General features: G+C 68.5%; 49 protein-coding genes (1 of these 49 only partly in view). 24 read left to right on the top strand and 25 right to left on the bottom strand.

Annotated features, from left to right (window positions below):
• Window positions 1-1,264: the 3' portion of a phosphonate metabolism protein/1,5-bisphosphokinase (PRPP-forming) PhnN gene (phnN, locus tag RKE40_RS15960; protein WP_316019218.1), read on the top strand. The gene continues 779 nt to the left of window position 1, outside the view; 1,264 of the gene's 2,043 nt are visible here — the last part of the coding sequence; its start codon lies off the left edge, out of view; the stop codon is at window positions 1,262-1,264.
• Window positions 1,265-1,283: 19 nt separating this feature from the next.
• Here phnN and RKE40_RS15955 read toward each other — a convergent pair whose 3' ends face one another.
• From RKE40_RS15955 to RKE40_RS15940, 4 genes are all read right to left on the bottom strand, one after another.
• Window positions 1,284-1,742, bottom strand: a complete 459-nt coding sequence (locus RKE40_RS15955) for a MarR family winged helix-turn-helix transcriptional regulator (RefSeq protein WP_316019217.1) — start codon at window positions 1,740-1,742, stop codon at window positions 1,284-1,286.
• 294 nt (window positions 1,743-2,036) lie between these two features.
• Complete coding sequence (locus tag RKE40_RS15950; protein ID WP_316019216.1) at window positions 2,037-5,441, bottom strand: acyl-[ACP]--phospholipid O-acyltransferase; 3,405 nt, start codon at window positions 5,439-5,441, stop codon at window positions 2,037-2,039.
• Between the two features lie 120 nt (window positions 5,442-5,561).
• A complete protein-coding gene (locus RKE40_RS15945; RefSeq protein WP_316019215.1) occupies window positions 5,562-5,840 on the bottom strand; it encodes a YiaA/YiaB family inner membrane protein in 279 nt (92 codons plus the stop codon).
• A 52-nt stretch (window positions 5,841-5,892) separates the two neighbouring features.
• A complete protein-coding gene (locus RKE40_RS15940; RefSeq protein ID WP_316019214.1) occupies window positions 5,893-6,585 on the bottom strand; it encodes a PspA/IM30 family protein in 693 nt (230 codons plus the stop codon).
• Window positions 6,586-6,688: 103 nt separating this feature from the next.
• Here RKE40_RS15940 and RKE40_RS15935 point away from each other — a divergent pair, with 103 nt between their 5' ends.
• The 5 genes from RKE40_RS15935 to RKE40_RS15915 all read left to right on the top strand — a co-directional run bounded on the left by RKE40_RS15935 (window position 6,689) and on the right by RKE40_RS15915 (window position 13,078).
• On the top strand, window positions 6,689-7,318 hold the full coding sequence (locus RKE40_RS15935; RefSeq protein WP_316019213.1) for a TetR/AcrR family transcriptional regulator: 630 nt from the start codon (window positions 6,689-6,691) through the stop codon (window positions 7,316-7,318).
• Between the two features lie 297 nt (window positions 7,319-7,615).
• On the top strand, window positions 7,616-8,338 hold the full coding sequence (locus tag RKE40_RS15930) for a GntR family transcriptional regulator (RefSeq protein WP_316019212.1): 723 nt from the start codon (window positions 7,616-7,618) through the stop codon (window positions 8,336-8,338).
• 81 nt (window positions 8,339-8,419) lie between these two features.
• Complete coding sequence (locus RKE40_RS15925; protein ID WP_316019211.1) at window positions 8,420-10,003, top strand: ABC transporter substrate-binding protein; 1,584 nt, start codon at window positions 8,420-8,422, stop codon at window positions 10,001-10,003.
• Between the two features lie 100 nt (window positions 10,004-10,103).
• Window positions 10,104-11,699, top strand: coding sequence for a gamma-glutamyltransferase (gene ggt / locus RKE40_RS15920; RefSeq protein WP_316019210.1), 1,596 nt, complete (start codon window positions 10,104-10,106; stop codon window positions 11,697-11,699).
• Between the two features lie 134 nt (window positions 11,700-11,833).
• Window positions 11,834-13,078, top strand: coding sequence for an aminopeptidase (locus RKE40_RS15915; protein WP_316019209.1), 1,245 nt, complete (start codon window positions 11,834-11,836; stop codon window positions 13,076-13,078).
• Between the two features lie 55 nt (window positions 13,079-13,133).
• Here RKE40_RS15915 and RKE40_RS15910 read toward each other — a convergent pair whose 3' ends face one another.
• The 3 genes from RKE40_RS15910 to RKE40_RS15900 form a co-directional block, all read right to left on the bottom strand.
• Window positions 13,134-16,682, bottom strand: coding sequence for a molybdopterin cofactor-binding domain-containing protein (locus tag RKE40_RS15910; protein WP_316019208.1), 3,549 nt, complete (start codon window positions 16,680-16,682; stop codon window positions 13,134-13,136).
• Window positions 16,679-17,173 carry a (2Fe-2S)-binding protein gene (locus tag RKE40_RS15905; RefSeq protein WP_316019207.1) on the bottom strand — a complete coding sequence of 165 codons (495 nt, stop codon included), beginning with the start codon at window positions 17,171-17,173 and terminating at the stop codon, window positions 16,679-16,681. The genes RKE40_RS15910 and RKE40_RS15905 overlap by 4 nt, the downstream gene beginning before the upstream one ends.
• A 247-nt stretch (window positions 17,174-17,420) precedes the next feature.
• Entirely contained in the window at window positions 17,421-18,617 is a 1,197-nt protein-coding gene (locus RKE40_RS15900; RefSeq protein WP_316019206.1) for an amidohydrolase family protein, read from the bottom strand.
• A gap of 139 nt (window positions 18,618-18,756) precedes the next feature.
• Here RKE40_RS15900 and fdxA point away from each other — a divergent pair, with 139 nt between their 5' ends.
• The gene (fdxA, locus tag RKE40_RS15895; RefSeq protein WP_066479450.1) at window positions 18,757-19,086 is read left to right on the top strand and encodes a ferredoxin FdxA; all 330 of its coding nucleotides are present in this window, start codon (window positions 18,757-18,759) and stop codon (window positions 19,084-19,086) included.
• 60 nt (window positions 19,087-19,146) lie between these two features.
• The gene (locus tag RKE40_RS15890) at window positions 19,147-19,920 is read left to right on the top strand and encodes a ferredoxin--NADP reductase (protein WP_316019205.1); all 774 of its coding nucleotides are present in this window, start codon (window positions 19,147-19,149) and stop codon (window positions 19,918-19,920) included.
• 268 nt (window positions 19,921-20,188) lie between these two features.
• On the opposite strand, the gene RKE40_RS15885 is transcribed toward RKE40_RS15890, so the two are convergent.
• The 5 genes from RKE40_RS15885 to RKE40_RS15865 form a co-directional block, all read right to left on the bottom strand.
• Window positions 20,189-20,920, bottom strand: a complete 732-nt coding sequence (locus RKE40_RS15885; protein ID WP_316019204.1) for an ABC transporter permease — start codon at window positions 20,918-20,920, stop codon at window positions 20,189-20,191.
• A 9-nt stretch (window positions 20,921-20,929) separates the two neighbouring features.
• Window positions 20,930-21,676, bottom strand: coding sequence for an ABC transporter permease (locus RKE40_RS15880; RefSeq protein WP_316019203.1), 747 nt, complete (start codon window positions 21,674-21,676; stop codon window positions 20,930-20,932).
• 3 nt (window positions 21,677-21,679) lie between these two features.
• Window positions 21,680-22,522, bottom strand: coding sequence for an ABC transporter ATP-binding protein (locus RKE40_RS15875; RefSeq protein WP_316019202.1), 843 nt, complete (start codon window positions 22,520-22,522; stop codon window positions 21,680-21,682).
• Window positions 22,519-23,496 carry an ABC transporter substrate-binding protein gene (locus RKE40_RS15870; RefSeq protein ID WP_316019201.1) on the bottom strand — a complete coding sequence of 326 codons (978 nt, stop codon included), beginning with the start codon at window positions 23,494-23,496 and terminating at the stop codon, window positions 22,519-22,521. The genes RKE40_RS15875 and RKE40_RS15870 overlap by 4 nt, the downstream gene beginning before the upstream one ends.
• Window positions 23,497-23,912: 416 nt before the next feature.
• Entirely contained in the window at window positions 23,913-24,362 is a 450-nt protein-coding gene (locus tag RKE40_RS15865) for a hypothetical protein (RefSeq protein ID WP_316019200.1), read from the bottom strand.
• A 225-nt stretch (window positions 24,363-24,587) separates the two neighbouring features.
• Between RKE40_RS15865 and RKE40_RS15860 the strand changes: the two genes are divergently transcribed.
• The 9 genes from RKE40_RS15860 (at window position 24,588) to ccoS (ending at window position 33,624) form a co-directional block, all read left to right on the top strand.
• A complete protein-coding gene (locus RKE40_RS15860; RefSeq protein WP_316019199.1) occupies window positions 24,588-25,235 on the top strand; it encodes a helix-turn-helix domain-containing protein in 648 nt (215 codons plus the stop codon).
• Between the two features lie 262 nt (window positions 25,236-25,497).
• Window positions 25,498-27,156: a cytochrome-c oxidase, cbb3-type subunit I gene (gene ccoN, locus RKE40_RS15855; protein WP_390893392.1), complete on the top strand. Its 1,659-nt coding sequence runs from the start codon at window positions 25,498-25,500 to the stop codon at window positions 27,154-27,156.
• Window positions 27,157-27,168: 12 nt separating this feature from the next.
• Entirely contained in the window at window positions 27,169-27,939 is a 771-nt protein-coding gene (gene ccoO / locus RKE40_RS15850; RefSeq protein WP_316019197.1) for a cytochrome-c oxidase, cbb3-type subunit II, read from the top strand.
• An 8-nt stretch (window positions 27,940-27,947) separates the two neighbouring features.
• Window positions 27,948-28,106 (top strand): cbb3-type cytochrome oxidase subunit 3, encoded by a 159-nt coding sequence (locus tag RKE40_RS15845; RefSeq protein WP_066479469.1) that lies wholly within the window; start codon window positions 27,948-27,950, stop codon window positions 28,104-28,106.
• A gap of 3 nt (window positions 28,107-28,109) precedes the next feature.
• Window positions 28,110-28,997, top strand: coding sequence for a cytochrome-c oxidase, cbb3-type subunit III (ccoP, locus tag RKE40_RS15840; protein ID WP_316019196.1), 888 nt, complete (start codon window positions 28,110-28,112; stop codon window positions 28,995-28,997).
• Window position 28,998: 1 nt separating this feature from the next.
• A complete protein-coding gene (ccoG, locus tag RKE40_RS15835; RefSeq protein WP_316019195.1) occupies window positions 28,999-30,435 on the top strand; it encodes a cytochrome c oxidase accessory protein CcoG in 1,437 nt (478 codons plus the stop codon).
• Between the two features lie 259 nt (window positions 30,436-30,694).
• Window positions 30,695-31,216, top strand: a complete 522-nt coding sequence (locus RKE40_RS15830; protein WP_316019194.1) for a FixH family protein — start codon at window positions 30,695-30,697, stop codon at window positions 31,214-31,216.
• A 3-nt stretch (window positions 31,217-31,219) separates the two neighbouring features.
• Complete coding sequence (locus RKE40_RS15825) at window positions 31,220-33,427, top strand: heavy metal translocating P-type ATPase (RefSeq protein ID WP_316019193.1); 2,208 nt, start codon at window positions 31,220-31,222, stop codon at window positions 33,425-33,427.
• A complete protein-coding gene (ccoS, locus tag RKE40_RS15820; protein WP_316019192.1) occupies window positions 33,424-33,624 on the top strand; it encodes a cbb3-type cytochrome oxidase assembly protein CcoS in 201 nt (66 codons plus the stop codon). The genes RKE40_RS15825 and ccoS overlap by 4 nt, the downstream gene beginning before the upstream one ends.
• 12 nt (window positions 33,625-33,636) lie before the next feature.
• Here ccoS and RKE40_RS15815 read toward each other — a convergent pair whose 3' ends face one another.
• From RKE40_RS15815 to RKE40_RS15775, 9 genes are all read right to left on the bottom strand, one after another.
• On the bottom strand, window positions 33,637-34,395 hold the full coding sequence (locus RKE40_RS15815; RefSeq protein ID WP_316019191.1) for a 5'/3'-nucleotidase SurE: 759 nt from the start codon (window positions 34,393-34,395) through the stop codon (window positions 33,637-33,639).
• 9 nt (window positions 34,396-34,404) lie between these two features.
• Complete coding sequence (locus RKE40_RS15810) at window positions 34,405-35,553, bottom strand: MBL fold metallo-hydrolase (protein WP_316019190.1); 1,149 nt, start codon at window positions 35,551-35,553, stop codon at window positions 34,405-34,407.
• Window positions 35,550-36,629: an ABC transporter ATP-binding protein gene (locus RKE40_RS15805; RefSeq protein ID WP_316019189.1), complete on the bottom strand. Its 1,080-nt coding sequence runs from the start codon at window positions 36,627-36,629 to the stop codon at window positions 35,550-35,552. Before RKE40_RS15805 ends, RKE40_RS15810 begins: the two co-directional genes overlap by 4 nt.
• Window positions 36,617-38,329: an ABC transporter permease gene (locus RKE40_RS15800; protein ID WP_316019188.1), complete on the bottom strand. Its 1,713-nt coding sequence runs from the start codon at window positions 38,327-38,329 to the stop codon at window positions 36,617-36,619. The genes RKE40_RS15805 and RKE40_RS15800 overlap by 13 nt, the downstream gene beginning before the upstream one ends.
• A 10-nt stretch (window positions 38,330-38,339) precedes the next feature.
• On the bottom strand, window positions 38,340-39,332 hold the full coding sequence (locus RKE40_RS15795) for an ABC transporter substrate-binding protein (RefSeq protein ID WP_316019187.1): 993 nt from the start codon (window positions 39,330-39,332) through the stop codon (window positions 38,340-38,342).
• 126 nt (window positions 39,333-39,458) lie between these two features.
• Complete coding sequence (locus tag RKE40_RS15790; protein ID WP_316019186.1) at window positions 39,459-40,700, bottom strand: dihydrolipoamide acetyltransferase family protein; 1,242 nt, start codon at window positions 40,698-40,700, stop codon at window positions 39,459-39,461.
• Entirely contained in the window at window positions 40,700-41,722 is a 1,023-nt protein-coding gene (locus tag RKE40_RS15785) for an alpha-ketoacid dehydrogenase subunit beta (protein ID WP_291646031.1), read from the bottom strand. The genes RKE40_RS15790 and RKE40_RS15785 overlap by 1 nt, the downstream gene beginning before the upstream one ends.
• Window positions 41,712-42,734 carry a thiamine pyrophosphate-dependent dehydrogenase E1 component subunit alpha gene (locus RKE40_RS15780; RefSeq protein ID WP_316019185.1) on the bottom strand — a complete coding sequence of 341 codons (1,023 nt, stop codon included), beginning with the start codon at window positions 42,732-42,734 and terminating at the stop codon, window positions 41,712-41,714. The genes RKE40_RS15785 and RKE40_RS15780 overlap by 11 nt, the downstream gene beginning before the upstream one ends.
• Window positions 42,731-44,086 carry an NAD(P)H-dependent oxidoreductase gene (locus RKE40_RS15775; protein WP_316019184.1) on the bottom strand — a complete coding sequence of 452 codons (1,356 nt, stop codon included), beginning with the start codon at window positions 44,084-44,086 and terminating at the stop codon, window positions 42,731-42,733. The genes RKE40_RS15780 and RKE40_RS15775 overlap by 4 nt, the downstream gene beginning before the upstream one ends.
• A gap of 131 nt (window positions 44,087-44,217) precedes the next feature.
• On the opposite strand from RKE40_RS15775, the gene RKE40_RS15770 reads away from it, so the two are divergent.
• The 4 genes from RKE40_RS15770 (at window position 44,218) to RKE40_RS15755 (ending at window position 48,448) form a co-directional block, all read left to right on the top strand.
• Window positions 44,218-45,237 (top strand): sugar-binding transcriptional regulator, encoded by a 1,020-nt coding sequence (locus RKE40_RS15770; protein WP_316019183.1) that lies wholly within the window; start codon window positions 44,218-44,220, stop codon window positions 45,235-45,237.
• The gene (locus tag RKE40_RS15765) at window positions 45,230-45,643 is read left to right on the top strand and encodes a hypothetical protein (protein ID WP_316019182.1); all 414 of its coding nucleotides are present in this window, start codon (window positions 45,230-45,232) and stop codon (window positions 45,641-45,643) included. The genes RKE40_RS15770 and RKE40_RS15765 overlap by 8 nt, the downstream gene beginning before the upstream one ends.
• Before the next feature lie 175 nt (window positions 45,644-45,818).
• Window positions 45,819-46,700, top strand: coding sequence for a formylglycine-generating enzyme family protein (locus tag RKE40_RS15760; RefSeq protein ID WP_316019181.1), 882 nt, complete (start codon window positions 45,819-45,821; stop codon window positions 46,698-46,700).
• A gap of 107 nt (window positions 46,701-46,807) precedes the next feature.
• Window positions 46,808-48,448, top strand: coding sequence for an FMN-binding glutamate synthase family protein (locus RKE40_RS15755; protein ID WP_316019180.1), 1,641 nt, complete (start codon window positions 46,808-46,810; stop codon window positions 48,446-48,448).
• A 50-nt stretch (window positions 48,449-48,498) separates the two neighbouring features.
• Here RKE40_RS15755 and RKE40_RS15750 read toward each other — a convergent pair whose 3' ends face one another.
• The gene (locus tag RKE40_RS15750) at window positions 48,499-50,394 is read right to left on the bottom strand and encodes a heavy metal translocating P-type ATPase (protein ID WP_316019179.1); all 1,896 of its coding nucleotides are present in this window, start codon (window positions 50,392-50,394) and stop codon (window positions 48,499-48,501) included.
• 172 nt (window positions 50,395-50,566) lie between these two features.
• Between RKE40_RS15750 and RKE40_RS15745 the strand changes: the two genes are divergently transcribed.
• Window positions 50,567-51,241 (top strand): HAD family hydrolase, encoded by a 675-nt coding sequence (locus tag RKE40_RS15745; protein ID WP_316019178.1) that lies wholly within the window; start codon window positions 50,567-50,569, stop codon window positions 51,239-51,241.
• A 35-nt stretch (window positions 51,242-51,276) separates the two neighbouring features.
• Here the strand turns inward: RKE40_RS15745 and RKE40_RS15740 are convergent, their stop codons facing one another.
• A complete protein-coding gene (locus tag RKE40_RS15740) occupies window positions 51,277-52,008 on the bottom strand; it encodes a response regulator (RefSeq protein ID WP_316019177.1) in 732 nt (243 codons plus the stop codon).
• A gap of 141 nt (window positions 52,009-52,149) precedes the next feature.
• Here RKE40_RS15740 and RKE40_RS15735 point away from each other — a divergent pair, with 141 nt between their 5' ends.
• On the top strand, window positions 52,150-52,905 hold the full coding sequence (locus RKE40_RS15735; protein ID WP_316019247.1) for a Crp/Fnr family transcriptional regulator: 756 nt from the start codon (window positions 52,150-52,152) through the stop codon (window positions 52,903-52,905).
• A gap of 16 nt (window positions 52,906-52,921) precedes the next feature.
• On the top strand, window positions 52,922-54,841 hold the full coding sequence (locus tag RKE40_RS15730) for a PAS domain S-box protein (RefSeq protein WP_316019176.1): 1,920 nt from the start codon (window positions 52,922-52,924) through the stop codon (window positions 54,839-54,841).
• A gap of 115 nt (window positions 54,842-54,956) precedes the next feature.
• Here the strand turns inward: RKE40_RS15730 and RKE40_RS15725 are convergent, their stop codons facing one another.
• Together RKE40_RS15725 and RKE40_RS15720 are read right to left on the bottom strand one after the other, a co-directional pair.
• Entirely contained in the window at window positions 54,957-55,970 is a 1,014-nt protein-coding gene (locus RKE40_RS15725; protein ID WP_316019175.1) for a DUF6925 family protein, read from the bottom strand.
• Window positions 55,967-56,478, bottom strand: a 512-nt coding sequence (locus tag RKE40_RS15720) for an ABC transporter ATP-binding protein (RefSeq protein WP_316019174.1), incomplete at its 5' end; no start/stop codon positions are given. The genes RKE40_RS15725 and RKE40_RS15720, both read right to left, overlap by 4 nt.

The raw sequence follows: 56,478 nt of genomic DNA, 5'->3' as shown, positions 1-56,478 counted from the left end.
TGCCGAGGGGACGGAAGTCTCGATCCGGCGCACGCCCTCGCCGGAAAGCCGCGCCGCGCTGACCCGCAAGATCCAAGGCGGCGCGCTGACCGAGGCGCAGTACCACACGCTGATCCGCGACATCGTCGAATCCCGCTATCCCGATGGCGAAGTCGCGGCCTTCCTCGTTGCGGCGACGCAGAAGCTCGGGGATGACGAGGTCGTCTCGCTCGCCCGCGTCCGCACCCGCTTCGCGCAGCAGATCAGCTGGTCCGACAAGATCGTCGTCGACAAGCACTCGATGGGCGGCATTCCCGGCAGCCGGATCACGCTGATCGTGGTGCCGATCGTCGCCGCCCATGGCGCCTTCCTGATGCCAAAAACCTCGTCGCGTGCGATCACTTCGGCGGCGGGCACTGCCGACGCGATGGAAGCGCTCGCCGATGTCGAACTGACGCCGGCGGAACTGCGCGCCTGCGTCGAGAAGGCCCGGGCCTGCATCGCCTGGAACGGGCGGCTGAACCATTCGGTTGTCGACGACGTGATGAACGCGATCACAAGGCCGCTCGGCATCGATTCCAATCGCTGGTCGGTCGCCTCGATCCTGTCGAAGAAGAAGACGGCCGGCTCGACCCATGTGATCGTCGATCTGCCCTATGGTCCGCGCGCCAAGCTGAAATCGCAGGAGGAGGCGGCCGAGCTCGCCGCGCTGTTCGAGACCGTCGGGCGCGGGCTCGGCCTCGTCGTCGAAGCCTTCCCGACCGATGGCACCCGGCCGATCGGGCGCGGCATCGGCCCGGCGCTCGAATGCCGCGATGTCGCCTGGGCGCTCGACAACGATCCGCAGGCACCGGCCGACCTCGTCGCCAAGGCGCTGTTCTTCGCCGGCCGCATCCTGGCCTGGGACCCGGCGCTGGGCTCGGTCGAGGCCGGGCGGGCGCGGGCCGAGGAATTGCTGCGCTCCGGCGCCGCGCGCACCGCCTTCGAGCGCATCGTCGACGCACAGGGGCGCCACAACCCGCCGGTCGTGCCGGGGCTGCTCGTCCATACGGTGCGGGCCGAGACGGCGGGCACCGTTGCCGAGATCGACGGCTGGGCCGTCGCCGGCATTGCGAGGCGCGCCGGCGCGCCCTTCGACAAGGCGGCCGGCATCGACCTGCGCCGCGGTGTCGGCGACAAGGTCGCGGTCGGCGATCCGCTGTTCGCGATCCATGCCAGCGCCTCGAGCGATCTCGACGAGGCGCGCGCGCTTGCGGCGGAGAGCGCCTGCTTCGTGATCAGGTAGGCTGCGGAGCCGGCTCTTCTCAGCGCAGCTGCTTCAGCAGCGAGATCAGCGTCGTGCGCTGGCTCGTCGCGAGCGGCGCCAGGGTCACCTTGGTGACGGTCTCGGCCTTCGGCATCAATTCGCGGGTATAGGCGCGGCCGGCCTCGGTCAGCTGCACGATGACGCGGCGCCCGTCATCGGGATCGGCGGTGGTGTGCACCAGCTTGCGCTTGATCAGCCGGTCGACCACTCCCTTGATCGTCGCCGCGTCCATCGCGGTCTGGCGTCCGAGCAGGTTCTGCGAGCTGCCACCTTCGAGATAGAGCCGCGAGAGGACAGCCCACTGCGTCGGGGTCAGCTCCGGCCCCATGATCTCGTTGAACAGCGAGACATGGCGCTGGACCGCCTGACGCAGGATGAAGCCGACCTGCTCGGAAAGGTCGTAGCTCTCGGCTTCAGGCTCGGCCGCGACGGCGTGGGAAGGGTCGGACCCCGACATTCAGCAATCCCCTTATCCTCACCGGATCCGGTGCCGCGACCGCCGGGATAGCGTTCGCAATTGCGGGCAAGCGCCCGTCCCTGCTTTCTGGCCTCCCGGCGTTGAGTTTTCAATCGAATCTTGCCGCTGCCATCGCCAATCCGGAACGCCGCGCAACGCACCGATGTTGACGCCGCTTAGTCGCGGAGGTCGTAGGCCGCTGCAGTGCCGGCCCCGCCGCCGACCGGGATCGATCGCTGTCGACGGCGGCGGAGGAAGCGCCGGGACCGGCTCATACGAGCAGCTAGAAGCCGATCATGCGACGGCCGTCGCGGTGGCCGCCCGTTCCTTGACCAGCCGGGTCACCCCGGCGAAGTCGAGCTTGCCGGAGCCGAGCACCGGCACGGTGGGCACGACCATCACCTCGGCGGGTACCATCAGCTCGGAGGCGCCCTTCGCCTTGGCGAAAGCCTGGAACTCGGCACGGCTCGCGCCCTTTTTCTGCGTCACCAGCACCAGCCGCTCGCCCTTGCGCGCATCGGGCAGGCTGGCGACCGCCGAGAGTGCGTCGGGCCAGAGCTCGGCGGCGAAGGCCTCGATCGCGGCGAGCGAGACCATCTCGCCGGCGATCTTGGCGAAGCGCTTGGCCCGCCCCTTGATCGCGATGAAGCCGTCCTTGTCGATGGTGACGATGTCGCCGGTGTCGTGCCAGCCCTCGGCCGGCGGTTCGAGCAGACCCGGATTCTCGGCGCGCAGATAGCCGAGCATGATGTTAGGGCCGCGCACATGCAGGCGCCCGCCGTCCTCGACGCCGGGCACGGTCTCGAGCCTGGCCTCCATGCCGGGCATGATCCGCCCGACCGTGCCGAAGCGGTTGAACATCGGCGTGTTGATCGCCAGCACCGGCGCGGTCTCGGTCACGCCATAGCCTTCGAGGATGCGCAGGCCGAACTTCTCCATATAGGTCCGGCGCGTCGCCTCCTTGACCGGCTCGGCGCCGGCCAGGATGTAGCGCAGCGAGCGCAGGTCGTAAGGGTGCGCCGCCCGCGCATAGCCGGAGAGGAAGGTGTCGGTGCCGAACAGGATGGTGGCGTTCGAGCCGTAGACCAGCTCCGGCACCATCCGGTAGTGCAGCGGCGAGGGGTAGAGATAGACCGGCACGCCCGAGACCAGCGGCAGCACGAGGCCGACCGTCAGTCCGAAGGAGTGGAAGACCGGCAGCACGTTGAAGACCTTGTCCTGCCGGCCGAAATCGATCCGCGCCGCCGCTTGCGCCGCATTGGCCAGCATGTTGGCATGGCTGAGCACGACGCCCTTCGGCGTGCCTTCCGAGCCCGAGGTGAACAGGATCGCGGCGCGGTCCTGGCCGCCCGATGCCTCGATCGGATGTCCATGGCGCCAGAGCGCCTTGAGCTTGTCGGCCGTCGAGACGGTGGCGCGGACATCCTCGAGATAGATGATGCGGACATCGGCCTGCAGCGCCTCGACCAGCGGCCCCATCCGGCCTTTCTCGACGAAGGCGCGCGAGGTCACGATGGTCCTGATCTGCGCCGCCGCGCAGGCCGCGGCGATGTTGGTCGCCCCCGCCGTGAAGTTGATCATCGCCGGGACGCGCGCCGCCGAGATCAGCCCGAGGATCGTCACCGCCGCACCGTTGGCATTGGGCAGCATGACGCCGATCGCCTCGCCTTTGCCGGCCAGCGGCGCGAGCTTGCGGCCCAGCACCTCGGCGCCGATCAGCAGGCGCTTGTAGCTCAGCGTGCCGGTCAGCGGGTCCTCGACCGCGACGCGGCCCATGCCATGGCGCCGCGCCGCCTCGGCCACGGCGTCGAAGACGCTGCGCTCGATGTCGGTGGTGCGGAAGATCAGGTCGGACATCACCTGGTAGAGCGCCGTGCCGGCGGCCTGGCGCCGGGCGCGGCCCTTGAGCTCCTCCGGCACGGTGAGCGAGACCGGCTCGAGGATGGTGACGCGCACCTTGGGGAACCAGCGGCGACGCACCTGCGCGCGGGTGAGGCGCGAAAAGATCGTCGCCTCCAGGCCTTCGATCCGGACCGGCACGACCTTCGCCCCGGATTTTTCGGCGATCATGCCGACGCCGTCATAGACCTTCATCAGGCTGCCAGTGACGGTGAGCCGGCCTTCCGGGAAGATCACCAGGCTTTCGCCGGCCTTGACCGCGTTGATCAGCGAGCGGGTCGCGAGCGGGCGGGCCGGATCGAGCGGCATCGCCCGGGTCAGCCTGAGGAAGGGCTTCACCCACCAGCGCTGGGCGATGCCGTGGTCGATCGCGAAGACCGGCTCCTTGTCGAGGATCGAGAGCGCCAGCGCCGCGTCGAGGAAGGAGACGTGGTTGAGCGCGATGATCGCGTTATCGCCAGCCTTGGCGATGTTCTCGCGACCGGTGACCTCGACCCGATAGAAGGCGCGAAACAGGATCGACAGGAAATCGCTGAGCGGATTGGTCGGCAGCGTCCGGAAGATCCAGAGCGAGGCGGCGATGGTCGAGGCGCCGATCAGCAGGAAGAGATGCGAGAGGGTGAAGCCCGCCGCCTGCAGCAGAGCCACCGCGAGCGCGCCCGCGACCATGAAGGCGGCGGAGAGCACGTTGACGGCGGCGACGATGCGGGCGCGCTTCTCAGCCGGCGACCAGCTCTGCGTCGCGGCGAAGGAGGGCACGATGAAGACGCCGCCAGCGATGGCGAGGCCGGCGAGGTCGATGCCGACGCGCCAGGCTGATGCATCCCGGAAGAAGACAGCCATGTCCTGCGCCGGCTGGTGCGGAACGATGCCGGAGACCGCCCAGCCCAGATCGAGCGCGAAAAGGCCCATGACGATGCCGGCAACCGGCACCGGCAGCAGGACGATGCGCCCGCTCGACAGGAAGGAGCCGAAGCCGGAGCCGACCGCGATGGCAATGGCGAAGATCGCGAGATAGGTCGAGACGACCATCTCCGTGCCGCCCATGCCGTTCTTCACCAGCGCGGGCAGCAGTGCCATCACCACGGCACCGATCAGCCAGAAGATCGAGACCATCACGCCGGTGCGCCAGAGGCGGGCATCGGCCCAGAGATCCCTGAGCAGGTCGCGGGTCGAACGCAGGATGTTGCGGTCGATGGCAAGATCAGGAGCGGCCGGGCCGGTCTTCGGAATGAACAGGGTCGCGACCCAGCAGGCGAGGGCAAAGACCAGGATCAGCAGGCTAAGCTGGGCGGCATCGCCGCCTTCACGCGCCGTGAGGCCACCGGCGATGGTGCCGAGCAGGATCGCGATGAAGGTCGCGCCCTCGATCAGCGCGTTGCCGGCCGGCAGTTCCTCGCGCTTCAGATGGTCGGGCAGGATGCCGTATTTGATCGGCCCGAACAGCGCGGCGATGACGCCGAACAGGAAGAGCGCGACGAAGAGCACCGGCACGGAGTGGAGCGTGAAGCCGAGGACGGCGACCCCGGCGGCGCCGATCTCCGCGAGCTTCAACCGCTGCGCCATCACCGCCTTGTCGAAGCGGTCCGCCATCTGGCCGCCGATCCCCGAGAGCAGGAAGAAGGGCGCGATGAAAAGCCCACCTGCCAGCGTCACCAGCGCCTCGCCATGCGAGCCGGCCAGCCGGTAGAGGATGATGAAGACGAGCGCGTTCTTCAGGAAATTGTCGTTGAAGGCGGAGAAGAACTGGGCCCAGAACAGCGGTGCAAAGCGTCGCTTCAGCAGCAATGTGTCGATCATGGCGGGCTCGCGAAGGGACTGGGGAGAGGATGGCATCGCCCTGGCACAGCAAATCTTGCCGGCACTGGGCGATGCGGGGAAGCGGCTAAACGGAGCTTACCAATTGACGGCCTGACCGCATCAGGCGACCGGCTTGCCGGCATCCATCAGGAGGCGCTCGGTGCGGGCGTCCTCGATGCGGTTCACCAGCTTCGAGGCCTCGTGCATGTCGCGCACCGTCTTGGTCATGGTGATGCAGGACTGGACCAGCATCACCACGCCCATGGCGAGATAGCCCTTGGCCCACCAGTCGAGCGGCAGGAACAGGATGCCGGCGCCGACCATGGCGGCGGCTCCGAGGAACGAGGCGTAGGTGAAGGTCATCCAGGCGCCGCTATGCGGCTGCGCGTTCTGGTTCATCGTCTTTCTCCCATCGGTCGGATTTGCGGAACGCAGAGGTCAATTCGCGGGATCAGCTCGGCTGGACCTGCCGGGCGCGCAGGCGCTCGAGCACGTCCTCGGCGCTGGCCCGCAGGCGCGGCCCGAAGCCGCGGGCGGCGAGCTTCTCGGTGATCGAGGCCGCCGCCGCGCCGTCGAGCTCGTCGAGGGCGAGGTCGGCGGCCTCTGCCTCGACCTGGCGCTCGCGCAGTCGTTTCAGGGTCTGCTCGGCCTCGGCCAGCGTCGCCTCGTGCGGCAGTCCGGCGTCGATGCGGCCACGCCTGATGTCGCGGACCGCCTCGGAGGCGCGGGCGAGGCGGCGGCCGCGATCGAGCACGGCGATCCGGGCCTGGGCCTGGCCGACATGGCGGCGCAGCCGAACGATCTCGGCGGCGAACAGCGCCTGCGCGCTCGCCGCCGCGTCGCGATCGGCCTCTAGGCTCGCGATCGCCTCGGCGCCGTCGCGGGCGAGCCCGTCATCGCGGGCGACCAGCGCCGCGCTGACGCGCAACTCCAGATCGGCGATGCGGGCATTGCCGGCGGTGAGCCGGGCGCTCTCCTGCTGATCCTGCGCGATCGCTACTGCCAGCGCCTTCTTGGCGCGCTCGAAGGTGGCTGCGGCATCGCGGAGCTGCTGGTCGAGGATCACGAGCGCGTTCCGATCGGCAAAGCGCTCCTCGGCGATCGCGGCGCCGCCGCGGATGAAGGTGAGAAACATCTTGAGCATTGGTTCCCTCCTGCTATGAACGTTGTTCACGATAGATGCATAGCCGATCCATGAACGCCGTTCAAGTCAAATTTTGAACGACGTTCACGGCCGAGGAAGCCAGATGACCACGACCGCCGCCCGCCGGGATCGCCAGCGCGAGCAACTGATCGAGGCTGCCGAGCGCACCATCGCCGAAAGGGGACTCGCGGGCCTGAAGGCGCGCGAGCTTGCCGGCGAGATCGGCTGCGCGCTCGGCGCGATCTACAATCTCGTGCGCGACATGGACGAGCTCGTGCTGCGGGTGGGGTCGCGCACCCTCGCCAGGCTGGACGAGGCGCTGGGGCATGCCTCGCAAGGGGCGCTGGCCGCTGCGCCGGAGGATGCTGCCGGCCGCCTGGTCGCGATCGCCCTGGCCTATTCGGCCTTCGCTCGGGAAAATCCCCGACTCTGGCGGACGCTGTTCGAGTATCGCATGGCGGAAGGAGCGGAGGTTCCGGACTGGGCGGTCGCCGAGCAGATGCAGCTCTTCCGCCACATCATGGCGCCGCTTGGCGCCCTGCTGCCGGAAGCGGGCGAGCCGCAGCGGCTGCTGCTCGGGCGCACCCTGTTCTCCGCCGTGCACGGCGTCGTCGCGATCGGCCTCGAAGAGAAGCTCGTCGCCGTGCCGCGCCGGGAGCTCGACCACCAGATCGAGACGCTGGTCCGGCTGGTCTGCGCCGGGCTCGCCGCGGATACCAGGCTGATCCGCTAGGCGTCTGCGGAGCGGGCCGAGAGCCCCGTATCGCGACGCCATTTCGGACAAGCGGAAGCCGCGCGGCTCCCGAACCGATCGAAGAACGCTGTGCTCTACGGTGGATCCCGGCCCTGCGCTTCGCTCCGGCCGGGATGACGGCGATTGACCGTGACCGCCTACCAGCTGCGTGTGGCGTGGCGCTTGACGGCCGCAGTTGGTGCCGTGCAGAATTGTATGAGTGGATACACTCATACAATTGTGAGCTTCAGCCAGCGTGGTTGGAGCGGGCCGCGGCCGGCGCAGGGAGATGATCGCATGGCTTTCCGACCAGCGCCGGCGGCCGGCACGGCGCCGGAGGAGGCCTATCTCGCCATCCTCGCCGGCATCCGCAGCGGCCGTTACGAGCCCGGCGAGCGCCTGATCCCCGAGGCGATCGCCAAGGAGCTGGCGATGAGCCGGATGCCGGTGCGCGAGGCTTTCCAGCGCCTCGCCAATGAGGGGCTCGTCACCATCCGGCCCAATCGCGGCTGCGTCGTCGCCGGCTTGACCGTCGACGAGATCTTCGAGGCGTTCGAGATCCGTTCGGTGCTGGAAGGCCTTGCCGTCCGCCTCGCCATGCCGCGCGTCGATGCTGCCGTGCTGGCCGAGCTCGAGGATCATCTGTCCCGGATGCAGCGCGCTGGGGAAGCCGGCGGCGAGGCCTGGCTCGCCGCGCATCAGGCCTTCCACGCCTATATCTGCGGGTTGAGCCGGCGCCCGAAGCTCGTCGCCCAGATCGCAGCGCTGCACATCGCGGTCGAGCCCTATATGCGCGTCTGGCTGCACCATGTCGCGCGCCCGAGCACGGCGACCCAGGCCCAGAACGAGATCGTCGCGGCGATCCGCAGCGGCGACGCCGCCCGGGCCGAGACGGTGATGCGCGAGCATGTGCTGCGCACAGCGCCGAAGCTCGCCGAGTTCCTGCGCAGCAGCGGATATCCGGCGGTGGCGCGCCGCGCCACGCTGACCGCGCAGCCAGCGGCATCGGAGCCTGCCTGAAGCAGAAGACCAGCGGCCGCCGCGCGAAAATGGCGGCCATCGGAGGACGTCCGGGGACCACGACAAGAACAGGGGATTACGATGGATCGACGCCAGTTTCTGAAAGCCTCCGCCGTTACCGCCTTCCTGCCCGCCGCGCCGCTGATCGCCCGTGCACAGGACGCCAAGACCCTGCGCTTCGTGCCCTATTCCGACGTCGCGATCATCGATCCGATCTGGACCAACGGCTATTCGACCCGCACCCACGCGCTTCTGGTCTGGGACACGCTTTACGGGCTCGACGACCAGTTCCAGCCGCAGCCGCAAATGGTCGAAGGCCATCTCGTCGAGGATGACGGCAAGCGCTGGACGCTGACGCTGCGCCCCGGCCTCGTCTTCCATGACGGCAGCAAGGTCCTGGCCCGCGACGCCGTCGCCTCGATCAGGCGCTGGGGCGCGCGCGACACTTTCGGCCAGGCGCTGATGGCGGCGACCGAGGAGCTTTCCGCCCCGGACGACCGCACCATCCTCTTCCGCCTGCGACGGCCCTTCCCGCAATTGCCGGCGGCGCTCGCCCGCCCGAGCGCGCTCGTCGCGGCGATCATGCCGGAGCGGCTGGCCCAGACCGACCCGTTCAAGCAGATCCCGGAGGCGATCGGCAGCGGGCCCTATCGCTATCTCACGGCCGAGCGCATTGCCGGCGCCCGCCATGTCTACGCCCGGCATGAAGGCTATCTGCCGCGCGAGGGCACGCCGAGCTTCACCGCCGGCCCGCGTACGCCTCTCCTCGACCGGATCGAGTTCAACGTCATGCCCGATCCGGCGACCGCGGTCTCGGCCCTGCAGACCGGTGCGGTCGACTGGGTCGAGCAGCCGATCATCGACCTCTTGCCGCTGCTGCGGAAGGATCCGAACATCACCGTCGCGGTCAAGGATCGCAGCGGCATGGCCGGCCAACTCCGGCTCAACCATCTCCAGCCGCCGTTCAGCAATCCCGCCATCCGCCGCGTCGTGCTCAAGGCGATCAACCAGGAAGACTGCATGAACGCGGTCTGCGGCGGCGATCCCGAGGTCGAGCGCGGCAGCATCGGCTTCTTCCCGAGCAATTCGGCGATGGCGTCCGAGGTCGGCATCGAGGCGCTGAAGGCGCCGAAGGATTTCGGCAAGCTCAAGCAGGAGCTGGAAGCCGCCGGCTACAAGGGCGAGCGCGTCGTCTTCCTCTCCGGCCAGGACGTGCCGCGTATCGCCCTAGCCGCCGAGGTCGCGGCCGATGCCTTGCGCAAGATCGGCATGAATGTCGATTTCGTCGCCGCCGACTGGGGCACCGTGCTGCAGCGCATCAGCAATCGCAGCCCGGTCGAGCAGGGCGGCTGGGGCTGCTACATCACCTATTGGTCGGGGCTCGACCTCGGCTCGCCGGCGACGAGCTCGCCCTTGCGCGGCAACGGCGCCAAGGGCAGCCCCGGCTGGCCCGATAGCCCGGCGATCGAGGCCTTGCGGGCGCGCTGGCTGGAGGCGCCCGACCTCGCCGGCCAGAAGGCGATCGCCCAGGAGATCCAGCTGCAGGCGATGCAGGACGTGCCTTACGTCCCCGCCGGCCAGTACTTCCAGCCCGTCGCCTATCGCAAGAACCTGACTGGCATGCTGAACGGCGTCCCGGTCTTCACCAATCTGCGGAAGGGCTGAGGCCCGCCCGCAATCCCCCAAACCGGCGCAGCGCTCTTGGTTGCGCCGGTCCCACGCGAACCCGGCCCGTTGCCGGCCTGCCCGACGAAAGACCTGCCCGATGCGCGATTTCGAACTCCCCGGCCGCTCGCTCGCGATCAGCCGCAATGCCATGGCCGCCACCTCGCACCCGGCCTCGACGCTGGCCGCGCTCGACATCCTGCGTGCCGGCGGCAATGCGATCGACGCGGCGGTCGGCGCCTGCGCCGTGCAATGTGTGGTCGAGGCCGGCTCGACCGGCATCGGGGGCGACTGCTTCGTGCTCTATTCGCCGGGGGGCTCGACCGATATCCGCGCCTATAACGGCTCCGGCCGCACGCCGGCCGCCGCAACGCTCGACTGGTACGCCAAGGCCGGCATCACCACGCTGGAGCGGCACTCGCCGCATGCCGTCACCGTACCGGGCGCGGTCGAAGCCTGGGCGCGGCTGGTCAAGGACCATGGCAGGCTGCCGCTATCCGAGATCTTCCAGCCGGCGATCGCGCTCGCCCGCGAGGGTTATGCCGTCACGCCGCGCGTCGCCTACGACCTCGCCGGCCAGCACGACACGCTGGTCCGCGACCCGAACGCCGCCGCGACCTTCCTCGTTGACGGCCAGCCGCCGAAGGCCGGGACCGTGCAGCACCAGCCCGGCCTCGCCGCGACCTTGGAGGCGATCGGCCGCGAGGGGCCGGACGCCTTCTATCGCGGCGAGATCGCCGCCGAGATGGTCGCGCATCTCAACGCCGCGGGCGGCCTGCATACGCTGGAGGATTTCGCCGCGGCACAGGGCGAGTACGTCAAGCCGATCAGCACCAGCTTCCGCGGCCGCACCGTCTATGAGTGTCCGCCGAACGGGCAGGGCATCATTGCGCTGATGATCATGAAGATCCTGGAGCGCTTCCAGCCCAAGGGCGGCCCGCTCGAGGCCGCGAACCTGCATATCGAGCTCGAAGCGACGCGCCTCGCCTATGCGGCACGCGACCGGCTTGTCGCCGACATGGCGCAGGAGAAGGTGCCGGTCGAGCTGCTGCTCTCGGACGGGCTCGCCGACCAGCTCGCCGCCGCGATCGATCCTTCCCGCGCCAGCGATCCGCTGCCCGTCATCCCCGCCGGCGCCGAGCACAGCGACACCGTCTACATCTGCGTCGTCGACAAGGACCGCAACGCCGTCAGCTTCATCAACTCGATCTTCTCGCCCTATGGCAGCGGGCTGATGACGAGAAAATCGGGCGTGCTCTTCCATAATCGCGGCCAGAGCTTCGTTCTGAAGCCGGGCCACCCGAACGCGGTCGCGCCGCGCAAGCGCCCGATGCACACCATCATCCCCGGCATGGTCGCGGAAAATGGCCGCGTCGTGATGCCGTTCGGCGTGATGGGCGGCCACTACCAGGCGATGGGGCACGCCCATTTCCTGGCGAAGTTGTTCGACCACGGGCTCGACCTGCAGGAGGCGATCGACCTGCCGCGCCTGTTCCCGCTGCCGGGCACGGCGACGGTCGAGGTCGAGGGGCGCCTGCGCGAGAGCGTCGGTGCGGAACTGGCAGCCCGCGGCTTCGACGTCCAGCCGCCGAAGACCCCGATGGGCGGTGCCCAGGCGATCTGGATCGACTGGGAGAAGGGCACGCTGACCGGCGGCTCCGATCCGCGCAAGGATGGCTGCGCGCTCGGCCTCTGAGCGGCCGCTGCCGCCACCCGCATACTGCCATGGCCGGCGCTGCACGAATGCTGTGCCGGCAGCAGTGCGGTTGACCTTGAGGCGATTTCCGCCTGCATTGCGCCTCTGATTTCGAATCTGATGCGGACCCTCTCATGAACAAGCACGTCTCCGGCATCGATCCCGCCAAGCTCGACCGGCTGGCGCAGGTCGCCGTCAAGGTCGGCCTCAATCTGCAGGAGGGGCAGGACCTCTTCCTGACCGCGCCGCTGGCGGCGCTGCCGCTGGTGCGGCGCATCGCCGAGCACGCCTACAAGGCCGGCGCCGGCCTGGTGACGCCGATCTTCTCCGACGAGGAGCTGACGCTGGCGCGGTATCGCTATGGCAAGGATGGCAGCTTCGACCGTGCCGCCGGCTGGCTGCACGAGGGCGCCGCCAAGGCCTTCGCCGCCAACACCGCCCGCCTCGCCATCGTCGGCGACGACCCGATGCTGCTCTCGGCGCAGGACCCGGCCAAGGTCGCCCGCGCCAACAAGGCGAACTCGGTGGCCTATCAGCCGGCCCTGGAGAAGATCGCCAACTTCGACATCAACTGGAACATCGTCGCCTTTCCCGGCGCCGCCTGGGCCCGGCAGGTCTTCAAGGACGATGCCGAGGAGATCGCCGTCGCGCGCCTCGCCGAAGCGATTTTCGCCGCCTCCCGCGTCGACCGCGACGACCCCGTCGCCGCCTGGGCCGCCCATAACGCCGCGCTCGCCCAGCGCACGAAATGGCTGAACGGCGAGCGCTTCGCTGCCCTGCATTTCACCGGGCCCGGAACCGATCTCACCGTCGGCCTCGCGGATGGCCATGAATGGCAGGGCGGGGCATCGACCGCCAAGAACGGCGTCACCTGCAACGCCAACATCCCGACTGAGGAGGTCTTCACCACCCCGCATGCGCGCCGGGTGGAGGGCCATGTCTCCTCGACCAAGCCGCTCTCCTATCAGGGCACGCTGATCGACGAGATCCAGGTCCGCTTTCAGGAAGGCCGCATCGTCGAGGCGAAGGCGGCGCGCGGCGAAGAGGTGCTGAACCGGGTGCTCGACACCGATGAGGGCGCCCGCCGCCTCGGCGAGGTCGCGCTGGTGCCGCATTCCTCGCCGATCTCGCAGAGCGGCATCCTGTTCTACAACACGCTCTTCGACGAGAACGCCTCCTGCCATATCGCGCTCGGCCAGTGCTATTCGAAGTGCTTCGTCGACGGCAGCAAGCTGACGGCCGACGAGATCGCGGCGCAGGGCGGCAATAAGAGCCTGATCCATATCGACTGGATGATCGGCTCCGGCGAGGTCGACATCGACGGCGTCAAGCCCGATGGCAGCCGCGTGCCGGTGTTCCGCAAGGGCGAATGGGCCTGAGGTCCGTCGCTTCGACGATGGTCGGGACTACGGTCCCGGCCATGACGGCGCGGCCTCAGTGCCCTGTTTTGCGTGCCCGGGCGACCGCCGCCTCGACCCCGTCCCAGGCGGGTTTGTCCGGCGCGAAGCGGGCGCGCATGTAGCCGGCGAGCTCGACGATCTGGCGGTCGTCGAGCGCCGTGGCGAAGGAGGGCATCGAGCCGATGCCGTGCTGGCCGCCCTCGAGCAGCATGTTGACGAGGTTGGTCGGCGTCGTGGCATGGAGCTTCGACGACAAGCCGAGCGACGGCCCGGCATTGACGAGCGGCGCCGCGCGGCCGGGCTCGTGGCAGGCGGCACAGGCGCCCTGATAAAGGCGCGCGGCCGGTGAGGTCGCGGGATTGGCCGCGGTGCTGGTGGCGAGTTCGATCCGGCTGGCGCGGGCCTGCGCCTCCGCTTCCGGGAGCGGCGTGTTCAGGGAGGCGAGATAGGTCGCCATCGCCCTGATGTCGGCATCCGGCAGTTCCTTGAGCTCGGCGATCACCGGGGCCATCGGGCCGGCCGCGGCGCCATGCAGTTTCGAGGTTCCCGTGCGCAGATAGGCATAGAGCTCGGCCTCGCTCCAAGGGAGCGGCCCGGCAGAGGCATTGGTCAGGGCCGGCGCCTCCCAGCCTTCGGCCTCGCCGCCGGTGAGATAGGCGCTGCCGCCGCGCTCGGCTCCGAGCGCGTTGCGCGGCGTGTGGCAGGCGCTGCAATGGCCGAGACCGTCGACGAGATAGCGGCCGCGATTCCATTCGGCCGAGCGCGCCGGTTCCGGCTTGAGTTCGCCCTTCGGCCGGAACAGCAGGTTCCAGCCCGCCATCAGCGGGCGCAGGTTGAAGGGGAAGGTCATCCGGCTCGGCTGGTTCTCCTGCCGCACCGCTGGCTGGGACATGAGGAAGGCGTAGAGCGCCTGCAGGTCGGCCTCGCTGGTCCTGGCGTAGTTCGCATAGGGGAAGGCCGGGTAGAGATGGCGGCCATCGCGGTGGATGCCGGCGCGCATCGCCCGCTCGAAGGCCGGGTAGGACCAGTTGCCGATGCCGGTTTCCGGATCGGGCGTGATGTTGGTGGTCATCACCGTGCCGAAAGGCGTCTCGAGTGCGAACCCGCCGGCATAGGGCACGCCGTCCTTGGCCGTATGGCAGACCGCGCAGGCGCCGAGGGCGGCGAGCTGGCGGCCCCGTTCGATCGTCGCCGCCGACCAGGTCGCGGGATCGGGCCGGGCGATCGGCGCGATCGCGGGGGCTATCGCGAGCGAGATCGCAGCGAAGCCTGTAGCTCCGGCGAAAGCCGCGCCGAGCTTGCTCCACAGGCCGAAACGCCGGGGCTTCTCCCGCAGTTGCGGCGCGGCGGGCGCTGCCGCCGGCAGCCGCCCGAGGCCGGCGAGCACGCGCTCGGGCGTCAGCGGCAATTCGCGGAAGCGGACCCCAGTCGCGTCATAGACGGCGTTGACGATGGCAGCGGCGCTCGGGACCGAAGCCGACTCGCCGGCGCCGAGCGGCGCCTCATGCTGCTTGTCGACGAGCAGCACGTCGATCGCCGGCAGCTCCGGGAAAGTCAGGACGGGGTAGGCTCCCCAGTCACGGGCCGCGACGGCGGTGGTCTGCGAGAAGCTCACCTCCTCGCGCAGCACGCGGCTGGTCGACTGCAGGACATTGCCGTGGACCTGATGGGTCACGCCGGCCGGGTTGACGATCATGCCGGTGTCCTGGCCGACGGTGACGCGGCTGACCGTGACCTCGCCGGTGGTACGATTGACCGCGACATCGGCGACCCAGGCGGCCCAGGCGGCGCCGACGCCCGGCCAGCTGCCGTGGACATAGCGCGCCTGGGCGAAGCCGCGGCCGCGCATGATATCGCCGTCGGCCTCCATGCGCGGGCCGACATGCGACTGCCAGCCCGCCCGCTCGGCGGTGGCACGGGTCAGCTCGGCGGCGCGCTCGTCATTGATATGGCGGAGGCGGAATTCGACCGGGTCGACGCCGGCCTCATGGGCGAGCTCGTCGATATAGCTCTCATGGGCGAAGACGTTCGGCATGGCCGAGACGCCGCGCAGCCAGGAGGCGCGGACGATCGGCGGCATGTCATAGGCCGTCAGCCGCATGTTCTCGTAATCGTAGGACGGCACGGCGGTACGGTCGCCCATGCGCAGCGTCGCCGGCTGGTTCGGGATCCGCCCGGTCAGCAGCAGTGCCAGCGTCGGCGCCGCGTTCGACGGATACCAGGTATGGAAATCATAGGCTGCGAGCGAGGCATCGGGGCCGAGCCCGCCCTTGATGTCGATCAGCTGGGCGGCGCCCTTCGGCTCCCAGAGATGTTCCTGCTCGCGGGTGAGCTGGACGCGCACCGGCGCGCCGACTGCGCGCGAGAGCAGCACCGCATCGGCGGCGACGTCGTCGGCGCAGTTGCGGCCATAGCAGCCGGCGGCCTCGTGGCGGACGATGTCGATCTGCTCGCGCGGCAGGCCGGTGAGCACGGCGAGGTCGTTCTGGAGCGGAAACGGGTTCTGGCTGCCGGTCCAGACGGTGATGCCGTCGGCGCGCACATCGGCGACGGCGCAGGACGGGCCGATCGAGCCATGCATGTGGTAGGGCCAGACGTAAGTCCGGTCGAGCCGCTTCTCGAGCGTGCCGAGAGCGGCCTCGACATCGCCCTCGTCGACCAGCAGGCGTGGGGTCGAGGGATGGGCGCGCAGGGCCTGGGCGACGTCGGAGAGGTCCGGCGGCGTGAACGAGCGCCAGTCCACCTTCAGGGCGAGCGCGGCCTCCGCGGCCTGCTCCTCGCGCTCGGCCACGATGCCGATGAAATCGCCCTCGACGACGAGGGCGCGGATGCCGGGAATGCCGGCGATCGAGTCGCGGTCGACCGCGATCAGGCTCCGTCCAACGAAGTCGCCGGCATCCATGCCGGAGTAGGGCGGGCGGACGACGCGGCCGTGCAGCATGCCGGGCACGCGCACATCGTGGACATAGACGAAGCTGCCATCGACCTTGGCGGGGATGTCGACCCGTGCCACCGATCGGCCGATCAGCCTGTGATGGTCGATCGGCTTGAACTGCGCGCTCTCGGCCAGCGGCAGCAGCAGGCGCTCATTGGCGAGCAGCGTGTCGAGGCCGATCGCCGGCACTGCGGCCTCGCCGCGATAGAGCCGGCCGTCGCGCAGACTGATCTCGTCTTCGCCGCAGGCGAGCGCCGCGGCGGCGAGCGTTATCAGCCGGGCGCGGATCTGGGTCGCGCCGATCCGCATCGCGACCGAGGTGACCTGGATCGTCTCGCTGGCGATGGTCGCGCCCTGGTCCGGCGTATCGGCGGTGTCGCCGAGCACCATCTCGACGGCGTCGAAAGGGAAGTCGAGCTCCTCGGCCACCATCTGGGCGAGCGCGGTGCGGATGCCCGTGCCGAGATCGACATGGCCGCAGAAGGCGAGAATCCGCCCTTCGGCGGTGAGGCAGATATGCAGGTCGAGCGCGTCCTCGGAGGTGTCGCCAGCCGGCGCGCCCTTGCGCGGCGCGACGACGGCGATGATGCCGCCGCGCTGCAGCAGCGCCCTTCGCGAGAGCGGAGATGGTGGCACGCTGTCATTCATGGTGCAGCCGCCTCGCCGGCCTGCCCGCGCTCGGCGGCGAGCAGCACGGCCTTGACGATCTCGACATGGGTGCCGCAGCGGCAAAGATTATAGCGCAGCGCTTCGCGCACCTGTGCTTCGCTTGGCGCCGGATTCACGGCCAGGAAGGCCTTGGCGGTCATGATCATGCCGTTGATACAGTAACCGCATTGCGCGGCCTGGGCGTCGATGAAGGCCTGTTGGACCGGGTCGGGCCCCTCGCTGCTGCCGAGCCCTTCCAGCGTGACGATCTCGCGCGCCTCGGCGAGGCGGACCGGCAGGGCGCAGGCGCGAGCTGCAATGCCGTCGATCAGCACGGTACAGGCGCCACATTCGCCGAGGCCGCAGCCGAATTTCGGGCCGTTCAGCGAAAGATCGTTGCGCAGGAAGAAGAGCAGGGGAGTCTGCGGCTCGCCCTCGACGAGGTGATCGGCGCCGTTGACGCGCAGGGCGAAGCGCCGCGTCGTTCTCATGGCTCGCCCAAGCGGGGCGAGGCGCCTCTGATCGCGATTGTCGTCACGTGACCCAAATCGTTCGTATGCGAATGAGAATAATGACAAGTCACGGCGTGCGGCAAGCGGCATTTACGCAGGGAGACGCGCTGCCGTTATGCTCGCCCTTGTGGCGAGCATCCGCGTCCTGAACACGCCTTCGCCGACGGAAGCGAAGACGTGGGTGGTCGGCATAAGGCCGACCATGACGGGACGGAGCGGGGACCGCTCAGTGCTGGACGGAGGGGATCTTCTCGGCCGGCGGGGTGTTGCGGCTGATGCCGCTGCGCACGATGCCGTCGATCACAATCATGCCGATGCCGGGCAGGTCGCCGAGCTGGATCGAGTCGAGGAAGTTCCTGCCGGCGGAATGCTGGGCCTTGTCCATGAAGACGAAATCGGCGCTGCGCCCGACCTCAATCAAGCCGCAATCGAGGCTGCGCATGCGGGCGGTGTTACCGGTGGCGAAGCAGAACGCCACCTCGGCCGGGACGTCGCCGAGCGAAGACAGCATCGAGACCATGCGGACGATGCCGAGCGGCTGGACGCCGGAGCCGGCCGGGCCGTCGGTGCCAAGGATGACGCGGTTCATCTCGCCCATCTCGCGGGCGACGCGCAGCGTGTAGAGCGCAGCGCGCTCATTGCCGTTATGGACGAGCTCAAGGCCGCGCTTGCAGCCCTCGCAGATGCAGCGGATTTCCTTGTCGGGCAAGGCGGTATGGCCGCCATTGATGTGGCCTACGACATCGGTGTCGGCCTCGAGCACGACATCGGCGCCGATCAGGCCGGAACCGGGGATCGAGGGGCCGCCGGTGTGGATCGTCGACTGGATGCCGTATTTGCGGGCCCAGGCCACCATCTCCTTGGCGCGAGCGCCGTCCTTGACGCCGCCGAGGCCGACTTCGCCGAGCAGCTTCACGCCGGCATCGGCCAGGTCCTTGAAGTCCTGCTCGACCATGCCGGGCTCGATCACCGGCGCGCCGGCATGGATCTTGACGCCGCCGGGCCGGAAGGCGGTGAAGGCGCGCTGCGCATAGATCGCCATCGCCTTCAGGCCGACAATGTCCTTGGGACGGCCGGGGGTGTGGACCTCGCCGGCCGAGATCATGGTGGTGACGCCGCCATGCATGGTCGAGTCGATCCAGCCGAGCTGGTTCTGGCGCGGCGTCCAGTCGCCGGCGACGGGGTGGACATGGCTGTCGATCAGGCCGGGCGAGAGCACGGTGCCATGGGCGTCGATGACGGTGTCGGCCTGGTCGGTGTCGAGGTCCTTGAAGCGGCCGATCGCGGCGATCCTGCCGCCGATGGCGATAAGCGTGTCGGCGTCCAGGATCGGGCGCTCGATGTCGCCCGAGAGCATCAAGCCGATGTTCTTGATCACCAGCTTGTGGTTGGCGCCGACCGTCGCCGTCTGCAGTTCAGCCATCTCGTTCCGCCCTCTGAAGCCCTGGATATCCTCTCCGTCCCGAACCCGATTGACAAGTGCGATCGAAGGCGGCATATCGTTTGTGTACGAACAAGTTTTGCACCCGCCTTCCCAGCCTGTCAAGCGGCAAGGATCCCGCATGGCCTTCGCAGTGACTAGCGCCTGCATCCGCTGCAAATACATGGATTGCGTCGAAGTCTGTCCGGTGGACTGCTTCTATGAAGGCGAGAACATGCTCGTCATCCATCCCGACGAGTGCATCGACTGCGGCGTCTGCGAGCCGGAATGCCCGGCCGAGGCGATCGTGGCCGACAACGCCGAGGGCGCAGCCGAGTGGCTCGCCCTCAATGCCAGGCTGGCGCCGCTCTGGCCGAACATTACCGAGAAGGGCGAGCCGCCTTCCGATGCCGATGCGTGGAAGGGAATACCGGACAAAATCGACCTGCTTTCCGAACGCGCCGCGACGTGATAAGCGAATGACGGCGTCCAATAATCTGCTTTTTCGCTAGACTATCCAGGGATCTACGAGATGAGCAATTTCTACGAGGAGCGCGTGCTCAGCGTCCACCACTGGACGGACACGCTCTTCAGCTTCACGACGACCCGCGACACGACGTTCCGCTTCAAGAACGGCCAGTTCACGATGATCGGCATCAAGGTGAACGAAAAGCCGCTCCTGCGCGCCTACAGCGTGGTCAGCACCAATTACGACGAGAACCTCGAGTTCTTCTCGATCAAGGTGCCGGACGGGCCGCTGACCTCGCGCCTGCAGAACCTCCAGGTCGGCGACCCGATCATCATCGGCAAGAAGGCGACGGGCACGCTGGTGCTCGACAACCTCAAGGATGGCAAGCGGCTGTTCCTGCTCGGCACCGGGACGGGGCTCGCGCCCTTCCTGTCGCTGATCCGCGATCCCGAGACCTATGAGCGCTACGAGAAGGTGGTGCTGGTGCATGGCTGCCGGCAGGTCGCCGAGCTCGCCTATGGCGAGCAGATCACGCAGCACCTGCCGAATGACGAGTTCCTCGGCGAGATGATCCGCGACCAGCTGATCTACTATCCGACGGTGACGCGCGAGCCCTTCCGCAATCGCGGCCGCATCACCGACCTGCTCACCTCCGGCCAGCTCTTCGAGGATATCGGCCAGGGGCCGCTCGATCCCGCCAGCGACCGCTTCATGCTCTGCGGCAGCCCGCAGATGCTGGTCGATCTCAAGCAGATCTTCGAGTCGCACGGCATGGAAGAGGGCAACCATGGCGAGGCAGGCGACTATGTGATCGAGCGGGCCTTCGTCGAGCGCTGAGCCCGCCGCCTCGAAACCCAGTCAAGAATCGGACGGCCGGCCCAAATCCACGGGCCGGCCGTTTTCGTTCGTGCTGGGCCCAGCGCCTTTTCAAGGCTCCGGCCCCTTTTGGCTTGTCCCCGGGTCGCAGCGGTCTGGGGCATACGCAGGGCCTTCAGAGAAAGAAGGGCAGGGCCCGAAACAGAAGAAACCCGGGTCGCCTTTCGGCGCCCGGGATGAGGAGGTTCCGTGGTGTCGGAGCTTGATCGCTGCCGCCGCCAGGGCTGGCTCAGCGATGCGTCAGCTGGCGGTTGAACAGCATCATCAGGCTGTTGCAGCTCACCGCGAATACGGTCAGCAGGAGCGCGATCGCCATGATCGTGTCGATCTGGCCGATATTGATGGCGCTGGTCAGCATGAAGCCGAGGCCGCGCTGCGAGGCGAACATCTCGCCGATCAGCACGCCGAGCAGCGTCAGCGAGAAGCCGAGGCGCACGCCCGAGATGATCTCCGGCAGGATCGCCGGCAGGATCACGGTGAAGGCGGATTGCGAAGGCGAGAGCCGCATCACCTGCGAGGTCCGGCGATAGACCGGCTTCATCTGCCGGATCGCGTTCATCGAGAACAGGGTGATCGGGATCAGCCCATGCATCACGCCGAAGGCGATCTTGGCGGAGATGCCGAGGCCGAAGCAGAGCAGCACCAGGGGATAGAGCACGACCTTGGGGATCGAATAGAGCGTCGTCAGGATCGGCTCTGCGACGTTGCCGGCGAGCTTGCGGACGCCAAGTACGATGCCGAGGCTGATGCCGCCGAGCAGCGAGAGGGCGAAGGCGGCGACGAAGGCCCGCATCGTCTCGCTGATGTTCACCCAGAACTCGCCGGTGCCGAGCAGGGCGCCGAGCTTGACGACGGTCTGCAGCGGCGAGGCGATGGCGGAGGCGCCGACGAGCAGATGGAAGCCCTGCCAGAGCAGGATGAAGGTCAAAAGGACGATGAGAGTGCCGGCGAGTTTGGGCATGGCGTCACCTCACCGCTGGCGGCGCGCCTGGAGGCGCCGGTCGATCATGTTGAGGATCGTGTTGACGATGGTGACGGTCACCAGCACGAGCAGGATCAGCGCGTACATGTGCCCGTTCTCGAACAGGTTGTAGGCGTAGGCGATGGCGTAGCCGATGCCGGCGCCGGAGAGGATGAACTCCGAGGCGATCACCCCGATGAAGGAGTAGGCGACCGAGAGCTTCACGCCGGTGAAGAGATAGGGCAGCGTCGCCGGAAGCTCGACGAGGAGCGCCGTCTTGGCCCGCGACATCCGGTAGATCTGCGCGGTCTTGCGCAGCACACGCGGGATCCGGTCGAGCCCGTTTAGCGTCGCGGTGATCATCGAGACGACGGCCAGCAGCACGGCGATCGCGATGATCGAGGCGGAGCCGACGCCGAAGAGCGTGATGAAGATCGGATAGAAGACGAAGGTCGGGACGGCATAGTAGCTCGCGAGCAGCGGCTCGAGCGCGTCACGCAGGGCCGGCAGCGAGTAGATGATCAGGCCCGCCACGAAGCCGAGCAGGATCGAGAGCGCGGTCGAGATGGCGATGTTGGTGAAGGTCGTCCTGATATCGGCCGAGAACTGGCCGGTGCGCAGGATCTCGACGAGCTCGACCACCATCTGCGAGGGGGCGAGCATCACCATGCGAGGGATGACGCCGACCCGGCAGAGCAGCTCCACCGCGAGGATCATCGTCGCGACGACGATCAGGCGCAGCCATTTTTCCGACATGGCTCAGCTCTTCCCGGCGGACATGATCTTCAGCGCTTCGATGCGCAGCTTCTCCCAGAGCCGGGCGGTGATGTCGCCGAAATGCGGCGTCGAGACCACGCGGCTGTCGCGGTCGCGCTCCCAGCCGGTCTCGACGAAGTCGATGAAGGTACCCGGCCTGGTCGACATCACGCCGACCCGGTCGGACAGCATCGCCGCCTCGTCGAGCGCGTGGGTGATCAACAGCACCGTCGCCGAAGTCTCGCGCCAGAGCCGCAGCAACTCGTCGCCCATCAGCAGGCGCGTCTGCTGGTCGAGCGCGCCGAAGGGCTCGTCGAGCAGGATCAGCCTCGGCTGCATGACGAGAGTCCGGGCGATGCAGACCCGCTGGCGCATGCCGCCGGAGAGCTGGGCCGGAAACGAGGCCGCGAAATCCTTCAGCCCCATGAAGCCGATGGCGTAGTCGACGCGGCGCTTGATCTCGGCCGGGTCGACCCCGGCGCGCCGGAGCCCGAAGGCGACGTTGTCGCGGACATTGAGCCAGGGGAAGGAGGCGTCCTCCTGGAAGACGACGCCGACCCCGTCGGGAACGCCGTTGACCGGCTTGCCCTCGAAATGCGCCGTGCCGGCCTGCGGGGCGCTCAGCCCCGCAAGAATGTCGAGCAAGGTCGACTTGCCGCAGCCGGAAGGGCCGACGACCGAGAAGAATTCGCCCTTGGCGAGGTCGAGGTCGATCGGTCCCAGCGCATGCAGCGTCGATTTCGGCAGCTGGAAGATCCGTGTGACGCCGCGCAGCGTCGCATGGGCTTCAGCGGGCGCGGGCTGTTTGAGTGTCACGACCTTGGCGCCCGTTGCTGCCGCGCTCATTGCTTGGCCTGCAGGTCGGCAGGCAGGAAGGACTTGTCGAGGATCGTCGACCAGTCGACGTCGTTCTTGACCTCGCCGATCAGCTTCAGGCCCTCGACCATGCGGTTGAGCTCGGTGACGTTGAACTCGCCCTCGCTCCACATCTTCGGGCCGATCATGTTGTCGACGGCTTCCTTGGCGACGGCGGGCTCGAGCTTGTAGAGCTTCTCGATGATCTTGGCGGTCTCGGCGGGGTCCTTGTAGATCGCCTGCACGCCGGCGCGGCGGCCCGCGATGATCGCCTTGAGCTTGTCCGGATTCTCCTGCGCGAACTTGCGGGTGGTGATGCCGACCGAGGTGGTCATCGGCTTCAGGATGTCGCCGGCCTTGTAGACGGTGCGGTATTTGTCCTTGCGGATGATCGAGAGCGGCTCGATCAGGACCGAGCCGACGATCGCGCCCTGCTCGAGCATGGTCAGAGCGGGGACGTAGCCACCGGCCGCGACGCGCTGGACCTTGCTCTGGTCGATGCCCTTCTCTTTCAGCACCATCAGGAAGAGCATTTCGGAAACGGATTTCGGCGAGGTGATCGCGATCTTCTTGCCGACGAGGTCCTCGACGCTTTTCACCTCCGAATTCGGCATGGTGACCATCGAAGCCTCGGCGACGCTGCGCGTGCCGGTGTTGACGATGATCAGGTCGAGGCCCTGGGCCTTGGCGGCGAGCGCCGCGGAGACTGCGACCTCGCCATAGGGCGTCGCGCTGGCCAGGATGTTGCGCACCGTGGTGCCGCCGCCGCCGGAGCCGATGATGCCGGTGATGTCGATGCCGGCCTGCTTGAACAGGCCCTTTTCCATCGCGACCGCATAGGGTGCGCCATAAAGGCTCGCGCCCCACTGCGTCACGGAAATCTCCTCCGCACGCACCGGTGCCTGCAGGGACATCACCGCCACCGCGGCCGCCGCGAATTGGCGGATACCAAAGAAACCCGTCATGCCTCTCTCCCGATCAAGCCCATGCCCGCGATTGTTACCGTTCCGGCATGCTTCCAAATTTTCATTTGTATACAAATAACGATCTCAGCATGCAGAAACCTTGTCAAGCGGGTAAGCGCCCATAAAATGACGGCCGTCGGAGCGGATTTTGAGCGGCCGGTTTGGCCCGGCGCATAGGGCATCTACGCCATATCGCGTGCGATATGGCCTTGGATCGATGCAAAAAGCTCCTTTGGGCCGGCGCAGGGCGCACCGCCGGAATCGACATGCAGCAACGGGGCCAGCATCGGGGCCATAATGGCGTCTGGCAAGCGCGAATGCCGTCGCGCAGCGGATCTAAAATTGTTCGTGTACGAACTATCTTGTGATGAACTGAGTCGATGGCGCGAGCGGCTGAGCTGCTCGGGCGCGTACGGTCAGCCGGCAGAGTTCGCCCGCAGCGTGACCCGATCGAGGGCATAGCCGGTGCGGGCGAGGCTGCGATCGTCGAAGGTTGCGATCGAGACCGGTTCGAGATCGAGCAGGACCGACGGCAGGCCGAGTTCGGCCGCCAGCGCGTTGGCGAAGCGCATCAGCGCCCGTGTCGGCACCGAGCCGGGCAGGCGGGCGGTGGCGAGCTCGGTGATCTGCAAGGTCGCCTCGTCGCGCAGGGAGCGCAGCACGCAGAAGGCGAAGATCGCATGGACGCAGCCGCGCGCATCTTCGAGAACGACGAGGCCGCGGCGGCCATCCTTGCCGGCATAGGAGCGCAGATAGCGCGTCCACTGCGCCTTGCTTACGTCGGGATGGAACATCGAGACGAGCTGATAGGCCCGGCCGGCTTCCACAGGCGTGATCCGTCTTGCTTGCAGGATGTCGTCGCTCACCTTGTCCCTTTCCTCCCAGGGGCCGACGGAGAGGACAGGTGCGGCAACCCGTCCGCATTGATCAGGATCAATTACATACCTACGCTTTGATGCATGGCTCCTTCCGGTTTCGGCGGCACCGCGATGCGGGTCGCAGCGAGGTGAGACGCCGTGGATTGCAGTATTTTGGCCTGTGCCCAGCAACGCCCCCAGAAGGCGGGATGCCAGACTTGCGGCATTCGCCCGATGAGCATCTGCGCTTGCCTGGCCTCGGACGAGCTTGCCTTGCTCGACGCGCTGGCCCATCCGGTGACTTTCGGCGCCAAGGAAACGCTCTTCGTTCAGGGCCAACCGGCCGAGGCCGTGTACAATCTCACCGGCGGCGCGGTGCGGCTCTACAAGCTCCTGCCCGACGGGCGCCGGCAGATCGTCGGCTTTGCCCTGCCGGGCGACTTTCTCGGCCTGGCGATGCGCGATGCCTTCGGCTTCTCCGCCGATGCGATCGAGACCGTCACCGCCTGCGCCTTCCCGCGTTCGGCCTATTCGGCGCTGGTCGACGCCAAGCCGCATCTGCTGCGGCGGCTGCACGACTACGCCACGCATGAACTAACCCTGGCCCAGGAGCAGATGCTGCTGCTCGGCCGACGCAATGCCGAGGAGCGGCTGGTCTGCTTCCTGCTGACCATGCGCGAGCGCTGGGCGAGGCTAGGGCGTTCCACGACGACGATCGAGCTGCCGATGAGCCGCCAGGACATCGCCGATTTCCTCGGGCTGACGATCGAGACAGTCAGCCGGACCTTCAGCAAGCTGGCCAGGAACCGCAAGATCCTGATCGTGCCGGACGGGGTGCGCCTGCTCGACATCGAGGGCATGACGAGCCTCGCTGCGGCCTGAGCATCCGAACCAGCCGTGGCCTAATCGCCTGGCTCGCCGCGTCTCTGCGCGGGGTGTCGGGCGCAGCTTTGCGTGCGCTGCTTGCTGCGGCGCAAAACGCCCGTGCGACCACTGACGTCGGGGCGGCTTTCTCCCTCGATCGCCACGCTCTTCCCGCTCTTCAGAAGCAGTTGATCTGCATCAAGGCCAAGTCTCGCACGGACGGGTAACCCCTCGGCAGGAGGCGCCTGTGTTGCGCTGCAGCGAGATAAAGGGGTGTCGCATGGCGGCGATGGGCTATCCGATCCGGCGGGCCACGGTGGGGGAGATAGGCGGGATGGTGCTCGCGGCCGCGTCCGTGCTGCCGCTGATCCTGATCGCTGCCATGACCGAAGACCGTGGCTACGCTTTCCATGCGGCCCTCGGTGCGCTGGCGGCGCTGGGGTCCGTGTTCCTGATCGCAAACCGCTGCTTCCGGCCCGGCCAGGTGCCGGCGCCGCAGGAGATCGGCGGCCGGCCGAACTACAATATGGAGCCGGTCAAGTTCGCGACCGTCGCCGCAATGGTCTGGGGCATCGCCGGCTTCACGGTCGGGCTGATCATCGCCCTGCAGCTCGCCTTCCCCGATCTCAACTTCGACCTGCCCTGGATCAATTTCGGCCGCTTGCGGCCGCTGCACACCTCGGCGGTGATCTTCGCCTTCGGCGGCAACGTGCTGATCGGCACCTCGTTCTACGTGGTCCAGCGCACCAGCCATGCCCGCCTCGCCGGCGATCTCTCGCCCTGGTTCGTGGTGCTCGGCTACAACCTCTTCATCGTCATCGCCGGCACCGGCTACCTGCTCGGCATCACCCAGAGCAAGGAATACGCCGAGCCGGAATGGTATGCCGATCTCTGGCTGACCGCGGTCTGGGTCGTCTATCTCCTGATCTTCCTTGGCACGCTCGCCAAGCGCAAGGAGCCACACATCTATGTGGCGAACTGGTTCTATCTCGGCTTCATCCTGACCATCGCCGTCCTGCATATCGGCAACAACGTCGCCTGGCCGGTCTCGATCCTGTCGCCGAAGTCCTACGGCCTCTGGTCGGGCGTGCAGGACGCGATGTTCCAGTGGTGGTACGGCCATAACGCGGTCGGCTTCTTCCTGACCGCCGGCTTCCTGGCGCTGATGTATTATTTCGTGCCGAAGCGGGCCGAGCGCCCGGTCTACAGCTACCGGCTCTCGATCATCCACTTCTGGGCGCTGATCTTCCTCTACATCTGGGCCGGCCCGCACCATCTGCACTACACCGCGCTGCCGGACTGGGCGCAGACGCTCGGCATGACCTTCTCGATCATGCTGTGGATGCCCTCCTGGGGCGGCATGATCAACGGGCTGATGACACTGTCGGGCGCCTGGGACAAGCTGCGCACCGATCCGGTCCTGCGGATGATGGTGGTCTCGCTCGCCTTCTACGGCATGTCGACCTTCGAAGGCCCGCTGATGTCGATCAAGGCGGTGAACGGGCTCTCGCACTACACCGACTGGACCATCGGCCACGTCCATTCCGGCGCGCTCGGCTGGGTCGCCTACATCTCCTTCGGCGCGATCTACTGCCTCGTGCCTTGGCTGTGGAACCGCAAGGAGCTGTATTCGCTCAAGCTGGTGAACTGGCACTTCTGGATCTCGACGCTCGGCATCGTGCTCTACATTTCGGCGATGTGGGTGTCGGGGATCATGCAGGGCCTGATGTGGCGGGCCTACACCTCGCTCGGCTTCCTCGAATACTCCTTCATCGAGACGGTCGCGGCGATGAAGCCCTACTACGTGATCCGCGCGATGGGCGGCGGCCTCTTCCTCGCCGGCGCGCTGATCATGGCCTTCAACCTCTGGATGACGGTGAGGAGCGGCGCGCCGCAGCGCGAGCACGCGCCCGATCCGCAGCTCGTCCCCGCCCAGTAAGGAACCTGTCCCATGTCGAGCCTCGACGCCCCCAAGCAGGCGCCGCGCCAGTCGCTGTGGTCGAAGCACAAGATCTTCGAGACCAATTCGATCATCCTGGTGATCGGGGTGCTGATCGTGATCTCGATCGGCGGTCTGATCGAGATCGCGCCGCTGTTCTACCTGCGCAACACGATCGAGAAGGTCGAGGGCATGCGGCCCTACACGCCGCTGGAGCTTGCCGGCCGCGCGATCTACGTCCGCGAGGGCTGCTACAACTGCCACAGCCAGATGATCCGGCCGCTGCGCGACGAGATCGAGCGCTACGGGCACTACTCGCTCGCGGCCGAGAGCATGTACGACAAGCCCTTCCAGTGGGGCTCGAAGCGGACCGGGCCCGATCTCGCCCGCGTCGGCGGCAAGTACTCGGACGAATGGCAGCTCGCCCATCTCAATCGGCCGCGCGATCTCGTGCCGCAGTCGATCATGCCGGGCTATCCCTTCCTGGCGAAGACCGAGCTCAACTACAACGACATCGCCAATCATCTGCGCGCCAACCGCGCCAGCGGCGTCCCCTACACCGACGAGATGATCGAGGACGCGAAGCGCGATCTCGAGGCGCAGGCGACGCCTGACCATCCGCGCGCCGCCGAACTGGAGAAGCGCTACCCGAAGGCGCAGATCCGCGACTTCGACGGCGACGCCCAGAAGATCAGCGAGGCCGATGCCCTGATCGCCTATCTGCAGGTGCTCGGCACGCTGGTCGACTTCAAGCTCTACGACGACAAGGCCAACATCCGGTGAGCACCGCCATGACGACATCGACCTACACCTGGCTCGCTCAATTCGCCCAGTCGACCGGCGTCCTCTACTTCATGGGCGTGTTCCTGGCGATCTGCGCCTACGCCCTCTGGCCGAGCAACCGCGCGCGCTTCGAAGAAGCGGCCCGCACCCCCCTGCGGGAGGACTGAACCATGGCCGAGCAGGACAAGAACACACCGCAGTTCGACGCCGCCACCGGCCAGTCGACCACCGGCCATGACTGGGACGGCATCCAGGAGCTGAACACGCCGCTGCCGCGCTGGTGGCTCGGCATCTTCTACGCCACGATCATCTGGTCGATCGGCTACTGGATCGTCTACCCGGCCTGGCCGCTGGTGACCGACGTGACCCGCGGCGTGATCGGCTATGCCTCGCGCATCGACATCGCGCAGGACATGGCGCTGCTGAAGCAGGAGCGCGCGGCCCAGTCCAAGGCGCTGACGGAAGCCTCCTTCGAGCAGATCAAGGCCGATCCGGAACTGTTCCGCATCGCCATGGCGCAGGGCAAGGCCGCCTTCGGCGACAATTGCGCCGCCTGCCACGGCGTCGGCGGCGGCGGGGCCAAGGGCTATCCGAACCTCAACGACGACGACTGGCTCTGGGGCGGCTCGTTCGCCGAGATCCAGAAGACGCTGGAGCACGGCATCCGCTTCGCCGGCGATCCCGATACGCGCGTCAGCCAGATGCCGGCCTTCGGCCGCGATAAGATGCTCGACGCCGCCCAGATCCGCGCCGTCGCCAACCATGTCCGGTCGATCGCCGGCCTGTCGACCGAGCCGAAGGCCGATCTCGCCGGCGGCGCCAAGCTCTATGCCGATAACTGCGCCGCCTGCCATGGCGACCAAGGCAAGGGCAATCGCGAGATGGGCGCGCCCGACCTGACCGACGCGATCTCGCTCTACGGCATGGACATGGCGTCGCTGACCGAGACCATCACCAACAGCCGCAACGGCGTGATGCCGGCTTGGCAGCAGCGGCTCGACGCCACGACGATCAAGGCGCTGACCGTCTACGTGCACTCGCTCGGCGGAGGCCAATAACATGTCGACTGCCGACGCAGACGATCTGCCCCTCTTCGCTCCCTCGAAGAAGGTCTATCCGCAGAGCGTCTCCGGCCCCTATCGGAGGGCGAAGTGGATCATCCTCGTCCTCTGCCTCGGCATCTACTACCTGCTGCCCTTCCTGCGTTGGGACCGCGGCCCCAACCTGCCCAACCAGGCGGTACTGGCCGACATCGCCAATAACCGCTTCTACTTCTTCTTCATCGAGATCTGGCCGCAGGAGGTCTACTACTTCACGGGGCTGCTGATCCTGGCAGCCTTCGTGCTGTTCCTGATGAATGCCGTCGCCGGCCGGGTCTGGTGCGGCTATCTCTGCCCGCAGACGGTCTGGACCGATCTCTTCCTCGCCGTCGAGCGCTTCTTCGAGGGCGACCGGCGCGAGCGGATCAAGCGCGACGAGGCGTCCTGGTCCTTTGACAAGGCCTGGCGCAAGACCGCCAAGCACGCGGTCTGGCTGGTGATCGCCTGGTGGACCGGCGGCGCCTGGGTGCTCTATTTCGCCGATGCGCCGACGCTGGTGAAGGAACTTGCGACCTTCACCGCCCCGCTCTCGGCCTATGTCTGGATCGCGATCCTGACCTTCACCACCTATTCGCTCGCCGGGATCATGCGCGAGCAGGTCTGCACCTATATGTGCCCCTGGCCGCGGATCCAGGCGGCACTGACCGACGACGACGCGCTCAACGTCACCTATCGCTATGACCGCGGCGAGCCGCGCGTCTCGGTCAAGCAGGCCCAGCGCCTGCGCAGCACCGGTGCGCCGGCCGGCGACTGCATCGACTGCAACCAGTGCGTCGCGGTCTGCCCGACCGGCATCGACATTCGCGACGGCGCGCAGATGGACTGCATCCAGTGCGGGCTTTGCATCGACGCCTGCAACACGGTGATGACTAAGGTCGGCTATCCCGCGGGGCTCATCGCCTACGATACCGACGACAACGTCAATCGCCGGCAGGCCGGCCAGAAGCCGGTCTATCGGCCGCTGCGCGCGCGCACCCTGACCTATGCCGGCCTGATCCTGGTGGTCGGTGGGGCGATGGTCTACCAGCTCGCGACGCGCAAGATGGCCGACATCTCGGTCCTGCACGAGCGCTCGCCGCTGTTCGTCAAGCTCAGCGACGGCTCGATCCGCAACAGCTACACCGTCCGCCTGCTCAACAAGCGGCCGGAATCGCGGCCCTTCGCGCTGACGGTATCGGGGCCGGCGGGCGCGCGCATCGAGGCGGTCGGCTCGGCGGCGACCGCCGATCTGCGGCCGGTCGTGACGGTCGAGCCCGACAGCTCGCGCGAGGTCCGCGTCCTGGTCACGGTTCCGGCGGATGTCCATCTCGACAAGTCGCAGCCGGTCACCATCACCGCCTCGGATCTCTTCGCCGGCGAGGTCGTGCGGGCCGAGGATCACTTCATGGCGCCGTAGAGCGTTTTCGAGCGAAGTGAATACCGCTTAGCGTGAAGAAAACGCGATAAAACAAAGAGATAGAGAATTTCCGAGATTCAGGGAATCGCGGAAATTCTCTAAGCCGGATTTCTCTGGCGGGCGCGCAAATGGCGCCCGCCCGAGGCCCGATCTGATCGGGATCAAAGTGTACGGGCAGGAACCATGCGAAATCTTCGTTCCGAGGCTTTCCCCTTCCTGTCCTAGCGAGAGCTCCATGTCCTGCTGCGGAGGCTTTGCCATGCCGATCGACCTGCCAGCGCCGCCGCCGGCGCCGCGCGCGCCCTTCAGGCTCAGCGGCCGCTTCGTGCTCTTCGCGATGATCGGCTTCTTCGCCGTGGTCGCGGGCGTCAACGGGGTGATGATGACGATCGCGATCCGGACCATGCCGGGCGTCGACGTCAGGAGCGCCTACGAGACCAGCCAGCGCTTCAACCAGGAGATCGCCCGCATGCGGGCGCAGAACGAGCGCGGCTGGCATGTCGACGCCGATCTGCGGCGGGAGGGCGGCGCCGAGGTCGTGGCCGTGACCTTCGCGGACAAGTCCGGGCAGCCGGTCGCCGGGCTCTCCGTCGATGTCAGGCTGGAGCATCCGGCGCGGCGCGGCAGCGACCGGCAGGTCGAGCTCGCCGAGATCGCGCCCGGGCACTACCAGGCCCGGCTTTTGGACCTGCCGGCCGGAGCCTGGACGCTGGTGCTCAGCGCCCAGCGGGACGCCGCCGCCGTCTTCGATACCCGCAGCCGCGTGATGCTGAAGGATTGAGCCATGGCTGACGGCCAGGACCTCTCGATCTTCGTGCGGCATGGCACCGGTGGTGTCGCCGGCATGGAGCTCGCCGTCGACGGCATGCGCTGCGCCGGCTGCATGCATGCGATCGAGCGCGGCCTCGCCCGCGAGACCGGCATCCTGAACGCGCGGGTCAATCTCGCCCTCAAGCGCGTCACCGTCGAATGGCGCGAAGGGGCGCTCCGGCCCGAAGCCATCGTCGCCAGCCTCGCCGCACTCGGCTTCAAGGCCTATCCGTTCCTGCCGGCGCATGAGCGCGAGGCGGCGCAGCAGGAGGACAAGCGGCTGCTGCGCTATCTCGGCGTCGCAGGCTTCGCCTCGATGAACATCATGCTGTTGTCGGTCTCGGTCTGGTCCGGCAACGCCAACGACATCAACCCGGTCACGCGCGACTTCTTCCACTGGGTCTCGGCGCTGATCGCGCTGCCGACCGCGGCCTATGCCGGCCGGCCCTTCTTCGAGAGCGCGCTGCGGGCGCTGCAGGCCGGGGCCGTCAACATGGACGTGCCGATCATGCTCGGCATCGTGCTGGCGCTGGGCATGTCAGTCATCGTCACGCTGAACCATGGCGAGCACGCCTATTTCGACGGCGTGGTGATGCTGATCTTCTTCCTCCTGATCGGGCGCTATCTCGACCAGCTGATGCGCCGGCGCACCCGCGATCTCGCCGGCAATCTCGCGGCGCTCAAGGCGGAGACCGCGACGCGGCTCGGCGCCGATGGCAGCAGCGTCATCGTGCCGATCGCCGCGATCGCGCCGGGCGATCTCGTGCTGGTGCGACCGGGCGAGCGGGTCAGCGTCGACGGCCTGGTCGAGGCCGGCGCCTCCGAGCTCGACCAGAGCCTGGTCACCGGCGAGACCGCGCCGGCCTCGGTCGCCGTTGGCGAGCGCGTCCATGCCGGCACGCTCAATCTCTCGGGCGCGCTGACGATCCGGGTCGAGGCTGCGGGAGCCGGGACGCTGCTCTCCGAGATCGACCGGCTGATGGCCCAGGCCGTCGAGAGCCGCTCGCGCTATGTCCGACTCTCCGACCGCGCGGCGAGGCTCTACGCCCCCGTCGTGCACGCGACCGCGCTCGCGACCTTCCTGGGCTGGATGCTCTTCGGCCTCGCCTGGCACCAGGCGCTGATCATCGCCATCACCGTCCTGATCATCACCTGCCCCTGTGCGCTCGGCCTAGCGATCCCCGCGGTGCAGGTCGTCTCGGCGGCGGCGCTGTTCAAGCGCAAGGTCATGCTGAAGCAGGGAGACGCGCTCGAACGCCTGGCAGAGGTCGACACCGTGGTGTTCGACAAGACGGGAACGCTGACCCTGCCAGAACCCGGTTTGAGCAATCTGGCGGCGATCGCGCCGGACGTGCTCGCCGCCGCCGGAGCGCTCGCCGCGGCGAGCCGCCACCCGCTGGCCCGGCCGATCGCCATGGCGGCGGGGGAGCCGCGGCCGCTCGAGACAGTGCGCGAGCATCATGGGCTCGGGCTCAGCGCCACGGTCGACGATGTCGAGATGCGCCTCGGCAGCGTCGCCTTCTGTGGAGCGGAAGCTGAAGCCATGGCCGTGTCGGCCGCCTACCCTGCCGCTTCGCTGATCGCCTGGCGCCATGGGGCGCGTTGCGCCGTCTTCGCCGTCGACCAGCATTTGCGGCCCGACGCCGCGGCGAGCATCCGCGATCTGCGGACGCTCGGCCTCGACGTCGTCATCCTCTCCGGCGACCGGGCCGAGGCCGTGGTGCCGCTCGCCGAGGCCCTGGGGATCGCGGAGTTCAAGGCCGGGCAGCGGCCGGACGAGAAGATCGCCGAACTCGAGCGCCTCGCCGCCGCCGGCCGCAGGACGCTGATGGTGGGCGACGGGCTGAACGACGCCCCGGCGCTGGCGAGGGCCCATGCCTCGATGTCGCCGATCAGCGCGACCCAGCTGGCGCAGGCCTCGGCCGATATCGTCTTCCTCGGCGAGGAGCTGGCGCCGGTCGCCGCGAGCCTGCGCATCGCGCGCAAGGCGCGCCGGCTGATGGTGCAGAACCTCTGGTTCGCGGTGCTCTACAACGCCGTGGCCGTACCGATCGCGATCGCCGGTTTCGCCACCCCGCTGGTCGCGGCGGTGGCGATGTCGGGCTCGTCGCTGGTCGTGACGCTCAACGCCTTGCGCGCCGGCCGCCAGCCGGCTGCCGTCGTTCGGGAGGGCTCCGCATGAACATCCTGGTCGTGCTGATGCCGCTCGCCCTGGCGCTGGGCCTGACCGGGCTCGCCGCCTTCTTCTGGAACATGCGCACAGGCCAGTACAGCGATCTGGAAGGGCCGGGCTGGCGCATTCTCGACGATGACGACCTTGCCCCGGAGCCGGTGCCGGCCGAGGCGCCGGTCGACGCAAAGGCGGCAGCGCCCCGCTGACTTCGTCTGGAGCTAGCCCTGGCCGAGCTCCGCATTGAGATCCCGTGCCAGGGCCGCGTCGAGCGGTGCGCCGTCCGTCCAGCAATGCCGGACGATCGCGATCTTGCCGGCGTCGATCAGTGAATTTTCGTCGCCGGGCTGGCTGCTTTGCGGCCGGCCACGCCTGATCCGCCAGACCGTGCGCGCGGGATCGTCATCGACGATATCGGCGGCGCCGGCAATCTTGTCGCGGCCGATCCGCGCCAGACCGATCTCGGCCGGCAAGGTCTTCGGCAGGTTGACGCTGAGCCAGGCGCCCTCGCGCGCCCATTGCCCGCGCCGCGCCCAGAGGCTGGCGAGCAGGGCCGCGAGCGCCGCGACGTCTTCTTCGCCATAGCCGCCCTCCTTGACCCGCGACAGGCCGATCGCCGGAACGCCCCAGAAGCAGGCCTCGCGGGCGATCGAGAGCGTGCCGGAATAGGCCGCGTCCTCGCCGGTGTTGCGGCCGTGATTGACGCCCGAGAGCAGGAGGTCCGGCCGGCCGCCATCGGCGAACAGCACGGTCATGGCGCCGACGACGCAATCGGCCGGCGTGCCGGAGAGCGCGTAGACCTGGTTCTCGCGCCGCGTCAGCACGAGATCGCGGTCGAAGGAGAGATGGTGGCTCGCCGCCGTCCATTTGCGCTCTGGCGCAACGACCCAGATGTCGGACCAGAGGCGCGCAGCGGCCCGGCGCAGCAGGGCGATGCCCGGCGCGTCGATGCCGTCGTCATTGGCGATCAGGATACGCATGGTTCAGCCTCAGATCTCGATGATGTCGCCCGGCTTGGGCGCAGGGTTGAGGCCCGGAATGGTGCGGGCCAGCGCACGCGCCGTGGCGGCGTCGCAGGAGTGGGCCAGCACCACCGGCGCGCCATTGGCGGCGGCGAGCGCGGCATTCTCGGGCAGGGTCGGATGGGTCGGGAAGCGCAGCCATTGCGCCTTGCCCGCCGCCAGCATGGCATCGCCCGGGCTGCCCTTCGGCACGTGCCCGGTCAGAAGCACGGGCTTTCGTTCCGCCTGCGCCTGCGCCAGTGCAGCCGCCGAGGGGCCGGCGAGCCCCATTCCGTCATGGCAGAGCAGCGCGGCCTTCGGCAGCGTCTCGCCCTCGCGCCAGAGCAGCGCGCCTGCGAGCTTGCGCGACAACTCGTCGGCAATGCCCGGCGCGAGCCATGAGCCGGCGGCGATCTGCTGCGCCAGCGACGCCTGCATCGAGGGATGGATCGCGATCGGGCTGTCGATCAGCGCTATCAGCTCGACGGAGCGGCCGGAAAGAGGCGTCGGTAGCACCGCGCCGCCGGGATGTGCCTCGAGCCAGCGCGTCACGGCGAGACCACGCTCCCAGGCCGGCACGCGGTCCTCGCCATAGGAGGCGTCGAGCAGGAAGAGGTCGCTGGGCGGCATCCTGTCCATTGCGAAGACCGGGCTCGCCGGCACGACATCGCCGCAATAGCCGAGCCGGCGACCGTCTGCGGTCAGATGGCACCAGACCCCGCCGACGACATGGCCGCTGCGTCCGGTCTCGATCGCGATTCGGCCGAGCCGGAAGGGCTTGCCGGCCTCGATGGTCTCGATCTTCGCCGTCTGCGCAAGCGCCCGCTCCTCGGCCGTGGCATAGGCCAGCAGCGTCGCATCGGTCTCGGAGGCGGCTTCCGCCGTCATTAGGACCCGGCCGGAAAACCCGTTGGCGAGGCACCAGCCGAGTGCGCCGACATGGTCCTCATGCGCATGGGTGACGATGATCGCCTCGGTGGCGGCCAGCTCCTCCGGCGAAATCGCCGGATAATAGCCCGGCCCGCGCGGCGCGCTGGTGTCGACGCCGACATCGAGCAGAAGCCGCGTCGAGCCATGTTCGACGCCGATGCAGGTGCGGCCCTTCTCGCCGACGCCGCCGTGAATCCTGATCTTCATGCCGCCAGATCCGCCTCCGGAATGACCCAGCCATCCCTGATGCTGAGGCGGATCGTCTCGCCGGGGGCCGCCGGCGCCGGCTCCGGCGCGTCGAGATGCAGCACCGTTTCCTCGCTTGCGAGCGGGCGCACCTCCATCCGGAAATAGCCGCCCTGATAGGAGAGGCGCTCGACGCGCGCGGCGAGGCCGCCTTCGTCCTGAGCGATCGAAAAATCGCGCGCCCGCAGGCAGATCTTGGCTTGCGCGCTTGCAGCCTGGTCGGAGCGGCAGCGCATCACCGCCTCGACGCCGAGCACATCGACCTTGCAATGGCCGGCTTCCGGCTTCGAAAGCAGCCGCGCCGGCAGCACCATGCCCTCGCCGATGAAGCCCGCCACCGTCGTGTTCGCCGGCTCGCGATAGAGCAGCGAGGGGCTGGCGAGCTGGAGCAGCCGGCCGCGATCCATCACCGCGATCCGGTCGGCCAGCGCCATCGCCTCGGCCTGATCATGGGTGATGTAGACCATGGTCGTGCCGGTGCGCTCGTGGAAGCGCGAGAACTCCTCCTCCATCGAGGCGCGCAGATGCACGTCGAGATTGGCGAGCGGCTCGTCCAGCAGCACCAGCGAGGGCTCGGTGACGAGGCAGCGCGCCAAAGCGACGCGCTGGCGCTGGCCGCCCGAAAGCAGGCCCGGGCGCCGTTCGGCAAAGCCGGTGAGGCCGACGAGATCGAGCGCCGCGGCGACGCGCCTTGCGCGCTCGGGATCGCGTACGCCGGCGACGGTCAGGCCATAGGCGACGTTTTCCGCCACGCTCATATGCGGCCAGAGCGCATAGGACTGGAAGACGATGCCGAGCTTGCGATGCTCGGGCGGCACATGCCGCTCGGGCGAGGAGAGCAGCCGGTCGCCGATTGTGATCTCGCCGCCATCGAGCTTGTCGAAGCCGGCGATCTGGCGCAGCAGCGTGGTCTTGCCGCAGCCGGACGGGCCGAGCACGGCGATGAACTCGCCATCCTCGACATCGATCGAGACATCGTCGAGCGCGGTGTAGGACCCGAAATATTTGCGGGCCCGGTCGATCTTCAGTCGCGCCACGGCAGCACTCCCTGTGGCAGTTTCTTGGCGAAGAGCAGGGTCGAGAGCATCAGCCCGATGGTGACCAGGACCGTCACCGCCGCCAGCGCCGAGGCATAGGTCGAGTCGCCGCCCTGCTCGAAGGAGAACACCACCACGCCGAGCGTCTCCGTGCCCGACGACCAGAGCAGCGCGGAAACGGTGAGCTCGTTGAAGGCGGTGAGGAAGATCAGCAGCGCGCCCGCCACCGCAGCCGGCGCGACCAGCGGGAAGATGATCGTGACGAGCCGGCGCACAAGCCCGGCGCCGGCGATCTGCGCGGCCTCCTCCAGCGTCCGGTCGAGCTGCAGATAGCCGCTGATGATCGGGCGCAGGCCGAGCACCAGGAAGCGCGCGAGATAGGCGAAGACGATGATCCAGATCGTGTTGTAGAGCGAGACGCCGAGCAGCGGCAGCGGCTTCAGGAAGAGCAGGATCGCGGCGATGGCAAGGACGACGCCCGGCATCGCATAGGGCAGCTCGGCGGCGACGTTGAGCAGGCGTAAGAGCCGCGACTTCTTCCAGACGATGAAATAGGCGAGCGGCACGCAGATCACGACGATCAGGATCGCCGCCGCGCCCGACATCAGGAAACTGTTGACGAAAGCGCGCTTCGAGGCGGCGTGCTCGAGCAGCACATAGGCATAGTTGGCGAGCGTCGCGGTTTTCGCATTCAGCGGCACGCCGAAGGCCGGGATCAGCGATGTCGTGATCAGGCCGAGGAAGGGCAGCGCCAGGATCAGGATGGCGACGGTCCAGAGCAGGATCTCGACCGGGGTGCGCCAGCGCCCGAGCTCGAAGGGCCGTGCCGCGCTGGAGGTGGTGGTGATCCGAAAGTCGCGTCGGCGCAGCATGTAGTCCTGCAAGAGGATGCCGACCATGGCGATGAGGCCGATCAGCAGCGACAGGATCGCGACCTCCGAGAGCACGCCCGGGCCGAGCCCGGCGAGGCGCTGGTAGATCAAGGTCGGCAGCACCAGGAAATTGCCGGGAATGCCGAGAAAGGCGGGAATGCCGAAATTGCCGAGGCTCGAGACGAAGCAGAGCGCGATGCCGGCAATCAGCGGCGGCGTCATCAGGGGCAGCACGACGGTGCGCAGAACGGTGAGCGGGCTCGCCCCGGCGGCAAGGCCCGCCTCGATCAGCTCCTTCGGCAAGGCGCGCAAGCCGGCGCGCAGGGTCAGGAAGACCAGCGGGGCGTATTGCAGCCCGAGCAGCAGGATGATGCCTTCGCGCGAATAGAGCGGGTTCTTGCTGCCGAGCGGCGGCGCCATGCCGATCAGCTTGAGCAGCGTGCTGGAGGGGCCGAAGAGCTGCAGCCAGGCCAGCGCCGTGACCTGCGGCGCGATCATCAGCGGCAGCACGAAGCAGAAGGTGAAGGCGTTGCGGGCGCGGATGTCGGTCAGCGTCGTCAGCAGCGCCACCGTGCCGCCGAGCAGCACGGCGAGCACGGTCCCGGCGATCGCCGTGACGAGACTGTTGGCGGTCGCCGTCCAGGTCGCCTGGCTGGCGAGGACCTTGCCGAGCGAGGAGGTCGAGAGCGCGCCGCCCGGCGCCAGCCCCTCGAAGACCAGCCGCCCGATCGGCAGCAGGGACAGCACGGCGACGAGCAGGACGAGTCCCCAGAGGAGACCGGTCTCCACGACGCGCGTACGCGTCGTGGCAGCATCCGCTAAGGACATGGAGCCGGTCTCAGTTGCCGAACATGGTGGCGAAACGGGCCTTGTCCGCCTCGGTCGCCTTGACCACGGCCGCGATGTCAGAGGCCATGACGTTGATCTTGGTGCCGGCCGGCAGCCAGGACGGCGAGCCGACGCTCGGCTTGGCCGGGATGTAGCCCATGGCGAGCGCGAGCTTCTGGCCCTCATCCGAGAGGATGAAGTCGACGAAAGCCTTCGAAGCCGCCTCGTTCTTGGTCGTCTTCAGGATCGCGACCGGCTCGGTCACCGCCGGGGCTCCTTCCTTCGGGAAGATGAACTCGACCGGCGAGCCCTGGGCCTTGGCGTTGAAGGCCATGAAATCGACCAGCACGCCATAGGTCTTCTCGCCGCTGGCGACGGCGCGCAGCACGGCGCCGTTGCCGCGCACAGCGACGGCCTCGTTGGCCTTGAGCTGCTCGAACAGCTTCCAGCCGAGGTCGGGACGCGCCGTCATTGTCGAGAGCATGATAGCGGCAGCGCCCGAATAGAGCGGGCTCGGCATCGAGATCTGGCCCTTCAGCTCGGGATTGCCGAGATCGTTCCACGAGGTCGGCCGGGTCTTGGCGCCGGTGTTGACGGCGATGCCGGTGGTGATCAGCTTCGAGCCGAAATAGGTCTTGTCGGCGTCGAAGGAGCCGGGCTGCAGCCCGTCGACCTTGGCTCCGGCATAGGCGAGCAGGCGGCCGTCCTTCTTCAGGATCTCCATGCTCGCCGCATCGGCGATCAGCAGCACGTCGGCGCGCGGCTGGCCGGCCGAGATCTCGGCCGCGAGCTTGCCCATCACTTCCGTGGTGCCGGAGCGGAAGATTTCGACCTCGACCTTGGGATAGGCCTTCTTGAAGGCGGCCGTGGTCTGCGCCGCGTCCTTCTCCGGCTGCGAGGTGTAGAGCACGAGCTTGCCCGCCGGCTCCTGGGCGAAGGCGGGGCTGACGGCAAGCAGGCCGCCGAGCGCGGCGATGACGAGGCTGCGTCTGGTCTGGGTCATGATGTCTCCTCCGTTGTATCAGTCGTCCTTACCGCCTTAGGGCGACGGACGATCTTCGTCACTGCTGGCTATCAGTTCGTCTTTCCCGCCACCATGCCGCATCGCCGGCATGGTGGCCTGCATCCCTCACAAGAGCACTTCCGGGTTCTCCAGCGCCTCGCGCAGATCGGCCATGAAGCGCGCCGCCGTCACTCCGTCGATGATGCGATGGTCCGATGACAGCGTGAAGTTCGCCATCGGCCGCAGCACGATCTGCCCGTCCCGGCCGACCGGCTTCTCGACCGTGCGGCCGACGGCCAGGATCGCGCCCTGCGGCGGGTTGATGATCGCGGTGAAGCTGTCGACGCCGTACATGCCGAGATTGGAGATGGTGAAGGTGCCGCCGCCGAGCTCGGCCGGCGTCAGGCTGCGCTTCGCCACCCCCTCGCGCAGCCGCGCGAACTCGCGCGCCATGGCCGGCATGTCCATCGTGCCGGCGTCGCGCAACACCGGCACGACGAGATCACCTTCGCGCTCCATGGCGATGCCGACATCGATGCGCTGATGGAAGCGCGTCGCCTCGCCTTCCGCCGAGGCGTTGAGCAGCGGGTGATGGCCGAGCACGCCGGCGGCGATCCGGGCGATCAGCACGGTCAGGCTCGGCTTCGGCGCGCCGATCCGCTCATGCCGCGGAGCGAGTCGGCGCAGCAGCGCTTGCGCGGCGCTCATCTCGATTTCGCTGGTGAGGTAGAAATGCGGCGCCGTGCGCATGCTCTCCGAAAGCCGCGTCGCAACGATGCGGCGAATGGCGGAGAAGGGCTTCAGCGTTTCGGCCGGGGCTTCGGCGCTGCGGCAGATCGCGGCGGCGCCATCGACTGCGACCGGTGCGGGAGCTGCCACCGCAGCGATATGGCTGCGGACATCGGCCTCGCCGATCCGCCCGCGCGGCCCGGAGCCGGCAATGGTCCTGAGGTCGATGCCGTTCTGGCGCGCGACGCGGCGCGCGAGAGGCGTGGCGCGCAAGCCCGCTGGAGCAGCGCCGGCAACGACGCCATTGCTCGCCTGGTTCGCAACGACTGCGGCCGCTGCGGCGAGCTGCGGAGCGGGCATCGCGGCAGGCTTGGCCGCCGGTGCCGCATCCTGCGCCTCGCCGTCGAGATAGATCCAGGCGACGGGTGTGCCGACCGCGATGGCGATGCCGGTCTCGGCCCGGATGCGGCGGATGGCCCCACTCGCCGGCGCCTCGACCTCCATCACCGCCTTGTTGGTGCCGATCTCGAAGATCGTTTCGCCCTGGCGGACCTGATCGCCCTCCTTGACGTGCCAAGCCTCGATCGTGCCGGTCTCCATGTCCATGTCGACCTTGGGGAGGATGACCTCGACCGGCATCAGGCCTCTCCGCGGCGCAGGAGGTTGAGCGCGGCGGCGAAGATGTCGTCCTCCTGCGGCACCGCCGCCTTCTCCAGCACCGGATTATAGGGGATCGGCGCATCGACTCCGCCGAGGCGGACGATCGGCGCGTCGAGGAAGTCGAAGACCTCGCTTTCGGCGATCATGGCGGAAATCTCCGCGCCGATGCCCATGGTCTTGACGCCCTCATAGACCACCATCAGCCGGTGGGTCTTGCGCACGCTTTCGGCGATCGTGGTGAAGTCGATCGGGCGGATCGAGCGCAGGTCGATCACTTCCGCCGAAACGCCCTCATCCGCGAGCCGGGCCGCGGCTGCCTGCGCCTTCAGCGCCATGATCGAGGAGCCGACGATGGTGATGTCGGTGCCTTCGCGGCGGATCGCCGCCTTGCCGATCGGCACGCGATAGGGCTCGGCCGGGACATGGCCCTTGGTCTTGTAGAGCAGCTTGTGCTCGAAGATCATGACGGGGTTCGGGTCGTCGATCGCCGCCAGCAGCATGCCCTTGGCATCGTGCGGCGTGCTCGGCTGCAGCACCTTCAGCCCCGGCACATGGGCGAACCAGGCTTCAAGGCTCTGGCTGTGCTGGGCGGCGGCGCCGGTGCCCGAGCCGCCGGGCAGCCGCACCACCATCGGCACGCTCGCCTTGCCGCCGAACATGAAGCGGATCTTCGCCGCCTGGTTGACCAGCTGCTCCATGGCGAGGGTGACGAAATCCGAGAACTGGATCTCGACCACCGGCCGCATGCCGGTGATCGCGGCGCCGACCGCCGCCCCGGCGATGCCGAGCTCGCTGATCGGCGTGTCGATGACGCGCTCGGCGCCGAAGCGGTGGACGAGATCGCCGGAGACGCCGAAGGCGCCGCCATAGACACCGACATCCTCGCCGAACAGGAAGACTCGGCTGTCGGCCTCCATCGCCTGGGCCAGCGCCTCGCGCACTGCTTCGGCATAGGAAAGCTCGCGCAGCTCCGCGGGCGCTTCGATCAGCTCAGATGGCATAGACGTCACGGGTCAGGTCTTTCGGATCGGGGTCCGGGCAGGTGCGGGCGAACTCGACGGCAGCGTCGATCTCGCGCTGGGCATCCTCTTCGAGCTTCATCAGCGCGGCAGCGTCGAAACGGTCATGCGCCTTGAGCTCGTCCTCTAGCCGCCGGATCGGGTCCTGGGCGCGCCATTCCTCGATCTCTTCCTTGCTGCGGTAGAGATTGCGATCGCTCTTGGAATGGCCGCGCCAGCGATAGGTCTTGCACTCGATCAGCGAGGGGCCGTCGCCCTGGCGTGCCCGCGCCACCGCTTCGCGCGCCACCGCGGCGACGCCGGCGAGATCGTTGCCGTCGAGGCAATGGCCCGGCATCGCATAGGCGCTCGCCCGGTCGGCGACATTGGCGACGGCCATGGCGCGGGCGATGTCCATCGACATCCCGTATTTGTTGTTCTCGCAGACGAAGACGACCGGCAGCTTCCAGATCGAGGCCATGTTGAGCGCCTCGTGGAAGGCGCCCTCGTTCGAGGCGCCGTCGCCGAAGAAGACCATGCAGACCCGGCCGTTCTTCTGCGCCTTGATGCTCATGCCGACGCCGACCGCGATCGGCAGGCCGCCGCCGACGATGCCGTTGGCGCCGAGATTGCCGCCCTCGACATCGGCGATGTGCATCGAGCCGCCGCGGCCCTTGCAGTAGCCGGTCTCCTTGCCGAAGAACTCGGCGAACATCAGCTTCGGCTCGGCGCCGCGCGCGATGCAGTGGCCATGGCCGCGATGGGTCGAAAGGATGTAGTCCTGCGCCTGCAGCGGCAGGGTCGTGCCGACCGCGCTGGCCTCCTGGCCGATCGAGAGATGCATCGTGCCGTGGATCAGCCCGCGCATATAGCTCGCCTCGGCCGCCTCCTCGAACTTCCGGATCAGGTGCATCCGGGTCAGCGCGGTACGCAGCGTCGCATCGTCGAGCGCCGCGAGCTCCGGCCGCTGGTTCGGCCGCGCGATCTGCGCAGCGTCTGTCTTGATGTCGTTCATGCCTGGATTCCCCCGCCGAGCGCGGCGACCATCGCGTCCTGCGCCCGTCGCACCTCGACGATCTTCAAGCGCTGGTCGGGCGTCGCATCGGCCAGCGTGATCAGCTCGCCCTTGCGCACCGCCCGCGTCACCGCCGCGCCCTGGGCGAGCCCGATCGGCAGGGCGTTGCGCGCCTGCGCATCGGCCCGCGACAGCGCAAAGCCGCGATAGGCATACTCGCCGATCGCATCGAGCGTCTCGCCGACGGAAAGGTCGCGCTTGGCGACGCAGCCGACCTCGGCGCTCGGCACCGGCAGCGGGCGCATATGAGACAGCCCGAACAGCACCGCGGCCGCCGCCGAGAGCGGCACTTCCAGGCTGGTCAGGTGGTAGGGACGGAAGAAGGAGTAATACGGCCCCGGCCCGAGATGCAGGTCGCTCATCCGCTCGCGCACCCTGGGATGGCGCATCTCGGCGACACAGAACACGCCGGGCGCGACGCCCTTGGCGACGGTGAAGTCGACGACGCCCTTGCGGGAGAGCAGGCCACCCTCCTCCTTCGGGCAGAAATAGTTCTGCAGCTCGGCGCGCGGCGCCTCCGGGCCGTGCATGCCCGGGATGTCGGGCACGAAGCCGCAGGCATTGGCGATCGCGACCATCTCGACCATGGTCTTCGAGCCGTCGACGAACTCGACCAGCATGCGCGGATTCATGTTCCGCCGGGTCGCTTCCTCGACATAGTCGGCGGGCACCGCATCGATCCGGAACGGGTTGTTCTTGCCCTTGCCGGCGGCGACCACCGGATAGCCCATGGCGCGGACGAAATTGATCAGCTCCATGGCGGCGGCAGGCTCGTCGCCGGCGCCGAGCGTGTAGACGACGCCCGCCTTCGCCGCCTCGGCCGCGAGGTAGGAGCCGATGGTGATGTCGGCTTCGACATTCATCATCACGATGTGCTTGCGCGCCGCGATCGCGGCCAGCGCCACCCGAGAGCCGGCTTCGGGGTTGCCGGTGGCGTCGATGATCACGTCGACGGCCGGCGAATTGCAGATGAGATCGAGCGAGGTGGTCGCTGCGATGCGGCCCTTGCGCTGGGCGGCCTCGATCCCGGCCGCATCGGAGACGATGTCGGCAGCGGAGCCGGCGAGCGCCGCCGCCTGTGCCACGCGTTCCGGCGCGATGTCGGCGACCGCCGCGATCGCGATACCGGGCATCTGCGCGATCTGCACGACGATATCGGTGCCCATCTGGCCGGCGCCGATCAGCCCGACACGGACCGGCCTGCCGGCGCGCTCGCGCTGTTCGAGCGCCTCGGCCAGCGTCAGGCCGGCCGTCGGCGATGCGCCCATCGGGGGCGAGAATGCAGCCGCCATCGTCAGATCATCTCCGCCCGGAAAGATGTTTCTTGGAACATATGTTCATCTAATCAGACAAAAGATCATTGCGCCGACGCTGTCAAGCGATCAGGATCGCGGTGGGATTGCCGAACCCGCGGCGGACAGCGATGGTGCGCCGCGATGACCGGGAGACCGACGGGGAGTTCATGGCGCTGGAAGACGAAACCCGTGCGGCAACGGAGCTCGTCGCGGACGACAAGGTCCGCGCGGCCTGGCTCTATTATGTCGAGGGCCTGACGCAGGAGCAGATCGCCGAGGCGCTCGGCCTGAGCCGCATCAAGGTCGTGCGCATCCTCGCCGCCGCCCGCAACGAAGGCATCGTCCGTATCCGCATCGATGCGCGCTCGGCGCGGCAGGCCGCGCTGGAGCGCGGCCTCGTCACCAGCTTCGGGCTCGAAGAGGCGATCGTCGTACCGGCGGCGCGCGATGCCGCCAGCATCCCCGCTCTGGTCGGCTACGCCGCCGGGCTCTGGCTCTCGGACATGCTGCGGGACAACATGTCGCTCGCCGTCGGCTGGGGCGAAACCCTCCATCAGGCGCTGCGTGGCATGCAGCCGCGCCAGATCGAGGCGATGTCGGTGGTCTCGCTGCTCGGCGGCCTGACCCATTCGCGCAGCATCAATCCCTCGGCCGTGGCGCGCCGCGTCGCCGATATGTTCGGCGCCGACTGCTTCCAGCTGACGGCACCGGTCTTCGTCTCCAGCGCCGAGATTCGCGACGCGCTCTGGGGTGAGCCGACCCTGCGCGACCTGCTGGCTCGCGCCCGCGCCGCCGATGTCGCCCTGCTCAGCATCGGCAGCCTCGGGCGGGACTCGACCCTGTTCCGCGAAGGGCTCGTGCCGGAATCGGATCTTGAATCGCTGAGGGCTGCCGGTGCGGTCGGCGACCTGCTCTGCCATTTCATCGACGCCGAGGGCAGGCCGGTCGACCATCCCGTGAACCGGCGCATCATGGCGGTGAACCCGTCGGAGCTGACCGGGATCGGCCTCGTCGCCATTGCCGGCGGCGGCACCAACAAGGCGCCGGCGATCCGGGCCGCCCTGCGAGCCAGCGCGGCAAAGGTTCTGATCACCGATGAGGGCGCCGCCGACGCGCTGTTGGCGAGCGTGGGGCAGAAGCATGGCTGAGCGGGGCGAAGGTGGCGGGCCGCGGCGGCCGATCGGCGCGGGTACGTCGAAGGCGGGCAATCTGCAGCAACTGGCGCGCCATTCGCTGCAGTTCCGGCCTTCGGATGTGCGCCTCGTGCTTGAGCGGGTGCATTCGCATCTGGTCAAGCCGCGGATGAGCGCCGAGGAACTGCTCGACGTGGTGCGCGGCCTCGGCTTCGACAGTGTCGAGGCCTTCGGCACCCGCATCGGGCTCGAGCAGCGCACGGCCGAGAGCTGGTCGCGCTACGGCCTGTCGCGCGACGCCGCGCAGATCCTCCTCGCTTTGCTCGGCTATCGCCAGCGCCTGGTCGAGGCGATGGACGACTTCGAGAAGGAGACGCAGATCCCGCTCGACGGCTTCTTCGAGAACCACAAGCTGCCCTGACCCCAACGAAGCGCTGCGCGATTTAGCCTGCCTGCCTTGACAGGTGCCGGCGCAGATTGCTGCTGAGGCCGGCACCAGCGCCCGATAGCGGAGACTTGCGTTGACGACGACCGAGCCCAAACCGGGCTGCTGCGGCATTTCCAGCGTGCGTCTACCTGCGGCGAAGCCAGCCGGCATGGTTCAGACCGCCTCCGGCGCGGGCCACGACGCGACGGTCACGGTCGCGATCCCGGCCGGGCGCGCCGAGATCGGTACCGACCAGCCGGTCTTTCCGCTCGATGGCGAGGGCCCGCGACGCTTCGCCGAGCTGCCGGCCTATCGGATGGACGAAGCGGCGGTGACCAATGCCCGCTTCGCCGCCTTCGTCGGCGCGACCGGCTATGTCAGCGAGGCCGAGGAGTATGGCTGGTCCTTCGTCTTCGAGCGCGATGTCGTCGGGTCTGCAGCGGCCCTGCAGCGGCCGGACGGCGCGCCCTGGTGGTGCCGCGTCGACGGGGCGAGCTGGCGCCAGCCGGCGGGGCCGGGATCGACGATCGAGCAGCGCCTCGACCATCCGGTCGTCCATGTCTCGCATCGCGATGCGCTCGCCTTCGCCGGCTGGGCCGGGGGGCGCCTGCCGAGCGAGGCCGAATGGGAGCATGCCGCCCGCGGCGGCATGAAAGGTGCGCGCTATCCCTGGGGCGACGAGGAACCCGGCGACGCGGGGCCTTATCCCTGCAATATCTGGCAGGGCAGCTTTCCGCAGGTCGACAGCGCGGCGGACGGCTATCGCGGCACGGCTCCGGCCCGGTCCTTTCCGCCCAATGGCTACGGGCTTCACAATATGTGCGGCAATGTCTGGGAGTGGTGCGCCGAGCCCTTCCGCGTCCGCTCGCTGAAGCGGGCTGCCCAGCAGCTCAACCGCGAAGCGGCGAGCGAGCGCCGGCAGGTGCTGAAGGGCGGCTCCTTCCTCTGCCATCGCTCCTATTGCCATCGCTACCGGATCGCTGCCCGCATCGGCTCGGCGCCGGATTCGAGCACCAGCCATATGGGTTTTCGCCTCGTCTACCCGGCCTGACGCATCGCGCGCGCAGCAAGGAGGGCCGATGCCGGCCGTGCCGCCGGCACCTGGGCATTGTCCCGCCCGCGATTTTGTCCGAGGCTCGGCCGCGCCCCGCCAGGGGCATGCATCTTTTACGAGGTCCGGCCGTCTTGCCCATTTCGCTGTTCAATCGCTACGCCGCGCTTGCCGGCTGCATCGCCGTCGCGCTCGGCTCGCTCCTGCTGCTGCCGCTCTGGTCCTGGCTCTGGCCGCTGACGCTGGTCGCCGGCCTGCTGTCGGCGATCGGAATCTACGATCTCTTGCAGACGCAGCATGCGGTGCTGCGCAATTATCCGATCCTCGGGCACATCCGTTACCTCGTCGAAGGCATCCGCCCGGAGATTCGGCAATATCTGCTCGAAAGCGACGATGACCGGCTACCCTTCTCGCGCAGCCAGCGCTCGCTGATCTATGCCCGCGCCAAGAACGAGGATGGCGACCGCCCCTTCGGCACCATGGTCGACGTCTATGCCGGCGGCTGCGAGTTCATCGGCCATTCGATGCGCCCGGCGGCGGTCGGCGATCCCGCGGGCTTCCGCATCGAGATCGGCGGGCCGCAATGCAGCCAGCCCTATTCCGGCTCGGTGCTGAACATCTCGGCGATGAGCTTCGGCTCGCTCAGCGCCAATGCGATCCGGGCGCTGAATCGCGGTGCCAAGGCCGGCAACTTCGCCCATGACACCGGCGAGGGCAGCATCAGCCCCTATCACCGCGAGAATGGCGGCGACCTGATCTGGGAGCTCGGCAGCGGCTATTTCGGCTGCCGCACCGCGGATGGGCATTTCGACCCGGAGCGCTTCGCTGCCCAGGCGCGCGATCCGCAGGTCAAGATGGTCGAGATCAAGCTCAGCCAGGGCGCCAAGCCCGGCCATGGCGGCATCCTGCCGGCCCACAAGGTCAGCCGCGAGATCGCCCTGACCCGCGGCGTGCCGGAGGGCGTGACCTGCGTCTCGCCGGCGCGCCACAGCGCCTTCTCGACGCCGATCGAGATGATGCAGTTCATCGCCAGGCTACGCGAATTGTCGGGCGGCAAGCCGGTCGGCTTCAAGCTTTGCCTCGGCCATCCCTGGGAGTTCATGGGCATCGTCAAGGCGATGCTCGCCACCGGCATCCTGCCCGACTTCATCGTCGTCGACGGCGCCGAGGGCGGCACCGGCGCGGCGCCCGTCGAATTCACCGACCATCTCGGCGTGCCCCTGCGCGAAGGCCTGCTCTTCGTCCACAACACGCTGGTCGGCACCAATCTGCGCAGCCGTATCCGCCTCGGCGCCAGCGGCAAGGTGGTCAGCGCCTTCGACATGGCCAGCGTCCTCGCCATCGGCGCCGACTGGGTGAATTCGGCACGCGGCTTCATGTTCGCCATCGGCTGCATCCAGTCGCAGAGCTGCCATACCAATCGCTGCCCGACCGGTGTCGCGACACAGGACGCGCTGCGCCAGCGCGCCCTCGTCGTGCCAGACAAGGCGCAGCGCGTGCACAATTTCCACCGCAACACCCTGAAGGCGCTGGCCGAGATGCTCGCCGCCGCCGGCGTCAGCCACCCCTCCGAGCTTGGGCCGCACCATCTGGTGCGCCGCACCAGCACGACCGAGATCAAGCTGTTCTCGCAGCTCCACCGCTTCCTCGAACCGGGCAGCCTGCTCGAGAAGGGCGTCGACGGCGAGTTCTATGCCTCGGCCTGGAAGCTCGCCAGCGCCGAGAGCTTTGACGCGATCAGGGCCTGAGAAGGGGGCGGCCGACTGGCCATTCTGGCCGGAGACGAACCCGCCAACTCCTAGCGCAGCGCGCGCAGGGCGTTGAGGATCACGACGATGTCGATCGCCTCCTGGAACAGCGCGCCGTGGACCGGCGGGAGATAGCCCAGGGCCGCGACCAGCATGCCGAGCACGGAGAGCCCGAGCCCGACGAAGACGCTCTGCAGGGCGATCATGCGCGTCCGCCGCGCCGAGGCGAGCGCCTTCGCCAGCGGCTCCAGCGCATCGACCAGCAGGACGACGCCCGCCGCCTCGGAGGAAGCGGCGGCACCGCGCGCGCCCATCGCGACGCCGACGCTCGCCGCCGCCAGCGCGGGCGCGTCATTGACGCCGTCGCCGACCATCATCACCGGCCCGGCCCGCTCTTCATCCCGGATGACCGCGACCTTGCCTTCGGGCGTCAGATCGCCGAGCACCGTATCGACCCCGAGGCTCGCCCCGACCGCACGCGCGATCTCGCCGACATCGCCGGAGGCGAGCACGATCCGCTCGACCCCCGCCTGTCGCAGGGTTTCGAGCGTCCCCCGCGCATCCTCGCGGAGCTGGTCCTGCAGCAGGATGACGCCAGCCAGCACCCCATCGGCGGCGACCGCCACCATCAGCGCGCCCGGCGGCGCGTCGGCGGCGAGCGCATCGGCATCCCCGCCGGTGCTGCGCCGGCCGACATAACCGCCACCACCGAGCGCGACGCGCCGGTCGCCGACCTTGCCCTCGATGCCCTTGCCGGGCGTCTCCGCGATCTCCGTTGGCGGCTTCAGCGCCAGCCCGGCCTCGGTCGCCGCCTTGATCAGCGAGGTCGCGACGACATGCGCCGAAGCCTGGTCGAGGCTCGCCGCCAGTGCCAGGACCTCGTCCTGCGAGAAGCCGTTGACCGCGCGGATGCCGATGATCGTCGGCCGGCCTTGCGTCACCGTCCCGGTCTTGTCGAGCACCGCGATGCGAATGCGCGCCAGCGCCTCCAGCACGCCGCCATCCTTGACCAGCGCGCCGCTGCGGGCGCTCTTCGAGATGCCGGAGATGATCGCGACGGGAACCGCGAGGATCAGCGGACATGGCGTCGCGACGACCAGCACGGCGAGCGCCCGGATCGGATCGCCGCTGAACAGCCAGGCGGCGCCGGCTATGGCCAGGGTCAGCACGAGGAAACCGATGGCGTAGCGGTCGGCCAGCCGCGCCATCGGCGCCTTGCTCTCCTGCGCCTGCTCGACCAGCCGGACGATGCCGGCATAGGTGCTTTCCGCCGCCGGACGGCTGGCGATCAGATCGAAGGGCGCTCCGACGAGGGTCGCACCGCTCAGCGCATCCATGCCGCGTTCGAGGGTCTGCGGCAGCGATTCTCCGGTCAGCGCCGACAGATCGAGCACCGCGACGCCCTCGGCGACATGCCCGTCGACCGGCAGCACATCGCCGGTGCGGATCAGCAAACGGTCGCCCTGGCGCAGCTCGGCGGTCGGCACCTCCTCCAGCCCGCCATCGCGATAGCGCATCGCGGTGAAGGCGACGCGGCCGAGCAGGGACGACATCTCCCGTCGCGCCCGCCCCTGCGCGTAGGCTTCGAGCAATTGCCCGCCGGCATACATCAGCGCGACGACATTGCCGGCGAGCGCCTCGCCGAACAGCAATGCCGCGCTCATCGACAGGGCGGCGACGATGTCGAGCCCGACATCGCCCCGGCGCAGGGAACCGGCGATCTGCACCAGCAGGGCGGCGAGGACGGGCAGCGTCGCGAGCGTCCAGGCCCAGCCGGCATCCGCGCCGCGCCACCAGAGGGCACCGCCGACGACCAGACCAGCCAGCGCGATCGCGACCAGCGACAGGTCGAGCCGCTCCCGCCAGAGACTGGAGAGACGCATGCGCTGCGGGCCGGTTCTTGGCCCGGCCTCGACATCAGCCTTGTCGACCTTCGTCTCCGGCACCGGCGCGCCTCCATCGACTGCTCGGCCAGCATTGTCGCAGGCGCCAAGGTCGTCCGGCCAGCCACCCTGCGCAACCCCGATGCCCGCCCTGCGGCGCTTGACCCCGGCGGCGGCAAGGTGAACTGGTGCCTGATCGGGCCGGCCGGTTTCCGGCCAGGGAGCGAAGATCAAGATGCAGGCTGTGCCATTGAGCGTCGTGCTCGACTTCGACGGGGTCATCGTCGATTCCGTCGAGATCAAGTCGCAGGCCTTCCAGGACGCCTATCCCGAGGCGACGCCGGAGCAGCGCAGCGAGATCGACCGCTATCACCACGCCCATGGCGGCGTCAGCCGGCGCGAAAAGTTCCGCCATTTCGAGGTCGCGCTGTTCGGGCGCGGGGCCGACCCGGCCGCGATCGAGGCCCTGGCGGAGCGCTACCGCGCCATCGTCTACGAGAAGGTCGTCGCCTGTCGGCTGATCCCGGGCGCGCTCGAATTCCTGAACGAGGCGGCTGCACGCCTGCCGCTGCATCTGGTCTCCGGGACGCCGCAGGAGGAACTCGAGGCGATCGTCGAGCGTCGCGGCCTGCGCCACTTCTTCCAGCGCGTCATTGGCGCGCCGACCCTGAAGCCGGCAGCCTTCGCTACGCTCGCCGCCGAGCATGGCCATGATCCCAGCCGCATGGTCGCGATCGGCGATTCGACCACCGAATTCCACGCCGCCCGCAGCCTGGGCATGCCCTTCGTCGGCATCGTTGCCGAAGGGATAGCCAACCCGTTCCCGCCCGCGACCCCGGTTCTGCCCGACATGACCGGACTGTCGCGCGTGCTCGGCCTCACCAACGCCCTGGCCGACGCCGCGCGCTGACCGCGTGTGCGGCGGCACGGAGCAGGTTCGGCGCTTCAGTCGGCGGGCCTGCCGGTGAAGACATAGCCGACGCCGCGCACCGACTTGATCAGGGTCGGCGCCTTCGGGTCAGGCTCGACCTTCTTGCGGAGCCTGGCGATCTGCGCGTCGATCGACCGGTCGAAGACCTCGTGCGTGCGCCCGCGGGTACGCTCCATCAGCATGTCGCGGGAAAACACCCGCCCGGGATGGCCCGCCAGCACCGCCAGAATGTCGAACTCGCCGGTGGTCAACATGATCTCGGCCCCGGCGGGGTCGAGCAATTGCCGCCGCGCCAGATCGAGCTGCCAGCCGTCGAAGCGAATGAGCTCGCCTGTCGCTTTCGGGGCGGGCGGCTCAGCGCGCGGCCGGCGGCGCAGCACCGTTCGCAGCCGGGCCAGCACCTCGCGCAGATGGAACGGCTTGGGGATGTAATCGTCGGCGCCGATCTCGAGCCCGACGATGCGGTCGACGACATCGTCGCGGCCGGTCAGCATGATGATCGGCAGGTCGGAACCGGCGCGAATCTCGCGTGCCAGCATCAGCCCGTCCTCGCCGCCTGGCAGGACGAGATCGAGCAGGACGATGTCGACCCCGCCGCGCTGCAGCGTCTCGCGCATGCCGCGGCCGTCGCCGACCGCGCTGACGCGATAGCCCTCGCCCTCGAAATAGCGGATCAGCATCTGCCGGATGCGGGGGTCGTCGTCGACGACGAGGATGTGCTCGGCACGGCTCTGCGATTCAGCCATGGCTGGATAGGGACGAAAGCGGGCGGGCCAAGGCTGTTACAATCCGTTGCAATTCAGCACGCACGGTAACATGCGCATCGTTCCGGCGTCACGCAGGCGCGTTCAATTGCCACCATCGGATCGGAGACGAAGACGGTGGCCATGATCATTGCAAGCGCGGTTTCCAGCCTGCCGGGGCATGCCCCGATCCTCGCCGGCACCCCGGCTGAGCCCAGCCTGCGCGGCCTGTTCGCAGGCCAGCCGCTCGAGAGCCTCGAGCCCGGCGCGACGCTGTTCTGGGAAGGTGACCGGTCGCGGCATGTCTTCGAGGTGCTGAAGGGCGTACTGCGGCTCTACCGCATCCTGCCGGACGGGCGCCGGATCATCGTCGGTTTCGCCCAGGAGGGCGACATCATCGGCCTCGCTCCGGACGAGCATTGCCCGGCCACGGCCGAGCCGGTGAGCGAGGTCAGCCTGCGCCGGATCGAGCGCTGCCGCTTCCGCGCCCTGACCGAGGCATCGCCCGCCCTGACCCGCGAATTCATCGCCGCGCTCTGCGAGGAGGTCGCCGCCGCGCAGGAGCATGCGATGCTGCTCGCCCGCCGCGGCGCCGAGGAGCGGGTCTGCGGCTTCCTGCTGCGGCAGATGCAGCGCTTCGCCGAAGGCGGCAAGTCCGCGGCCTCGATCCCGCTTCCGATGAGCCGCACCGACATCGCCGACCATCTCGGCCTGACCATCGAGACGGTCTCGCGCACCTTCACCAATCTAACGCAGCGCGGCGTGATCGCGCCCGAAGGGCGGCACGCCCTGGCGATTCGCCGGCCGGCGACGCTCGCCCGGCTTGCCGGCGCTGAAGACGACACCGATACTTCGCCCCGCGGCACGGGCGCGGCACGGCTGGCCGCCTGGCCCCACTGATCCCTCGCGAGGCCGGATGACCAGCGCAACCCAACCGAAAGCCACGAGCTGGGGCAGCATCGACGAGCTCGTCCGGATTCTCGACGGCGCCAACATCGTCGTCCACGATCTCGAAGGCCGGATCGCGCGCTGGACCGCCGGCTGCGAACAGCTCTACGGCTGGAGTGCCGCGGAAGCGGTGGGGCGCAATGTCCAGGAACTGCTCGGCACTGTCTGCGAGGGCTCGCCGGAGGCGATGGCTGCCCGGCTGCGGGATCAGGGCACTTGGCATGGCGAGCTGCGGCAGAGGCATCGCAGCGGCCGCCCGGTCTTCGTCGCCAGCCGCTGCGTCGCCCTGCTGCCGGATGGCGCCGCCGATCCGGTGATCGTCGCCAAGAATATCGACATCAGCGACCTGAAATACGCCCAGGACGATCTCGCCGCCCGCGAATCGCATCTGCGCTCGATCCTCGAAACCGTGCCCGAGGCGATGGTCGTGATCGACGACGCCGGCGAGATGATCTCCTTCAGCAAGGCGGCGGAAAAGCTGTTCGGCTACAGCGCCGACGAGGTCTGCGGCCGCAATGTCCGCCTGCTCATGCCCAATCCCGATCGCGATCGGCATGACGGCTATATCGCGCGTTACGTCGCGACCGGCGAGCGCCGCATCATCGGCTTCGGCCGCGTCGTCACCGGCCAGCGCAAGGACGGCACCACCTTCCCGATGGAGCTTGCCATCGGCGAGGCCGCGACCAATGGCAAGCGCATCTTCACCGGCTTCATCCGGGACCTGACGAGCCGCCACAAGATGGAGGAGGAATTGCGCCAGGCCCAGAAGATGGAAGCGGTCGGCCAGCTCACCGGCGGCATCGCCCATGACTTCAACAACCTGCTGACGGTGATCAGCGGCAATCTCGAGATGATCGAGCGCCGCCTCGACGACAAGGATCTGCGCGTGCTGCTGCGCGAGGCGCAGGATGCAGCCGAGGACGGCGCCAAGCTGACCGGCCAGCTGCTCGCCTTCGGCCGGCGCCAGACGCTCACGCCCAAGCTCACCGATATCGGCCAGCTCGTCTCGAATTTCGCTGACCTGCTGCGACGCACACTCGGCGAAGCCATCGAATTGCGCACCGTCGTCACCGGCGCCGGGCACACCGCCCTCGTCGATGGCGCGCAGTTGCAGAACGCCTTACTCAATCTCGCGCTCAACGCGCGCGATGCGATGCCGCGCGGCGGCCGCCTCACGGTCGAGATCTCGCGCCGGCGGCTCGATGCCGACTACGCCCAGGAGCATCCGCAGCTACGCATCGGCGATTATGTCCTGCTCAGCGTCGCCGATACCGGGATCGGCATGAGCGCCGAGGTGCAGCAGCGTGCCTTCGAGCCGTTCTTCACCACCAAGGGTGTCGGCGCCGGCACCGGGCTCGGCCTCAGCATGGCCTTCGGCTTCGCCCGCCAGTCAGGCGGCGATCTCCAGCTCCAGAGCGAGCTCGGCAAGGGCACGACGCTGCAGCTTTTCCTGCCGGCTGCCGCGCCTGCTCCGGTGCAGCCGGAGCAACTGCCGGAAGAAGCCCGGCCCGCAGCCAGCCAGCCGCAGAGCCGCGAACTGATCCTGGTGGTCGAGGACGACGCCAGGGTGAGGCGGGTGGCGGTCGCCAGACTCGAGACCGAGGGCTATCGCGTCATCGAAGCTGCGACAGGAGCCCAGGCGCTCGCCTTGCTCGGGCAGCATCCCGAGATCGATCTGCTCTTCACCGATATCGTGATGCCCGGCGGCATGCTCGGCGACGAGCTGGCCAAGGAGGCACGTGCGCTTCGCCCGGAGATCAAGGTGCTGTTCACCTCCGGCTATGCCGAACCCGGGCTGCCGGGGCGCGACCTCGCCGAGGGCGGCTGGCTGAAGAAACCCTATACGGCGCGCGAGCTGGCCACGCGGCTTCGCGAGCTGCTCGACTGAGGCGAGTAACTGGTCCGCCGCTCGTCCAGAGTCGGCGCCTGCGAATCTCCCGCGAGCCCGCAAGAAGTTAGGCTTCTCCGGCAGCGGTTCGGCCCCCGCCGGGCGACGCCTCGTTTCAGCCGTGGCCGTAATCGTCGGCGTCGGCTGCGGGCTCCTCCTTCTCGCCGCTCTCGCCTTCGAGCAGGGCAAGCCAGTCGCTGGCCGGGGGACGCTCGCTCTGAACCAGCTGCCGCAGCAGCACCCTGGCGGCGTGCCTGCCGAAGCGATCATCCGGGATCGCGGCCGCATCGGCCGGAGCGCCTGAGGCCATGGCCGCCGCGAGCCGCGACTTCAGGGCGAGCAGCCGGACATCGCCGTATTCGTCGAGCATCGCCTGGAAGGCGTCATGGGCCTGCTGGTCCCAGGGCTGGCGACGGCCGAGCGCGTCCTTGAGCGAATGGGCCGGCACGAGATGGGCGCAGGGCACGAAACCGTCGGGCACCGGCTCGGTCGCGGCATGGGTGCGGCCCGAGCGCAACAGCTTCGGCAGGACATGGGTGTGCGGGCCTTCGGGGCTTTTGCCGTCGGCCGGCGGGATCGGCTGGTAGACTTCGCAGCGGCCGAAGCGCGCCGTGAAGACGCGATGCGGCCCGGCGGCGACGATCGCGCCCATGGCGGGATTGCCGGGCTCGAACAGCGAGCGCCCGGCGGCCGAGCGCAGCACGCCGATCAGGCTGGGATCGGGGGTTCGGATGCAGATGTCGGCCTGCAGCGTGCCGAGCCCCATGTCGAACAGGATGCCGCCCCGGTCCTGCGGCCGGAGCGCCTCGCTGTCGGGGCCGAGCTCGGTCAGGGCCGTACGGCGGTTCATGGCGCAGGCATCGGCCGGCAGGCAGAGCGCGATGCGGTGGCTCCAGCTCTGGCCGATCGCGGTTTCCGAGGCAAAGAGCCGGACGGCGGAGAGATCGCCGAAACCGACGCCGCCACGCGTAGTGGTCGCCGCGAGCCGGCTATGCTCGTCGGTCAGCACGAAAGCCTCGTTGGGATCGCGCTGGAACTCGGCGATAGCGCCGAAGGTACCGAGATTCCATTGCGAGCTCTGCGTCCGCAACTGCTCACGGATGAAGCCGGTGATGTCGCTCTTCGTCATGAGAATGTCTCGTCTTTGCGGGGAATCGCCCGCCAGGGCAGGGCATAGGGCTGGCCGTCATGTTCGCCGCGCGCGACCTCGATGCCGAAGGCCCGGGCGAGATTGGCGTCGCCGAGGACGGAATCGGGGGAGCCGTCCGCGAGCACGCGGCCCTGATCGAGCAGGACGAGACGGTCGCAGAAGCGCCCGGCGAGGCTGAGATCGTGCAGAACGACGACCACGCCGGCGCCGGCATGCGCGGTGCGCCGCAGCAGCGCCATCGACTCGAGCTGGTGCAGCGGGTCGAGCCCGGCGAGCGGCTCGTCCGCCAGCAGCATCGGGGCTTCGACCGCGAGCGCCCGCGCCAGCAGGACGCGCATGCGCTCGCCGCCCGAGAGGCTGTCGAGCGTGCGCTCGGCGAAGGCGGTGACATCGGCGGCGTCCATGGCGCGCGCGATCGCGGCCCGGTCGGACGGTCCGAGATCGGCGAAGGGGCGGCGAGCGCATGCGCGTCCTGCTGGCGCGGGCG

The sequence above is a fragment of the Allobosea rubneri genome (assembly GCF_032464875.1).
Lineage (GTDB): Bacteria > Pseudomonadota > Alphaproteobacteria > Rhizobiales > Beijerinckiaceae > Allobosea > Allobosea rubneri.
This window is presented reverse-complemented; position numbering and strand designations above follow the sequence as displayed.

Coding starts and splice junctions, on each gene's coding strand:
- RKE40_RS15955 (WP_316019217.1), bottom strand. CDS start 1,742: ATGTCGGGGTCCGACCCTTCCCACGCCGTCGCGGCCGAGCCTGAAGCC.
- RKE40_RS15950 (WP_316019216.1), bottom strand. CDS start 5,441: ATGATCGACACATTGCTGCTGAAGCGACGCTTTGCACCGCTGTTCTGG.
- RKE40_RS15945 (WP_316019215.1), bottom strand. CDS start 5,840: ATGAACCAGAACGCGCAGCCGCATAGCGGCGCCTGGATGACCTTCACC.
- RKE40_RS15940 (WP_316019214.1), bottom strand. CDS start 6,585: ATGCTCAAGATGTTTCTCACCTTCATCCGCGGCGGCGCCGCGATCGCC.
- RKE40_RS15935 (WP_316019213.1), top strand. CDS start 6,689: ATGACCACGACCGCCGCCCGCCGGGATCGCCAGCGCGAGCAACTGATC.
- RKE40_RS15930 (WP_316019212.1), top strand. CDS start 7,616: ATGGCTTTCCGACCAGCGCCGGCGGCCGGCACGGCGCCGGAGGAGGCC.
- RKE40_RS15925 (WP_316019211.1), top strand. CDS start 8,420: ATGGATCGACGCCAGTTTCTGAAAGCCTCCGCCGTTACCGCCTTCCTG.
- ggt (WP_316019210.1), top strand. CDS start 10,104: ATGCGCGATTTCGAACTCCCCGGCCGCTCGCTCGCGATCAGCCGCAAT.
- RKE40_RS15915 (WP_316019209.1), top strand. CDS start 11,834: ATGAACAAGCACGTCTCCGGCATCGATCCCGCCAAGCTCGACCGGCTG.
- RKE40_RS15910 (WP_316019208.1), bottom strand. CDS start 16,682: ATGAATGACAGCGTGCCACCATCTCCGCTCTCGCGAAGGGCGCTGCTG.
- RKE40_RS15905 (WP_316019207.1), bottom strand. CDS start 17,173: ATGAGAACGACGCGGCGCTTCGCCCTGCGCGTCAACGGCGCCGATCAC.
- RKE40_RS15900 (WP_316019206.1), bottom strand. CDS start 18,617: ATGGCTGAACTGCAGACGGCGACGGTCGGCGCCAACCACAAGCTGGTG.
- fdxA (WP_066479450.1), top strand. CDS start 18,757: ATGGCCTTCGCAGTGACTAGCGCCTGCATCCGCTGCAAATACATGGAT.
- RKE40_RS15890 (WP_316019205.1), top strand. CDS start 19,147: ATGAGCAATTTCTACGAGGAGCGCGTGCTCAGCGTCCACCACTGGACG.
- RKE40_RS15885 (WP_316019204.1), bottom strand. CDS start 20,920: ATGCCCAAACTCGCCGGCACTCTCATCGTCCTTTTGACCTTCATCCTG.
- RKE40_RS15880 (WP_316019203.1), bottom strand. CDS start 21,676: ATGTCGGAAAAATGGCTGCGCCTGATCGTCGTCGCGACGATGATCCTC.
- RKE40_RS15875 (WP_316019202.1), bottom strand. CDS start 22,522: ATGAGCGCGGCAGCAACGGGCGCCAAGGTCGTGACACTCAAACAGCCC.
- RKE40_RS15870 (WP_316019201.1), bottom strand. CDS start 23,496: ATGACGGGTTTCTTTGGTATCCGCCAATTCGCGGCGGCCGCGGTGGCG.
- RKE40_RS15860 (WP_316019199.1), top strand. CDS start 24,588: ATGAGCATCTGCGCTTGCCTGGCCTCGGACGAGCTTGCCTTGCTCGAC.
- ccoN (WP_390893392.1), top strand. CDS start 25,498: ATGGCGGCGATGGGCTATCCGATCCGGCGGGCCACGGTGGGGGAGATA.
- ccoO (WP_316019197.1), top strand. CDS start 27,169: ATGTCGAGCCTCGACGCCCCCAAGCAGGCGCCGCGCCAGTCGCTGTGG.
- RKE40_RS15845 (WP_066479469.1), top strand. CDS start 27,948: ATGACGACATCGACCTACACCTGGCTCGCTCAATTCGCCCAGTCGACC.
- ccoP (WP_316019196.1), top strand. CDS start 28,110: ATGGCCGAGCAGGACAAGAACACACCGCAGTTCGACGCCGCCACCGGC.
- ccoG (WP_316019195.1), top strand. CDS start 28,999: ATGTCGACTGCCGACGCAGACGATCTGCCCCTCTTCGCTCCCTCGAAG.
- RKE40_RS15830 (WP_316019194.1), top strand. CDS start 30,695: ATGCCGATCGACCTGCCAGCGCCGCCGCCGGCGCCGCGCGCGCCCTTC.
- RKE40_RS15825 (WP_316019193.1), top strand. CDS start 31,220: ATGGCTGACGGCCAGGACCTCTCGATCTTCGTGCGGCATGGCACCGGT.
- ccoS (WP_316019192.1), top strand. CDS start 33,424: ATGAACATCCTGGTCGTGCTGATGCCGCTCGCCCTGGCGCTGGGCCTG.
- RKE40_RS15815 (WP_316019191.1), bottom strand. CDS start 34,395: ATGCGTATCCTGATCGCCAATGACGACGGCATCGACGCGCCGGGCATC.
- RKE40_RS15810 (WP_316019190.1), bottom strand. CDS start 35,553: ATGAAGATCAGGATTCACGGCGGCGTCGGCGAGAAGGGCCGCACCTGC.
- RKE40_RS15800 (WP_316019188.1), bottom strand. CDS start 38,329: ATGTCCTTAGCGGATGCTGCCACGACGCGTACGCGCGTCGTGGAGACC.
- RKE40_RS15795 (WP_316019187.1), bottom strand. CDS start 39,332: ATGACCCAGACCAGACGCAGCCTCGTCATCGCCGCGCTCGGCGGCCTG.
- RKE40_RS15790 (WP_316019186.1), bottom strand. CDS start 40,700: ATGCCGGTCGAGGTCATCCTCCCCAAGGTCGACATGGACATGGAGACC.
- RKE40_RS15785 (WP_291646031.1), bottom strand. CDS start 41,722: ATGCCATCTGAGCTGATCGAAGCGCCCGCGGAGCTGCGCGAGCTTTCC.
- RKE40_RS15780 (WP_316019185.1), bottom strand. CDS start 42,734: ATGAACGACATCAAGACAGACGCTGCGCAGATCGCGCGGCCGAACCAG.
- RKE40_RS15775 (WP_316019184.1), bottom strand. CDS start 44,086: ATGGCGGCTGCATTCTCGCCCCCGATGGGCGCATCGCCGACGGCCGGC.
- RKE40_RS15770 (WP_316019183.1), top strand. CDS start 44,218: ATGGTGCGCCGCGATGACCGGGAGACCGACGGGGAGTTCATGGCGCTG.
- RKE40_RS15765 (WP_316019182.1), top strand. CDS start 45,230: ATGGCTGAGCGGGGCGAAGGTGGCGGGCCGCGGCGGCCGATCGGCGCG.
- RKE40_RS15760 (WP_316019181.1), top strand. CDS start 45,819: ATGGTTCAGACCGCCTCCGGCGCGGGCCACGACGCGACGGTCACGGTC.
- RKE40_RS15755 (WP_316019180.1), top strand. CDS start 46,808: ATGCATCTTTTACGAGGTCCGGCCGTCTTGCCCATTTCGCTGTTCAAT.
- RKE40_RS15745 (WP_316019178.1), top strand. CDS start 50,567: ATGCAGGCTGTGCCATTGAGCGTCGTGCTCGACTTCGACGGGGTCATC.
- RKE40_RS15740 (WP_316019177.1), bottom strand. CDS start 52,008: ATGGCTGAATCGCAGAGCCGTGCCGAGCACATCCTCGTCGTCGACGAC.
- RKE40_RS15735 (WP_316019247.1), top strand. CDS start 52,150: ATGATCATTGCAAGCGCGGTTTCCAGCCTGCCGGGGCATGCCCCGATC.
- RKE40_RS15730 (WP_316019176.1), top strand. CDS start 52,922: ATGACCAGCGCAACCCAACCGAAAGCCACGAGCTGGGGCAGCATCGAC.
- RKE40_RS15725 (WP_316019175.1), bottom strand. CDS start 55,970: ATGACGAAGAGCGACATCACCGGCTTCATCCGTGAGCAGTTGCGGACG.